The 57,671-nt window shown below is 31.9% G+C and carries 53 protein-coding genes (1 of these 53 only partly in view); 6 read left to right on the top strand and 47 right to left on the bottom strand.

Annotated features, from left to right (window positions below):
* Positions 1–530: 530 nt before the first annotated feature.
* Positions 531–1,553: a glycosyltransferase gene (locus H3T96_RS04130; RefSeq protein ID WP_144091668.1), complete on the top strand. Its 1,023-nt coding sequence runs from the start codon at positions 531–533 to the stop codon at positions 1,551–1,553.
* Between the two features lie 5 nt (positions 1,554–1,558).
* Here H3T96_RS04130 and H3T96_RS04135 read toward each other — a convergent pair whose 3' ends face one another.
* From H3T96_RS04135 to H3T96_RS04205, 15 genes are all read right to left on the bottom strand, one after another.
* Positions 1,559–2,569 carry a hypothetical protein gene (locus H3T96_RS04135; protein ID WP_144091667.1) on the bottom strand — a complete coding sequence of 337 codons (1,011 nt, stop codon included), beginning with the start codon at positions 2,567–2,569 and terminating at the stop codon, positions 1,559–1,561.
* A 20-nt stretch (positions 2,570–2,589) separates the two neighbouring features.
* Positions 2,590–3,456, bottom strand: a complete 867-nt coding sequence (rfbD, locus tag H3T96_RS04140) for a dTDP-4-dehydrorhamnose reductase (RefSeq protein WP_144091666.1) — start codon at positions 3,454–3,456, stop codon at positions 2,590–2,592.
* Positions 3,457–3,464: 8 nt separating this feature from the next.
* The gene (gene rfbC / locus H3T96_RS04145; RefSeq protein ID WP_039129858.1) at positions 3,465–3,995 is read right to left on the bottom strand and encodes a dTDP-4-dehydrorhamnose 3,5-epimerase; all 531 of its coding nucleotides are present in this window, start codon (positions 3,993–3,995) and stop codon (positions 3,465–3,467) included.
* A gap of 8 nt (positions 3,996–4,003) precedes the next feature.
* Positions 4,004–4,870 (bottom strand): glucose-1-phosphate thymidylyltransferase RfbA, encoded by an 867-nt coding sequence (rfbA, locus tag H3T96_RS04150; protein ID WP_144091665.1) that lies wholly within the window; start codon positions 4,868–4,870, stop codon positions 4,004–4,006.
* 9 nt (positions 4,871–4,879) lie between these two features.
* Positions 4,880–5,944 carry a dTDP-glucose 4,6-dehydratase gene (rfbB, locus tag H3T96_RS04155; protein WP_144091664.1) on the bottom strand — a complete coding sequence of 355 codons (1,065 nt, stop codon included), beginning with the start codon at positions 5,942–5,944 and terminating at the stop codon, positions 4,880–4,882.
* Positions 5,945–6,008: 64 nt separating this feature from the next.
* Complete coding sequence (locus H3T96_RS04160; RefSeq protein ID WP_186279227.1) at positions 6,009–8,141, bottom strand: rhamnan synthesis F family protein; 2,133 nt, start codon at positions 8,139–8,141, stop codon at positions 6,009–6,011.
* Between the two features lie 11 nt (positions 8,142–8,152).
* Positions 8,153–9,283, bottom strand: coding sequence for a polysaccharide pyruvyl transferase family protein (locus H3T96_RS04165; protein ID WP_144091662.1), 1,131 nt, complete (start codon positions 9,281–9,283; stop codon positions 8,153–8,155).
* A 4-nt stretch (positions 9,284–9,287) separates the two neighbouring features.
* The gene (locus H3T96_RS04170; RefSeq protein WP_144091661.1) at positions 9,288–10,559 is read right to left on the bottom strand and encodes an ATP-grasp domain-containing protein; all 1,272 of its coding nucleotides are present in this window, start codon (positions 10,557–10,559) and stop codon (positions 9,288–9,290) included.
* Entirely contained in the window at positions 10,552–11,505 is a 954-nt protein-coding gene (locus H3T96_RS04175) for a hypothetical protein (protein WP_144091660.1), read from the bottom strand. The genes H3T96_RS04170 and H3T96_RS04175 overlap by 8 nt, the downstream gene beginning before the upstream one ends.
* On the bottom strand, positions 11,486–12,184 hold the full coding sequence (locus tag H3T96_RS04180) for a WbqC family protein (RefSeq protein WP_144091659.1): 699 nt from the start codon (positions 12,182–12,184) through the stop codon (positions 11,486–11,488). Before H3T96_RS04180 ends, H3T96_RS04175 begins: the two co-directional genes overlap by 20 nt.
* A 35-nt stretch (positions 12,185–12,219) precedes the next feature.
* The gene (locus tag H3T96_RS04185) at positions 12,220–13,296 is read right to left on the bottom strand and encodes a DegT/DnrJ/EryC1/StrS aminotransferase family protein (RefSeq protein ID WP_198248592.1); all 1,077 of its coding nucleotides are present in this window, start codon (positions 13,294–13,296) and stop codon (positions 12,220–12,222) included.
* A 115-nt stretch (positions 13,297–13,411) separates the two neighbouring features.
* Complete coding sequence (locus H3T96_RS04190) at positions 13,412–14,659, bottom strand: sigma 54-interacting transcriptional regulator (RefSeq protein ID WP_198248593.1); 1,248 nt, start codon at positions 14,657–14,659, stop codon at positions 13,412–13,414.
* Entirely contained in the window at positions 14,640–15,683 is a 1,044-nt protein-coding gene (gene nagZ / locus H3T96_RS04195) for a beta-N-acetylhexosaminidase (protein WP_144091657.1), read from the bottom strand. Before nagZ ends, H3T96_RS04190 begins: the two co-directional genes overlap by 20 nt.
* On the bottom strand, positions 15,683–16,306 hold the full coding sequence (locus H3T96_RS04200; protein ID WP_144091656.1) for a penicillin-binding protein activator LpoB: 624 nt from the start codon (positions 16,304–16,306) through the stop codon (positions 15,683–15,685). Before H3T96_RS04200 ends, nagZ begins: the two co-directional genes overlap by 1 nt.
* Before the next feature lie 3 nt (positions 16,307–16,309).
* Positions 16,310–16,657: an HIT domain-containing protein gene (locus H3T96_RS04205; protein WP_039131330.1), complete on the bottom strand. Its 348-nt coding sequence runs from the start codon at positions 16,655–16,657 to the stop codon at positions 16,310–16,312.
* Between the two features lie 484 nt (positions 16,658–17,141).
* On the opposite strand from H3T96_RS04205, the gene rpsF reads away from it, so the two are divergent.
* Genes rpsF through rplI form a run of 4 tightly spaced genes read left to right on the top strand, consistent with a single transcriptional unit; the run spans position 17,142 to position 18,521 of the window.
* Entirely contained in the window at positions 17,142–17,525 is a 384-nt protein-coding gene (gene rpsF, locus H3T96_RS04210) for a 30S ribosomal protein S6 (RefSeq protein WP_065737505.1), read from the top strand.
* Positions 17,512–17,817, top strand: coding sequence for a primosomal replication protein N (gene priB / locus H3T96_RS04215; RefSeq protein ID WP_363317501.1), 306 nt, complete (start codon positions 17,512–17,514; stop codon positions 17,815–17,817). The genes rpsF and priB overlap by 14 nt, the downstream gene beginning before the upstream one ends.
* 4 nt (positions 17,818–17,821) lie before the next feature.
* On the top strand, positions 17,822–18,049 hold the full coding sequence (gene rpsR / locus H3T96_RS04220) for a 30S ribosomal protein S18 (RefSeq protein WP_025314965.1): 228 nt from the start codon (positions 17,822–17,824) through the stop codon (positions 18,047–18,049).
* Between the two features lie 22 nt (positions 18,050–18,071).
* The gene (gene rplI, locus H3T96_RS04225) at positions 18,072–18,521 is read left to right on the top strand and encodes a 50S ribosomal protein L9 (RefSeq protein ID WP_039129438.1); all 450 of its coding nucleotides are present in this window, start codon (positions 18,072–18,074) and stop codon (positions 18,519–18,521) included.
* Positions 18,522–18,632: 111 nt separating this feature from the next.
* Here rplI and ggt read toward each other — a convergent pair whose 3' ends face one another.
* The 17 genes from ggt to H3T96_RS04310 all read right to left on the bottom strand — a co-directional run bounded on the left by ggt (position 18,633) and on the right by H3T96_RS04310 (position 33,144).
* The gene (ggt, locus tag H3T96_RS04230; protein WP_370545716.1) at positions 18,633–20,279 is read right to left on the bottom strand and encodes a gamma-glutamyltransferase; all 1,647 of its coding nucleotides are present in this window, start codon (positions 20,277–20,279) and stop codon (positions 18,633–18,635) included.
* A 313-nt stretch (positions 20,280–20,592) separates the two neighbouring features.
* Positions 20,593–21,942 (bottom strand): PTS cellobiose transporter subunit IIC, encoded by a 1,350-nt coding sequence (gene celB, locus H3T96_RS04235; RefSeq protein WP_144091654.1) that lies wholly within the window; start codon positions 21,940–21,942, stop codon positions 20,593–20,595.
* A 14-nt stretch (positions 21,943–21,956) separates the two neighbouring features.
* Positions 21,957–22,454: a hypothetical protein gene (locus H3T96_RS04240; protein WP_144091653.1), complete on the bottom strand. Its 498-nt coding sequence runs from the start codon at positions 22,452–22,454 to the stop codon at positions 21,957–21,959.
* Between the two features lie 14 nt (positions 22,455–22,468).
* On the bottom strand, positions 22,469–22,807 hold the full coding sequence (locus tag H3T96_RS04245) for a PTS cellobiose transporter subunit IIA (RefSeq protein ID WP_086326180.1): 339 nt from the start codon (positions 22,805–22,807) through the stop codon (positions 22,469–22,471).
* Positions 22,808–22,809: 2 nt separating this feature from the next.
* On the bottom strand, positions 22,810–24,819 hold the full coding sequence (locus tag H3T96_RS04250) for a BglG family transcription antiterminator (RefSeq protein ID WP_144091652.1): 2,010 nt from the start codon (positions 24,817–24,819) through the stop codon (positions 22,810–22,812).
* 152 nt (positions 24,820–24,971) lie between these two features.
* A complete protein-coding gene (locus H3T96_RS04255) occupies positions 24,972–25,289 on the bottom strand; it encodes a PTS cellobiose transporter subunit IIB (protein ID WP_086326178.1) in 318 nt (105 codons plus the stop codon).
* Positions 25,290–25,313: 24 nt separating this feature from the next.
* A complete protein-coding gene (locus tag H3T96_RS04260) occupies positions 25,314–26,750 on the bottom strand; it encodes a 6-phospho-beta-glucosidase (protein WP_144091651.1) in 1,437 nt (478 codons plus the stop codon).
* Positions 26,751–27,018: 268 nt separating this feature from the next.
* Positions 27,019–27,357, bottom strand: a complete 339-nt coding sequence (locus tag H3T96_RS04265; RefSeq protein WP_144091650.1) for a carboxymuconolactone decarboxylase family protein — start codon at positions 27,355–27,357, stop codon at positions 27,019–27,021.
* Between the two features lies 1 nt (position 27,358).
* Complete coding sequence (locus H3T96_RS04270; RefSeq protein WP_144091649.1) at positions 27,359–27,559, bottom strand: hypothetical protein; 201 nt, start codon at positions 27,557–27,559, stop codon at positions 27,359–27,361.
* Positions 27,560–27,579: 20 nt separating this feature from the next.
* Positions 27,580–27,930: an RNA polymerase sigma factor gene (locus tag H3T96_RS04275; RefSeq protein WP_198248594.1), complete on the bottom strand. Its 351-nt coding sequence runs from the start codon at positions 27,928–27,930 to the stop codon at positions 27,580–27,582.
* Positions 27,924–28,112, bottom strand: coding sequence for an RNA polymerase sigma factor (locus H3T96_RS04280; protein ID WP_198248595.1), 189 nt, complete (start codon positions 28,110–28,112; stop codon positions 27,924–27,926). Before H3T96_RS04280 ends, H3T96_RS04275 begins: the two co-directional genes overlap by 7 nt.
* Positions 28,113–28,429: 317 nt before the next feature.
* Complete coding sequence (locus H3T96_RS04285) at positions 28,430–28,714, bottom strand: YciI family protein (protein ID WP_144091648.1); 285 nt, start codon at positions 28,712–28,714, stop codon at positions 28,430–28,432.
* 132 nt (positions 28,715–28,846) lie between these two features.
* Positions 28,847–29,074: a ChaB family protein gene (locus H3T96_RS04290; RefSeq protein WP_086326176.1), complete on the bottom strand. Its 228-nt coding sequence runs from the start codon at positions 29,072–29,074 to the stop codon at positions 28,847–28,849.
* 241 nt (positions 29,075–29,315) lie between these two features.
* On the bottom strand, positions 29,316–30,311 hold the full coding sequence (locus H3T96_RS04295) for an MDR family oxidoreductase (RefSeq protein ID WP_144091647.1): 996 nt from the start codon (positions 30,309–30,311) through the stop codon (positions 29,316–29,318).
* 202 nt (positions 30,312–30,513) lie between these two features.
* Positions 30,514–31,152 carry a TetR/AcrR family transcriptional regulator gene (locus H3T96_RS04300; protein WP_144091646.1) on the bottom strand — a complete coding sequence of 213 codons (639 nt, stop codon included), beginning with the start codon at positions 31,150–31,152 and terminating at the stop codon, positions 30,514–30,516.
* A gap of 182 nt (positions 31,153–31,334) precedes the next feature.
* Positions 31,335–32,567, bottom strand: a complete 1,233-nt coding sequence (sstT, locus tag H3T96_RS04305; protein WP_086327534.1) for a serine/threonine transporter SstT — start codon at positions 32,565–32,567, stop codon at positions 31,335–31,337.
* 370 nt (positions 32,568–32,937) lie between these two features.
* Entirely contained in the window at positions 32,938–33,144 is a 207-nt protein-coding gene (locus H3T96_RS04310) for a hypothetical protein (RefSeq protein WP_198248596.1), read from the bottom strand.
* Between the two features lie 994 nt (positions 33,145–34,138).
* Here H3T96_RS04310 and H3T96_RS04315 point away from each other — a divergent pair.
* On the top strand, positions 34,139–34,987 hold the full coding sequence (locus tag H3T96_RS04315) for an aldo/keto reductase (protein ID WP_144091645.1): 849 nt from the start codon (positions 34,139–34,141) through the stop codon (positions 34,985–34,987).
* 513 nt (positions 34,988–35,500) lie between these two features.
* Here the strand turns inward: H3T96_RS04315 and H3T96_RS04320 are convergent.
* From H3T96_RS04320 to H3T96_RS04390, 15 genes are all read right to left on the bottom strand, one after another.
* Positions 35,501–40,636, bottom strand: a complete 5,136-nt coding sequence (locus H3T96_RS04320; protein WP_144091712.1) for an autotransporter outer membrane beta-barrel domain-containing protein — start codon at positions 40,634–40,636, stop codon at positions 35,501–35,503.
* A 797-nt stretch (positions 40,637–41,433) separates the two neighbouring features.
* A complete protein-coding gene (locus H3T96_RS04325) occupies positions 41,434–43,182 on the bottom strand; it encodes a biotin carboxylase N-terminal domain-containing protein (RefSeq protein WP_144091644.1) in 1,749 nt (582 codons plus the stop codon).
* Positions 43,175–44,770, bottom strand: a complete 1,596-nt coding sequence (locus H3T96_RS04330) for a 5-oxoprolinase/urea amidolyase family protein (protein ID WP_144091643.1) — start codon at positions 44,768–44,770, stop codon at positions 43,175–43,177. The genes H3T96_RS04325 and H3T96_RS04330 overlap by 8 nt, the downstream gene beginning before the upstream one ends.
* A 108-nt stretch (positions 44,771–44,878) precedes the next feature.
* The gene (locus tag H3T96_RS04335; RefSeq protein ID WP_144091642.1) at positions 44,879–45,661 is read right to left on the bottom strand and encodes a LamB/YcsF family protein; all 783 of its coding nucleotides are present in this window, start codon (positions 45,659–45,661) and stop codon (positions 44,879–44,881) included.
* 9 nt (positions 45,662–45,670) lie between these two features.
* Positions 45,671–46,906 carry an NRAMP family divalent metal transporter gene (locus tag H3T96_RS04340; protein WP_086327093.1) on the bottom strand — a complete coding sequence of 412 codons (1,236 nt, stop codon included), beginning with the start codon at positions 46,904–46,906 and terminating at the stop codon, positions 45,671–45,673.
* Positions 46,907–47,372: 466 nt separating this feature from the next.
* On the bottom strand, positions 47,373–47,828 hold the full coding sequence (locus H3T96_RS04345) for a prepilin peptidase (RefSeq protein ID WP_144091641.1): 456 nt from the start codon (positions 47,826–47,828) through the stop codon (positions 47,373–47,375).
* Entirely contained in the window at positions 47,828–49,270 is a 1,443-nt protein-coding gene (locus tag H3T96_RS04350) for a hypothetical protein (RefSeq protein WP_144091640.1), read from the bottom strand. Before H3T96_RS04350 ends, H3T96_RS04345 begins: the two co-directional genes overlap by 1 nt.
* 27 nt (positions 49,271–49,297) lie before the next feature.
* Positions 49,298–51,289, bottom strand: a complete 1,992-nt coding sequence (locus H3T96_RS04355) for a hypothetical protein (RefSeq protein WP_144091639.1) — start codon at positions 51,287–51,289, stop codon at positions 49,298–49,300.
* A 21-nt stretch (positions 51,290–51,310) separates the two neighbouring features.
* Positions 51,311–52,066 carry a tight adherence pilus pseudopilin TadF gene (gene tadF / locus H3T96_RS04360; RefSeq protein ID WP_144091638.1) on the bottom strand — a complete coding sequence of 252 codons (756 nt, stop codon included), beginning with the start codon at positions 52,064–52,066 and terminating at the stop codon, positions 51,311–51,313.
* A 5-nt stretch (positions 52,067–52,071) separates the two neighbouring features.
* The gene (locus H3T96_RS04365) at positions 52,072–52,560 is read right to left on the bottom strand and encodes a TadE/TadG family type IV pilus assembly protein (RefSeq protein WP_144091637.1); all 489 of its coding nucleotides are present in this window, start codon (positions 52,558–52,560) and stop codon (positions 52,072–52,074) included.
* Between the two features lie 27 nt (positions 52,561–52,587).
* Complete coding sequence (locus H3T96_RS04370; RefSeq protein ID WP_144091636.1) at positions 52,588–53,754, bottom strand: hypothetical protein; 1,167 nt, start codon at positions 53,752–53,754, stop codon at positions 52,588–52,590.
* 18 nt (positions 53,755–53,772) lie between these two features.
* Positions 53,773–55,212 (bottom strand): type II and III secretion system protein family protein, encoded by a 1,440-nt coding sequence (locus tag H3T96_RS04375; RefSeq protein ID WP_039127780.1) that lies wholly within the window; start codon positions 55,210–55,212, stop codon positions 53,773–53,775.
* Between the two features lie 2 nt (positions 55,213–55,214).
* Positions 55,215–56,069 (bottom strand): SAF domain-containing protein, encoded by an 855-nt coding sequence (locus H3T96_RS04380; protein ID WP_144091635.1) that lies wholly within the window; start codon positions 56,067–56,069, stop codon positions 55,215–55,217.
* Between the two features lie 47 nt (positions 56,070–56,116).
* Positions 56,117–57,574: a M48 family metallopeptidase gene (locus tag H3T96_RS04385; protein WP_144091634.1), complete on the bottom strand. Its 1,458-nt coding sequence runs from the start codon at positions 57,572–57,574 to the stop codon at positions 56,117–56,119.
* A gap of 5 nt (positions 57,575–57,579) precedes the next feature.
* On the bottom strand, positions 57,580–57,671 hold the final stretch of the coding sequence (locus H3T96_RS04390; protein ID WP_144091633.1) for a type II secretion system F family protein. The gene runs 781 nt beyond the window's last position; 92 of the gene's 873 nt are visible here — the last part of the coding sequence; its start codon lies off the right edge, out of view — the gene reads right to left on this strand; the stop codon is at positions 57,580–57,582.

Raw genomic sequence — 57,671 nt, forward strand, 5'->3', positions numbered from 1 at the left:
CTATATTTTATATATAATAACTAATAAATGAGGCCTTATGCGTAATTCAACTAAATTCATTTTATATTTAATCATCAGGTTATTTTTACACAATAATCGTATGCTTACTTTTATTGAATACGTTTATTGATGGATTATTCCAAATAGGAAATTAACAATGTGTCTCAATAGTAATCATTCTACTAAAAATAAAACTTTTTATAACTATAATAGTAGCAATGCTAATCAACTGAATATAGCCTACGTAATTGTTAAAAATTTTTTCTTAATTTGTGCCGTTTCAATCTTTTATATTTTAATATCTAGCACTAATCTGGAATTTTCTTTTCACATCTTTACTAACCATTTATTGTACCCACTAGATATTATTTGTATTATTTATATAATACGTATAATATCTAATGAGTTAGACTTTATATGTAATTCAATTCATTTTATATTTAATTGGCTAGTTAATTTTTTACAACAACAGTATTCTTATTTTTATTAAATGCGTTTATTTGTGGATTATTCCAAATAGGAAGTCACCAATGTATCTCGATGCTAATCATATTATTAAAAAAAAAATAACTTTTTATAGCAATAATAGTAGCAATGCTAATCAGCTGGATATAGCCTACGGAATTGATGAAAAATTTTTCTTAGGTTGTGCTGTTTCAATCTCTTCTATTTTAATGTCTAATACTAATCTCGAATTTTCTTTTCACATCTTTACTAATCATTTATCATGCGATTTTGAAAAAAATCTAAAGTTATTATCTGAAAAATATAAAACGAATATAACACTGTATTTAGTTGATGACATAGGTTTGTCAAAACTTCCAACCACAAAAAACTGGACTATAGCAACTTATTTTAGATTTATAATAGCTGATTATTTTTATCAAAAAATAGATAAAATTCTTTATATTGACGCAGATATAATATGCACTGGATCATTAGAAGAATTATTTACATTATCATTCGAAGAAAATATCGCTTATGTGGTTTCGGATAAAGATGCTATCTGGTGGGATAAATGTGCGACTCGTCTTGATGAAATTAAATTATCTAAAAGTTATTTTAATGCTGGTTTTTTACTAATAAATTTAAATAAATGGCAGGAATTCAATATAAATGATAAAGCATTAGAATTACTTTCTGATACCAATAAATCAAAAAAATTTACACATCTCGATCAAGATGTTTTGAATTTACTACTACTTGATAAAGTTAAATATCTTAATAGAAAGTATAATCAACAAGTAAGCATTAATTATGAATTGAAATATAAAAATAAGAATAACACCTATTTACCTAATTTAGATCAAGCAATATTAATACATTATATTGGACCAACCAAACCTTGGCATACATGGGCTAACCGTTATAAATGCTCACAATACTTTATAAATGCAAAACTACAATCACCATTAAAATCTACGCCACTACTTCCTGCTACGACAGCTACTCAAATGAGATATTGTTCAAAACACAAAATGCATCAGAAAAAGTATTTTTCTGGAATAATTTGTAATATCATGTATTGCCTTAAAAAATTAACTAAAAATTAATAAAATCAATAATATTTTATTGACTCATTTTTTATGGTCGTTAGCATTGCATCAGAGCTATATTTATACAAAATTTCTAAAGGGACAGGTGTAAATTTTTTGTGTAAAAAGTTTATGATCTCTTTATAATTCTGATCTTCTAGAATAAAAGTCTGGTCAGGATTATAAAAATCATATTCTTTTATCGATTTATTTGTAGTAATTAATTTTTTATTAAATAAAATTGCTTCGATAGCCCTTAAAGTTACCCCTGTTTGCCCTATTTGTACAATTTCTAAAATAATATTACTTTGTTTTACCTTTTCTATATTATCAAAATAGCTAATTTTTTGTCCTAAACTGTAATATTCTGATTGTTTGAAAGTTATACTAGCTTTTTTAAGCACCTCATAATTTATCAAATTAAAATCAGTTATAACATTATTAAGTTGCAATATAGGCGCGAGTTTATTAATCACTTCAACTCGATTATCCCAATATTCACCAATAAAAAAACATTTTTTTTCAGTGTTATTATCAAATAATTTTTCTCGAATCTTTTTCATTTCAGAAAAACTAAAAGGTAGAAATTGATTTAAATAGGTAAAGTGATATTTTTTACAATCTTCAAAGTCAAAACTGTATATTTTATTAAAATGAGGCGTAATTTTGGTGATAAAATCTTCATCCTGACGTAGCCATTTTTTTTTGTTTTTCATACTATTGTTTAATACATCAATAGTATCTCTTAAAACTAACACTCGATTGCAATTTACGTCTTTAACTAAATCTATAAATCCAGATATAGCAAAACCACTGCATAATAAAATATCATCAGGCTTTAATTTTCTTAACTTTATTAATTGATTTAATTTGATAAACCATTGTCGGGGAAAATTTTTTCTTTCTAAGGAAAAATTGATATCTCTAAAATGCTTCATTAATTTATTAAAAAGTATAACATCATACTCATGTTTTAGGGCGTTGATCATGAACTTTTCATAATCAGCATTCCATTCTGCAAAATAAATAGTCATAATATGTTGGATTATTTAGATTACTTATCAGATTTAATTTTAGAAATACTGTGAATCAAACCATTATTCCAATCTGAAGCTAATAAACCATACTTTCTTAATTTATCAACACTCATTACTGAATATTTTGGTCTTTTAGCTTTTGTAGGAAATGCTTGTGTTTTGACTGGAATAATCTCAGGAGATTGGGTTATCACTTTTAGGGTTAAGGCAATTTCAAAAATTCTTTTGGCAAACAAATACCAAGAGGTTGAACTATCGCCACAAAAATGATAAATACCTCCATCTATTTTTTTATCAAGCAAATAAAGAATAACTTGAGCCAGATCGCCTGCATAAGTTGGATTACCAAGTTGATCATCAACTATAGATAATTGTTGTTTTTCAGTAGCTAATCTCAACATTGTTTTAACAAAATTATTACCATATGAGCTAAATACCCAAGAAGTTCTAATGACAATAGAAGATGGAGCATTATCTAAAACCGCTAATTCACCATCACGTTTTGTTTTGCCGTAGATATTAATCGGGTTAGTAATATCTTCTTCCGTATAAGGAATATTATTAGTTCCATCAAAGACATAATCAGTAGAAACATGAAAAAATTTCGCATGATATTTTTTTGATGAAATAGCTAAATTTTTAGGTCCTATAACATTGACGTTATAAGCCAGTTGAGGCTCGTCCTCCGCTTTATCAACCGCAGTATATGCAGCGGCATTAATAACGGCATCAGGTTTATATTTAGCAATGAAACTATCTACAGCATCCTCATCAGTAATATCAAGTTGTTCAGTGTCGGTCTTAATCAGCTCCCATTTTGATGGAAAAATATCCACAAAACAATTACCTAGTTGGCCATTAGCTCCAGTTAATAAAACTTTCATATGATTTATTAAAGCTCCTGTAATGTTTTACCTAATTTGTCTTTTTCAGATAAGATTGGTGTTGATATAGGCCAATTGATATTTACTGTTGGGTCATTCCAAAGTAAACATCTTTCAGAATTAGGATCATAATAATTAGTGCATTTATATTCAAAATCAGCTATATCAGACATAACTAAGAATCCATGAGCAAGACCTGGAGGGATCCACAGTTGACTTTTATTGTCTTCAGAAAGAATAACACCGACCCATTTACCATAAGTAGATGAATCTTTTCTAATATCTACAGCCACATCAAATACTTCTCCCCTGACAACTCTAACGAGTTTCCCTTGTGGATTTTCTTTTTGAAAATGTAAACCTCTTAAAACATTTTTTTGTGATTGAGAGTGATTATCCTGAACAAAATTGAGGCTGATACCTAACATTTCTTGATAACGTTTTTGTTCAAATGTTTCCAGAAAAAAACCCCTTTCATCTCCATATACTTTAGGTTTGACAATTTTTACATCTGGAATTTCAGTTTGTATTACTTCCATTTGTACCTCTAATCATTTATCAGTTTTGCTAAGTACTGTCCATATGAAGTTTTGCTTAAACAAACAGCTTCTTCTTTTACTTGCTCGGCACTTATCCAACCATTACGATAGGCGATTTCCTCAAGACAGGCAATTTTTAAACCTTGCCTCTTTTCTATAACTTGAACAAATGACGAAGCCTCAATTAAGCTATCATGAGTTCCTGTATCAAGCCATGCAAATCCTCGCCCTAATATTTCTACATTCAAACGCCCTAAATCTAAATACATTTGATTAAGCGTTGTTATTTCCAATTCCCCTCTATGCGAAGGTTTAATTTGTTTCGCCATTTCAACAACATTTTCGTCATAGAAATAAAGTCCTGTGACTGCCCAATTAGATTTTGGTTTAATTGGTTTTTCTTCGATAGATAATGCTTTAAATTCTTCATCAAAATCTACGACACCAAAACGTTCAGGATCAACTACCTGGTAACCAAAAATAGTAGCACCTTCTTTATGAGATACAACTTTTTCTAACTTTCGGCCAAAGCTTTCACCAAAAAAAAGATTATCACCTAAAATCAGAGCACATCGCTGATTTTGGATAAATTCCTCACCTATTATAAAAGCTTGTGCCAAACCTTCAGGTTTGGGTTGCTGAGCATAACTAAGTTTAACACCAAATCTGGAACCATCACCTAATAACCGTTTGAACATAGGTAAATCTTCTGGTGTAGTAATGACCAAAATATCACGAATTCCGGCCAACATAAGAACAGATAATGAATAATAAATCATAGGTTTATCGTATATTGGAAGTAACTGTTTTGATATCCCCCTAGTTATAGGATATAGTCGAGTTCCCGATCCACCTGCAAGTACAATTCCTTTCATATATTTACCTTAGTTTATAATACCTTGTCTTGAACGCGCATACGAACCATCTTTAATACGCTCACACCATTGTTTGTTTTGTATATACCACATTACTGTTTTACGCATTCCTGTTTCAAATGTCTCCTGAGGTTTCCATCCTAAATCTTGATAAATCTTTGATGCATCTATAGCATAACGTTGATCATGCCCCGGTCGATCGGTAACATAAGTAATAAGATCTTTATAATACTTAACTCCATCTGGTTTATTTGGAACAAACTCTTCAAGTAATTTACAAATAATATTTACAACATCAATGTTTTTTTGTTCATTATGACCACCAATATTATAAGTCTCACCTACTTTTGCCTTAGTAGCAACTAGATAAAGCGCTTTAGCATGATCTTCCACATATAACCAATCTCTTATTTGCTGACCATTACCATATACAGGCAATGGTTTACCTTCAAGTGCATTGAGTATCATCAATGGTATTAGTTTTTCTGGGAAGTGATAAGGTCCATAATTATTTGAACAATTGGTTATAACTGTAGGCAAATTAAATGTTCTATGCCAAGCACGAACCAAATGATCACTTGATGCTTTAGAGGCTGAATATGGACTACTTGGTGAATAAGGCGTCTTTTCAGTAAAAAGATCGTCTGTACCATGTAAATCACCATATACTTCATCGGTAGAAATATGATGAAAACGAAAGTATTTTTGTTTATCTAAATCTAATTTTTTCCAATATACTAATGATTCTTCTAAAAGCGCAAAAGTACCGATTACATTAGTTTCTATAAATGTTGATGGATTATCAATTGATCGGTCAACGTGACTTTCAGCAGCTAAATGCATAATAATATTTGGTTGAAATTCATTAATTGCTTTAGCTAAAGATTTTCTATCACAAATATCAATTTGTTTAAAATGAAATCGATTACTTTTAGATACTTGAGCTAAAGACTCCAAATTCCCAGCATAGGTTAATTTATCTATGACTAATACTTCATCATCGGTTTGCTCAATAATATAGCGAACAACAGCAGAACCAATGAATCCTGCACCTCCAGTAATAATTAATCTCATTTTTTTTCCTACTATAATTAACTTCATCAAAAAAATAATATAATGCTAAATAAAAACTATTTTTTTAATTCTTAGATTTAAGAAATCTAGCATATAATTCGTTTAGATTTTTATAAGAAAGATCATTATTAGTAAATCTTTTAACTTCATTTCTAAGTAATGTTGACATTAAATTAAATTCGTCAGCATTAGTTGAATATCTTTTAATATCTTCAACTATTTTTTCCTTCAAATCTTGCCAAGATGAATAAAGTGTGTCCAGTTTGTTCATATTTTTAGGAAAATATAAATCATTATATACTGCAAAAGATATTGAGCCACTTAATGCAGGCTCAATAAAATAGCCATCATATCCTTCGCCAAATGTAATTGTGAACATTGCTTTAGATATTAATTTTTTATAATCTTCTAATTTCATTTTTGAGATAGTGACAAACTTGAAATCAGGAAGTTCTTTTTCAAGCAAATTAACAATTAACTCTTTATGTTCATTAATATCTGGTGAGAAAATAATGATTTTTTGTTTTTGTTCAAAAGTAGTTAAATAAAAATTTGGTAAAAAGGGAGTTAATAAATAAACTGGGCATTGATATTGTATTTCTTTTTCTTTCGTACAATAACGTTGATGTGCTGCAGTAATTGCTAAATTGTCAGCACATAGTAATCTTGCTTCTTCAATATAATGTGTTGAAGGCATAAACTCATCAGCTTGATTTAAAATATTTATATGTAAATCAGGAATTGACCATAACCATGAAATTTCTTCATCACTTAAATTATCAATAAACTCTGGAAGAAACGCTTCAGGAATATTTAGTAATAACTTTTTAGGGCAAATTTCTTTAATTATATATTTAAAAGAAATTGGAAGAACAGAATATTCAAAAAAAGGATTATCAATAATTGCATTATTAAGAGGTAACCCTGATTGAAGAATCGTGACATCTTTCGTTACTGCTGCCGAATGTTGTGCCAAGCGATCTATTGACAACATACCACCAGATATGACTTCGCGCATAATATTAAAAAAAATCACAACATTATCATTACAATTTTCCAACTGCATTCTTATTCTATTTCTTTGTATTTTATCATATTTTTTAATATGACAAGGATAATAGCCATAATAAGGTGGGCGTTTTTTTAATGAAAACCGCAACTGTTTATTTTTAAATGTTTTTACTAAAACTTTGGGAAGTTTCACTGCATCATGTAAAATTTCAGGAGTCAAATATTTAAATAATTTTTTTAAAAATTGTTTTAAATTCTGATGTTTCTTTCGTTTTATAAAAGAAAAGAAATCAATAACAAAAACTGGTGTAAAATATTTTATAATATTTTTTATTTTCTTTGAATTTTTCTTTTTCGATACTTTTACAATAATATTCCTTTCTAATCTTATATTTTTAACATAATTTAAATAAGGGAAATCACAAAATTTTTCACAAGTAGCTGCTATTCCGTCTACATTTTTAATACAGCCAATATTATCAACAAAAATCCTAACTTTTAATAAAGGAAAACCATTCTTTAATAACATAAAAGCTTCTGTCATATATGTTGTAGAATATCTATAAACTCTCTCAAAATAACAAGACATCTTTGCGTTATTTTGCAACAATAACAAGTAAAGACCTATTTCATAACGTTCACAAACTTCCGCTCTATTATTTAATCGTTTTACTGAATTCAGAAAATTTTGGAATACAGGTTTTTTAAAAAAAGAAGAACGTACACTAATAAAATAGGTGCCAATACATAAATTTGGAGTCGAAGTTTTATCTTTTAAAAGATAATCTTTTGCGTCATACGTTTTAAATATATTAGCTTCATCAGTGAACAATAATCCCCATGCATCTAAATCTTTGGCATCCATTTTATCAAAAATAGGTTTAAAAGAATTTACACATATACAACTATCATTAACCAATAATAATTCGTCATAATTTTTAATTATATCCCAACCGACAAAATTCTTAGCCAACTCAGAATAAGAACCAAAGTCATATTTTTTATGGTTCAAAACCCAACCGTTTTTAATATAAGGTCTTATCTTTAGTAATTCGCTTTCGGGTATAACTCCATCAGCTAAATAATATATATCAGAATATTTCGATAACTCTATAATATAATCAATAACATATTCTGATATTTTATTGTTATAGTTATAGCCAGCAAATAGACATATTCTTTTCACTGTTTTTCCTCTTATGATGACAAAATGTTACATAATTCATCTAATTTCTCATCAATAGTAATAGACATATACTCAGCATATTTTTTTAAGGACAATAAGGGGGTTTCTTTTAACTTTTCCAATATAGTTCCAATATTTAACCAATTATTATCCCAGAAATCTATTCTCATTGAATGAGCAAAGTGGTCTTGGAATTTTGTTAATTGAACATCATGAATAATTGCTGCATTCTTGAAATTAGACATAGTTGTAATAGCTGCATGAAGAGATGAACCTATATAAAACCATGCTCCCATTAACAATGCACCAGTTTCTTTTAATGATAAATTATCAGGCAATAAAAAAATATGACTTGCTTTGAATCCTATTAAATCTTCAGTGTCTTTATATGATTTTATAATTGGTAATAAAAAAATATAACAATCATGATCAATAGCAAAATTGTTTAAAATATTTTTTACTTTTTCAATTTCATGTTTTTGAATTGAAGTATGATTAATATTAAATACTACGTACTTTTTATCTAATATAGATAACCCTAAATTTTTTTCTAAAGTATCAAGCTGCATTTTATAGTCAGAAAAATATCGATTAAATAACCAACCTATATCTGGTACCATTTTTATTTTAGAATTGCTTGTTAGTAAATTTAACTCAAGGTTTTTCTTACTTAAAATGCCTCTAACACCAATATAATTTAATTTATTAAGATTTGTCAAATCTATCTTATTTCCATCATTAAAATAGAGTACACCGACTGAAAACCATGCCTTGAAACACGGATAATCGAGCCAATCAAAAAAAGTGTCAGATACATTATCAGAAAGTATAGGCTTATTGATATTTTTATACATTTCGTGCCATACTACTTTATCATATTTATGGATAACTTCACCGCCTATGACTAAAATTGCAGTTGGCTTGAATATTTCTAGATTCTCTCGGGTATATCCATAAAATGTCTCTCCTTCAATAACAGAACTAGTCGGTGTAAAAAAACGAAATTCAGCATTCGGTAGTCGTTTTAGAATTTCTTGTCTTGCAACAAAAGAAAAAAGGGTATCTCCATAATTCAAAATATCAGCGACAGACATAATTGCAATTTTTGTTTTTTTATAATTATTGTCGAGATTCATTATCATTTAATTAAACTCTCCAATTCATTAAAACATCAATATTATCTACATCAAAAACTGGAATACCTAATTTTAACGAAACATCAATTCTTTCATTATAAGAATTATCAATAAAAATAGCCTGTTCAGGATTGATATAATCAGCTTTGTGTTCATCTTCGCTAATTTTTATAATTTCATTAAATAAATTAACCGAAATGGATAATTTATTTAATGTAATATAAATGTCATGTGAATGTTTAGTTATAAGATTAACTTTAATACCTAAATTTTGACACTGATACAAAAACCACATAACTTTCAAATTAACACCATCATTTAAAGTTACTGTATCATCAAAATCAACATAAGCAATTTTATATGTATAATCAATTTCATATCTTGATATTAGTGTTCTATCCATTTTTATATTATATGGATTGTTTATTATGGTAATATTTTGATAACCCATTAAAATATATACGCTAAGTAAAGGAAGATTGATACCTTTCGCTCTTGTTAAGCACATTGTTCCTGCACAACGAGTTGAAATTTCGAGTAACTTCCAATTATCGTTGGAATCTTTTTTAATTTGAAACCACCAGAGTCCTTTGAAAGTAAGTTTATCATTAATGATATTAGCGATATATTCAATATTTTTTGTTAATTTTTCATTTTGCCCAGCAACTGTTACACCTGCCATCATGCGTTGGCGTGATCGAGGAGAAATAAATAATAATTTACCATCTAAATCAGTTAAACAATCAACCGTATATTCAATGCCAGGTAAATATTCACATATTACATAATCATTTAAATCTGCAGGTAGCTCATCTGGTTTATTGATTAATCTTGCACCAACAGAACCTTGACCTTGTTTTGGTTTAATAAAAACAGGATAATCAATTAGTTCTGAATGAATTTTAGGGCAAAAATTATAATTTTTAAATAATTGATACGTTTTTTCTTTATCGCGACATATTGCTGCAGTTTTTTGATCTGCAACAACTATTTTGGCATAAATTTTATCTTGGTTTGTTGAAAAAAAATCTGCTACAGTATCATGAGTAGGAAAAATTATATCAATTTCATTCTGAGTTAAAATTTCATTAAATTTATCAAAAAAAACAGGTGAATTTATCATTGGCACATTTGATATATAATTTTGAAAAATATATTTACCATGTCGTTCAACTGACGAAGCACCAAAAACTTTAACATTAACACATGAAGATAACGCATCATGTAATTCCACAGAATTAATTTCGCCAGCAGGAAAAATTAGTACATTAATTTTAGCCAAAAATAACCTCCAAAATTTTATTCATATCTTGCATGTTATAACGTTGATCGATTGGTAATGGTAATAAAAATTCTTGTAAATATTTTTCATAATTATTTATAGGATGAATTAAATCAATTTCTGGCCAATATTTAGCAATATAAATTCTATTCTTAAGTAAGTTATTTCTTGTTTTTTTACTATTTATTAAATATGGATAAACCATTGGAACTTGATTTTCTGAAAATTGAAAAACTATTTCATTTGAAGTACTAAGTGATTCATTCAAAATTTCAAAATTGTTAATTCGTTGTTGTTTAACTTTTTCATAATCAATATTCCCCATTAATGCTTGAGTCAATTTAGACATTTTTTTTATTGGTTGATAATTTAAACTTTCATCATTCAATTTAAATTTAGAATAAGCATACTCTGGTCCCTTATCCCAACGCATTAATAGATGAGCACAACGTTCAAAAGAGTGATCTTCATCCAATATCAGATTAGCCTTTTTATTGCCCAATATAAATCCTCCATCAGGCAAACCAAAAAATTTTCTTGGACTATAAAAAGAAACTAATCCATTACATGGTGAATAAAAAGACTGAGAATTATCAATTATTAAATTTGAATATTTTTGTTCAAGAATTTTAATATTATTGTTGTTAACTCCAAAATAATTAGTATATAAAACAAACTCATTTGTTCGAAAAGATTCTATTGGTAAGAAACTTTCATTCAAATTATAAAATTGGATTACACAATCTTCAGATTTGATTGATTCAATTACCTCTTTACAAGTATAAGCGGGTACATTTAATTTTTTTATTTTATTAACTTTTATGATATATCTTAACGCATTCCTACCTGAGTTTAATAAAATTGCATTAGAATGATAAAATTGATTATCCATACATTCTAATTCAAAATAACCACCTATCGAATAGTCAGATAATTCTGAACTCATTAAGCATTTCCTTAATAGAAGCGGGAGAATTAAACATTAATACATCAATAATTGATAGATTAGGTACAAATTCATGATTAAACTGTGAATAGCACAACTCATTCATTTGTAAAAAATTTAATTTTATTCTATTTTTTTCAAAATTTTCTTTATTGTATAATTCTTTTCCACCTATAGCATTATAATATGTGTCTGCATTTAATACATTACAAATATGTATAACTTTTTTTTCTGCAGATAACGAATTATCTTTATTTAATTTAGAAGATAAAATTATTTCTGTATTCAAATTAAGATAGTCAACTATTTTTTGGATAGAAAATATCAAGGCATCAGAGATATATTCACTTTTATAAAAAAGTGTATCTTTAAAGATTGAAAATATTATTTCAAAGTAAGGGGCTTTTTTGTAGGCTTGCTCCAAAGTTTTTAATAATTTTTCTCTATCTTTTAATTTAGATGAAGTTTTAATCTGATTTATTAATAAAAATGACGAAGCACCTTCTAATGGCAAAGTAATTAAATGTTTTTTTCCATTTAATAAAATATTATTTCTATTAATCCACCCATTTTTTATAAAATTAACATCATCATAAATTACATATTTATCAACAGCATTTATCAACTGCCAATATCCCAAATACGGAAAAAAATAGGGTTGCATTATACCAACTTTCATTATTATCCTTTTATATTAAATTTACTAAACTTAAATTAATCAATTATTTTTTTAATAGTATCAACAATGATATTTTGTTCTTCCTCTTTCAATCCAACATAAAGAGGTAAACATGCAATTCGTTTCGAAATATCTTCTGAAATTTCACAATGTTTATAATTTAAATAAGGTAATTGGTTTAAGCTAGGATAAAAATAACGTCTAGGATAAACGTCCATCTTATTCAGTTCAGAAAAAACATCTAAAAGCTGTTTTTCTGACTTAAAAACAATCGGATAGTAAGCATAATTATAATCTAAATCATTTTGATTTTTGGGTCGTCCCAATGAATTATTTAAAAGTTTGTCATATAGCTCAGAACAAGTTTTGCGAGCAGAAATAATCTTATCGATATATGGAAAATTAGCTAATCCCATTGCTGCATGAAACTCTGACGTTTTACCATTTATACCTAATTGATAATGAGTATCACCATTATGACCAAAACGTTTAGTTAAATCTAATCGATTACTTACTTCATTATCTTTAATAATACAAGCACCGCCTTCTATTGTATGAAACAACTTAGTCGCATGAAATGAAACAGTTGATATATCTCCATATGAAAGTAAAGAGTTACCTTTATATTTTGCTCCAAAAGCATGTGCCCCATCATAGATGACTTTCAAATTATATTCTTTAGCAATTAATTCAATTTCATCAACATTACAGGCGTATCCAAATACATGAACTCCCATTATTGCTCTGGTTTTACTAGTTATAGCAGCTCTTATTTTTTGACTATCGATCGTAAAATTATCAGGCTCAATATCAATAAAGACTGGTGTACAACGTTCCCATAGGATACTTGATACAGTAGCAACATACGAAAAAGGTGTTGTTATAACTTCTCCATCAGTTATGTTTAAAGCATTTAAAGCAAATTGAAGTGCAATTGTGCCATTACTTAAGTATTGAAAGTTTGGTACTGATAAATACTCCTTCATTTTTCTTTCAAGCTCTTGAACACAAGGACCTTGATTTGTTAATATTCCCCTTTCCCAAATTTCTTTTAAAATCTCAGAATATTCAGATAAAGTTGGCATAAAAGACTTTGTTACATAAATGCTCACTCATCACCTCATACCGAAAAAATGTTTGTAAAAAATTATAATTCAATCGATATTTCTTTGAAATATAATCATAAATAATTAAAATTTAGTAAATTTAATCTAGTGAATAGCAAAATCAAATATTTTTTCCTACCCCATAATCCCTAAGCTTATTAGCAATTGAGGTATGTGATACGCCTAATCTTTTTGCAAGTTTTCTCGAGCTTGGATATTCGTTATACAAGCTTTTTAAGACTTCTTTTTCGAATTGTTTGGTCATTTCATCAAGTGTTTTGTTTTCAATATTGTTGATCCAAGAAACTTGAGTCGAAGTTATCGCAGGAAGAACAATATCTTTTACAGTCAATTGTGATGACGTTAACTGAGCTAATGCGGAATAAAGTACATTTTTAAGCTGTCTTACATTACCCGGCCAAGTGTACTGAATTAAATAAGGAATAACATCCTGATTTACTGTTGGCGGATTAATACCTTGCTTATGAGCAAATTCATCAATAAAAATATGTGTAAGTGGTGCAATATCATCCTGACGTTCTTGAAGTGAAGGTAAATTTAAAGATAACACATTCAAGCGATAATAAAGATCTTTCCTAAACTTTCCTTGTTCCACCAATTCAGCTAAATCGACTTTAGTCGCACAGATGATTCTAACGTCAACGTAAACTTCGTTATCATCACCTACTCTTCGAAAATATCCGTCATTGATAAAACGTAATAATTTGGTTTGCATTTGAAATGACATTTCATCAATGCCATCAAGTAATACAGAACCGCCGTTTGCTTGTTCAAAAAAACCTTTTTTACTTTCTAGTGCGCCAGGATAGGCGCCTACTGCATGACCATAAAGTTCACTTTCTACCACATCATCAGGCATAGCAGCGCAATTTAGACCTAAAAAAGTTTGATCGCCTCTAGGACTATATTGATGACATGCGCTAGCCAACAAATCTTTACCAGTACCTGTTTCACCTGTGATCAGTAATGGCTCTCGTTGCATTGAAAATGCTTTAGCTTGAGCGATCAATTTTTGCATTGGTTGACTTTGGTCAGCAAAAATATCAAAAGCATGATGACCAACGACATTAATTTTTGATAATCGTTTTTTTAGATATTCAACTGGTTGCAAAATAAATGTAATTTTGAATGATTCATTAATTTTTTGCAATAAAAAATACTGAGAATTTAAAACAATAATCGTATCATCTTGGACATCCAAATTAACGGAATTATCAAGCGAAAATACATTATGATAATTAAAAGGTTGATTCAAATTTAACAAATCAGACGAAATCAGTTCACCAGCTTGTTGATTATAGTTAATTAATTGTTGGTCATTATTGATTTCAATGATTGCTGCTTGCATAATCTGCCCATTTCTCATTTAGTTTGGTTAATTTATCACGACGATGCCGCCACTCAAGGCTTTTAGTTAATTCATCAAAGGTTATTTTAGTGTTGGATAATAGGTGTTTTGCTTTATTTGTTGCTAAAGGCTGAGTTTTATCCAAAATCATCAGCTGTTCTAAAATCGCTAATGAACCTTGTCGATTATTACAAGCTAAGAGTAGATCACAACCTGCAGCTAACGCAGCCTGTGCTCGCTCTGCATGATTTCCCATTACTGATGCACCCTCCATAGATAAATCATCAGAAAATATCACACCGTTAAAATGTAACTGTTCTCGAAGCACTGTTTTGAGCCAGTATGACGATCCACTAGCGGGTTTATCATCAAATACTGGATAAATCACATGTGCTGGCATAATTGCATCAAGTTTATTATCTGAGATAAGTTTCGAGAAAATTTGCATATCTTGTTCAATCACTGATTTTTCACGATCATCAATAGGCGTTTCTTTATGTGAATCTGCAATAACATGACCATGTCCCGGAAAATGTTTACCTGTAGTTTTCATTCCCGCCATATGCATACCATCAATCATAGATGAGGCAATTTGATAGGCAATATCAGCATCATGATGAAATGATCTTGTGCCAATAGCTAGACAGTCATGGCCTAAATCTAAAACGGGTGCGTAACTAAGATCGATATCAAAAGCAATCAGCTCCATAGCTAACATCCAACCCGCATCAAATGCTAATGATTTAGCATGTTCAAGATCGTTAAGTGCAGCAAAAGCTTGGGCTGGTGGAATAAGAGTAAACCCATGTTTAAAACGTTGAACTCGTCCACCTTCATGATCGACCGAAATTAATAATCGCTCATTCGATGCTGCACGGATCTGCTTTATCAATTCGTTCAATTGTTTTGGTTCTTGATAATTACGGCTAAATAGAATTACACCCGCAACCAATGGATTTTGCAGTAGTTTCTTATCATCATCAGTTAGAGTTATGCCATCAAAATCAATCAACAATGGACCCATTACTCACTAGCCTCACTTTGTTGATTATCATTGGTACTTTGCTTAGAAAAATCTTTAGATGTTACTCGATTTAATATTTCACCTGTTTGGGTTGAAATTAATTCCATAGAAAGATTAGCGTCATTATTTTCTGTTGGTATTTTGTAAATGGTGGTAAAAAGTACATAACCAGCATTCATTGATTTGGCTAACCCAATCATTTTACCTCTTGAAACCAATTTATCATCAGGTGAAATGCCTAATGTTTGTTTAGTTTGGTTGATAGATTGTCTACTAGCGATAGTGAATTTATTTTGTTTATTCATTAATTGATGTAACGCTTCATCAATTTGGTTATTTATTAAATAATCACCACTGCGATTTTGAATATCACTAATTAACAAAACTTTGTTTTCATCATTCAGAGAAGATGAATCATTTATCAGTTTATTTGTAAATGGTGACAAAATTGTATTCCAATCCGTTTTCTTAGTAATTAAAGGTGGGGTTTCAATTACATCTCCATCAGTTGGATTTATAATAACAGGAGGCGTCATGATGTCATCTTTATTATCTAAAAGATGACAACCCGTTAAAACAAAAGCTATTGCCGAAGTAACAACTATACGTTTTATCTGTTTCATACATTAACCTATTAATCTACCTAATTTTTTTCCACCCAATAAATGCATATGGATATGAAAGACTTCTTGCCCAGCATCTTCATTACAATTAACAATTAAACGATAACCACTTTTATCAATGCCTTCTTGCTTTGCAATTTTTGCAGCAATAATCATCATATGTCCAAGTACAATTTCATCTTCTTCTTGAACGTCATTAACGGTGGGGATAAGTTTATTTGGAATAATTAAAATATGCGTCGGTGCTTGAGGCGATATATCACGAAAAGCAGTCACTTTATCATCTTGAAAAACAATATCAGAAGGAATTTCTTTCCGAATAATTTTACTAAAAATTGTTTCCTGAGTCATCATAGTTCTCCTTTTGTTGTATGCCTAAAAGTAAAAATTTACACTAGGTTAAGCATAACATATTTTGACATTAATAATGTATAGATATCGTTACATTTTAGCGTTCAGTCATCTATTTCAATATAAAAAATAATGGTAACACTAACCTACTCACTATTTTAGTAAAATATTTATGTTTAATCAGAAAACAACAACATTATTGTCAAGAATGATTAACCAAAACAATTTTTAAATATAACTATAACATATTTTTTGTAAAAATTATTCAGGAGTCTATACCGTTTCATTGTTATTTTGGTCTAAATTTAACTTCTTAACATAAATTTAGACACGGTATGGGAACATCCTTAATATATTCATTTGTCAATTAAAATAAGTTGATATATAATGCCCCGTCGATTTCAACCGCTTATTTTCATGTTCCTTGCTTTCAATGGGTTGCGGTTGCCCCGACAGAAAGCTGATTAATCCGTAGGGAGCGATAATGCGTCATTACGAAATAGTATTTATGGTTCACCCAGATCAAAGTGAACAAGTACCGGGTATGATTGAACGTTATACTGGTACATTAACCGCTGATGGTGGTAAAATTCATCGTTTAGAAGATTGGGGTCGTCGTCAATTAGCCTATCCTATCGAAAAACTGCACAAAGCACATTATGTGTTAATGAACGTTGAAGCAACTCAAGAAGCTGTGAATGAGCTTGAAGATAACTTCCGTTTTAATGATGCGGTAATTCGCAGTTTAATTATGCGTACCAAAAATTCTGTAACTGAAACTTCACCTATGTTAAAAGCTAAAGATGAGCGTCGTAACTCTGAAGAAGATTTTAGCGAAGTAAACATGGACGATGATTCGGACGAATAATCGTTTAGTGTTATCGGGTATTGTAAAAAAAACACCGATACAAAAAATGAGTCCAAGTGGGATCTCGCATTGTCAGTTTTATTTAGAACATGTTTCTGAACAAATTGAAGCAGAACTTACCAGACAAGCATGGTGCATAATGCCCGTAATTGTTAGTGGACAACAAGAGTTAAGTTACATAAAAAAAGGCAGCAAAGTTTTAGTGAGCGGTTTTATAAGTACCCACACAAAACGCAATCAAACAAGTCAACTTGTTTTGCATGCTGACCAAGTTAAACTATTAGGAGAATAGCCAAATGGCACGTTATTTCCGTCGTCGCAAATTCTGCCGTTTTACAGCAGAAGGCGTTAAAGAAATTGATTATAAAGATGTTTCTTTATTAAAAAGCTATATCACAGAAAGTGGTAAAATTGTACCAAGCCGTATTACTGGTACTAGCGCAAAATATCAACGTCAATTAGCTCGCGCTATCAAACGCGCTCGTTACTTGGCATTATTACCATATACTGACAACCATCAGTAATTAGCAACAGAGGGAACATATAATGCAAATTATTCTACTCGATAAAGTTGCTAATTTAGGCAGCTTAGGTGATCAAGTTAATGTTAAAGCGGGTTACGCACGTAACTTTTTAATTCCACAAGGTAAAGCAGTACCAGCAACTAAAAAGAATATTGAATTCTTTGAAGCGCGTCGTGCTGATTTAGAAGCAAAACTTGCTGAAACATTAAAAGCCGCTGAACAACGTGTTAACGAAATTAACGCACTTGAAAAAGTAACCATTGCTTCTAAAGCTGGTGACGAAGGTCGTTTATTTGGTTCTATTGGTACTCGTGATATCGCTGATGCAGTTAAAGCTCGCGGTGTTCAAGTATCAAAAAGCGAAGTTCGTTTACCAAATGGTGTATTACGTACAACTGGTGAACACGAAGTGTTCTTCCAAGTACACAGCGAAGCTTTTGCTAAACTTATTATTGAAATTATTCCTGAATAATTATCATTCAATAAAATAACCCGTCAAACTGGCGGGTTTTTTTATGTATTAGTAATAATTTTTTAATACTAGTAAATAAATTGCTATAGCAACAAGAATGTTCTAAAAATTTTATTCTACAATTATTGCTTTACCTCGACCACGGATATCTGATACGGCATCAGGTTTATTATTGGTAATTTTTATAACCTGAATATCTCCACTAAAATCTTGTTGATAAAAGCTATATCCCATCTGCTCAAGTTCAGTTTTCAATTGCTTTGGTACATTATTTTGAAAACTTTCGATATAAATAACATTGCTTGGTAATAATTGATGATGATAACGCGACGCCTGTACAGCTTGTTTCAAAGTCATATGGTTATCAAAAACATTGGTTACAACTTGAAAAATAGAGGTAAAAATCCTTGAGCCACCTGGTGTACCAATAACCATTACCACATTATTATCTTTTATAAAAATACTGGGTGTCATCGAAGATAAAGGTCGTTTATTGGGTTCTATTCCATTTGCATCTTTACCTACAACACCAAACTGGTTAGCGACACCAGGTTTACTACTAAAATCATCCATCTCATTATTAAGTATAATACCGGTACCTTGCACAACGACAGCAGAACCAAACCAACCGTTCAGTGTATAAGTATTTGAAGCTGCATTACCCCATTTATCCACAATTGAAAAATGGGTTGTTTGTAATTTTTCTCCATTATCTAAACCTGGTTTAACCTGTTCTGTATTGGAAATGCTTTTTGGATTAACTTGTTTAGCCCTTTGAGACATATAATGAGTATTGATTAATTGGGAGACGGGTACGATTACAAAATCAGGATCCCCCATATATTCTGCTCGGTCGGCAAAAACACGTTTTTCTATTTCTGCCATTAGGTGAATATACTTTGATGAATTAACTTTAACACCTTCAAAATCATTCGCTAATTCTTGTTTCATTGATAATAGTTGAATTAAACCTACACCGCCTGAGCTTGGTGGTGGCGCAGTAACAACTTGCATATCCTGCCAATTTGCAACTAAAGGATCTCGCCATTTTGCTTGATAATTGGCTAAATCACTCTCCGTAATTAAACCATCGTTTTTTGCCATTTGCTCTGCAATTAATTTAGCGGTTTCTCCTTTATAAAATCCATCACTACCTTGCATTGCAATACGTTCTAATACTTTGCCAAGTTCAGGTTGTTTAAACATCTGTCCTTCTTGCATAGAACTAAAATAGCGCTTAAAGTAACCATTGGCTGGTGCTGTTGGTTCTATTTCTTGATAACGAGTTATTAGTTGCTTATTAACTCTGAATCCATCATTAGCAAAACGAATCGCTGGCGCCATAACTTCTTTCCAACTTAACCGACCAAAGCGTTGATGAACAGCCCACATGCCCGCAACAGTACCTGGAACACCTGACGCTTTATGAGAATATAAACTCAGATTGTCGATTACATTTTTTTTATCATCAAGAAACATATCTTTATCTGCTTTGCTAGGGGCAACTTCACGATAATCCATAAAATAAGGCTGTCCTTCAATCCAAAGTGTCATAAATCCCCCACCACCTATATTACCCGCTTCAGGATAAGTAACCGCTAATGTAAAAGCTGTTGCAACAGCAGCATCAACAGCATTACCTTCTTTGGATAACATCTCTTTGGCAGCGATGGCACCATAATAATCAGGAGAGGCAACCGCACCCGCTTCGAATTTAGGTTGAAGATTTTCAGCGGAAATAGCTTGCTGACTTATCATTAAAAACGCAATAAAACAGCTATACTTGATCCACCTACGTTTAAGATAGAACATTTTAAACCTCCTAAAGACAAATAATTAACATCTTCCTATAAATCAAAAAGATAAATTTTATATTGTGAATTTAATGAAAGAAGTAATAATCAATATAGCATAGAAAATCAAAGAGGCGAGTAAATAATGATCAGCACAAATAAAAGAAAGACTGTCTAAATTTGTGCTTTATTTAAATTTTAGGCTAAAACTTAGAAAAAATAAAAAGAGCATAAATAATGATATATAATTATCTACGCTCTTTTCAATTCATTGGCAATTAAGCTAATTGCTCTTGATTTGCAGCTTTAGCTTGTTCTTCTTTATATAGCTTATTGTCATAAATTTTTACAAATGGAAGATAAATTATCAATGCTAAGATTGCAGAGAGTATGGCTACAAACATAGCCCGATAATCACCACCAGTACCAATAAATGCACCTAAGCCCATTGGCGATGGCCAAGGTATCAACGCAATGATTGGATTCATAAAACCTGAACTTATAGCAAAGTAGCCTAGAGTACCGCATGCCATTGGTGCTAATAAGAATGGTAAAGCAAGATATGGGTTATATACGATTGGCATACCAAAAATGATTGGTTCATTAATGTTAAAAATCGCAGGAACCGCTGAGGCACGACCTAAAATCTTTAATTGGCTTGATTTAGCACAAAAAGCAATAAAGAATGTCATAAGAAGTGTTGAGCCCGAACCACCTAAAATGACTAGTGAGTTATTAAATTCACCCGCAAACGGAATGGCTGCTCCACCAACATTTTCATTCATATTGCTTAGCATTATCGGAGTAATAAAGGCACCGATAATACTTGCGCCATGAATACCAACAACCCAAAGAGCATGGATTAAAAATAGAATCACCATAATGCCAAGCCAGCTTTTAGTTAAATTAGTTACAAAGATAAACGGAATGCCGATGATATTAAAAATGTCAGTACCAAAATAAATCAAAACACCATTTAAAATAATAACTGTAAATGCGATGACAAATGTTGGAATGAGTGCTGTAAATGATCGTGATACTCCTAATGGAACGGTTTCAGGCATTTTAACTACCCAATTACGACGTACACACATAAAATAAAGTTGTGTTGCTAAAATTGCCATAACAATTGCAATAAAGATTCCTGAAGTTCCTAATCGAGCAACAAAAGGGCTTAGGCGTAAGCCGTTATAGACGGTTGCACTTTGATCATTAAATAACACCATCGATCCGTTTTGCATAACTAATTCTGGTAATGTCATGATGAAAGCAAAAACAGATAGCATTGCGCCATTAAGAGCATTAACTTTTAAACCAGTCTCTTCTTCCTCGATTTTAGTTAATTCATAACCGACAACAATGTTAAAATAAAGTGCTAATATTCCCATTGTTGCAGTATTAGCTATCATATAAAGATCTCTTACTCTGAAAACAGAATTATCAAAAGCTGTTTCCAATCCAGTAAAGGTCATCGGTAACGTATTAAACACTAAAAACATCGAGCCAACGATACAAAAAGGAACTGATGCCATTCCCGCCGCCATTACGGCTCGAACAATCTTAAACTGCGATATTTTTGCCATCGGAGTCATTAGATATTTTTGTAACAACACAAATCCGTTATTCATTTTGTTTTCCTCATTTAATTAATGATTTCTTGATAAGCTTGGATTCTTTTAAAATGTTTATCCTCATTACGCTCAATCTTTTTCAGTTTAAGCAGTATAAAAATAGTAAAAACTAAGCTTGCTGCCAAAATTCCTAATAATACGTTTAAAGTCTCTTGTGAATATTTTAAAAATGGAAAGAAAAAGTGAAATAATGGGGTATAAATTGAAACAATTAACGTAATGATACTTAACAACATTATCCGATAGAAAAGACTAGCATATCGTAAATGGTTTTGATGATTTCGATAAAGTCTAATCTGCTCAAAACTGGTTAAGGTAGCAAGCAAAATAAGCAATAGTGGTAATAAAATGCCAACCGATAAGCTCCCCATAAAAAAAACAGCCCAATAGAGGTTTAAAAATAGAAAAAATGCCGTGGTATAACGAACCGCTAAAAAACGATTAAAATAGAGATTAGTCAAACTCATTTTTTTATGTGTTTTAAGTTGGCTTTCTAATTGAGAATCCATAGCTGACCTCTTAATTAACTGGATAACTTGTATGTTTGTTGATATAGATGAGACATCTCAATAGCAATTTCACGAAGCGTCATTGTGGTCATCAAATGATCTTGAGCATGAACCATGATAATTTCCATTTCAATTTTAGTCCCATTAGCATAAGACTGAAGTAGTCCTGTTTGCGACTCATGGGCTTCTAAAATCTCATCATTCGCTTCATCTAAAAGCTGATTAGCTTTATCAAACTCACCCTTTCGCATCAATTCGAAAGCCGAATGGATTTTGGTTTTAGCATTACCACTGTGCAAAATAATATTGAAAGCAGTAATTTGAATATCCTCTGAGCTCATTTTGTCATTCATTGCTACGCTCCTTTTTCAATTAGTTGGATAAAAAGTGATTTAAATTGATTAAAATCTGAAATGTCTAACATCGCCTGTTGCATGGGTAAATCATCAATTAAGTTGACGATTGCTTTTGTCATCATGGCTAAGTTTGAATTTTGATAAATTGATGGTGAAATCATAAAAACAAATTTAACGTTTTGATAATTGTCATCCCAAAACAAACCATCGGGAATCACAGCAATGGCTATTTTCGCTATCTTGCCAACCGGTATAGCAGGATGTGGAACCACAATTGTTGGACTAAAGAGTATTTCGCCAATAGCCATACGTTTTTCCATTTGCTTTTTCATCTCTTGTTTGAAGTTTTTAACTTCATTAACGGATAATAGATCAACTAAATGATCTAATACGGTTTGTTTAGTTGGCTTTCGATGGCACAAATAAAAATAATCAGCAGCAATATCATCAAAAATCTGAGCAATATAATTCGAGTGATTTTGCTTCTTGTGTTCTGTTGTTATTGGTAAGGAATCTTTAGGTAATAAATTGGGCGTTTGTCTATGAGAAAGATATCGACGAATTGCTTGAACATCCTCTTCACCCAAAAATACCGATACATGAAATACGGGGACTTTAAATACTTTTGATGATAAATCGACAGATGAAATAATAAAGTCAATATCATTTATCATTTCGGGTTCAATTTCATAGTAACCACGGGTTGCAACTATTTTTACACGCTCATCAAATTCGCTCTGAACCCGATTTTTTAATAATTGTGCACTGCCTACTCCTGTTGCACAAATGATCAAAACTTTAGCCTTCTGTTCGTTTTTTAACTTTTCAAGTGAAGCTAAAAAATGCAGCGCCAGATACCCCCATTCATCATCATTGACCTTATACTTATTTAAACTAGGTAATTGGTTTAAATAACGTTTAACTAACATAAAAACTTCTAAATATTGATCCTTAATTTCATCTATTAATGGATTTTCTAATTTTATATTTTGTTCTAAACGCACTAGCATAGGTTTTAGGTGTTGAATTAATCCATTTTTCAATTGTTCATCATGCCAAAAAGGGTAACTAGTCTCTTGTTGAATTTTTAGAAGTAAATTGGTTAATGATGAGCAGAGTTCATCATCAAGAACATCTTGAATTAAATTTGATTTACTCATCAAATGTAAAGTAAGATACATTTGCTCTTCTTTCGGAAAGTGAAAACCAATTACAGATTCAATGCGTGCAATGATTTTATTGGCAACTTGGTATTCAAGCGTTGTACTGGTTGAAACGGGCAAATCAAGATTTTGAATAGAAAGTCCTGATTGTAAACGCTTAATGCTTAGTGATAAATGCAATACAATATTTTGAATCATTACATCAGATAATTTGATATTTGCTTCACGACACTCATCTAAAATAATGATAGTAAGAGTATCAAAGCTAATAGCTTCACATGATTGATTGAAATAAGATAAATGGTGTAAAAAATTAATCGAATCTTCATGGAAAAAGTAACTCATTATAAAATGACGTTTGGCTTTTTCTTCACCATCGACAAAAATTAAAGATCGATTTTTTTTAAGGGTTAATTCATAGGTCTGTAATTGAGATTTTATCTCAGCAATATCTTTATTTAATTGTGATGAACTAATATATAGCTGTTCAGATAACTCTTCAACATCAACTTTTTGACTCTCTAGTAATAACAAATTAAGGATAAAATGTTTCCGCTCACTGGCTTCACGACATTGAGATTGTTCAAGATTTTTATCTAATAAATGATGTTCAATTAAAAATAAGTTAAACGAAGTTCTATCTAAAATTTCTAACTGGAAGCCATAGCCTTGCTTACTGACTATATTGCCACCATTGCGTTCAATTAAAGTTTTTAAATCTTTAAGGTAAGTACGTACTGTACGGTCAGATAAGGATAATTCAGTAGCAAGTTCTTGGCTACTTTTATATTCATTTTTAGAACGAACTAGTAAACTAATGAGTTCTCGTTGTTTATGTTTTATCATTATCTACTATACCTAAGCTATTAACTAAATCTATCCTAAATGGTTAAATTATTGAAAGAACACTCAAAAACTTGAACCATTTTTATGATGCGATCACTTAATTAAGCAATCGCATCATATTTAGATCGGTAGAACTGGGATTTTCTTAATTTTTAATTAATATTATCCTCAACTAATTTAGCTAACTGCTCTATACCCGATTGAATAGGGATATAGGCTTGAAATGGAATACTGACTACTGGTTTACCTACTTCATCACCTAATGCTTTTAATTTATCAAACATCATCATGGTTTGAGGGCTAATTAAAAACAGTGCAAAATCACTATTTTTAATCATATTGCTGCCTTGTGTTGCCGATACCGCATCAAGCTCAATAGGTTTATTTTGGCTAGCAAAAAATTCAGTTACCTTTTTAGCCATAAGTGATGATGACATACCTGCAGCACAAATAATTAACGCTTTTTTCATAATCTCTCCTAATGAATTTTATCGTTATAAAGTTTCACCATTTGTCTCAATGACTTTTTTATACCAAGCAAATGAATCTTTTCGACTACGTTTTAAGGTTCCATTGCCTTTATTGTCTTTATCGACGTAGATAAAACCGTAACGTTTTTCCATTTCGCCAGTTCCTGCTGAAACTAAATCAATACAGCCCCAAGGGGTATATCCCATCAATTCAACGCCATCTTCTTCAACGGCTAACTTCATTTGTTTTATATGCTCACGTAAATATTCAATTCGATAAGTATCATGAATACTTCCATCCGCTTCAACTTTGTCATAGGCACCAAAACCATTTTCAACAATGAAAAGTGGCAAACGGTAAGTATCGGTTAACCAATTTAATGTATAACGTAAGCCTTCAGGGTCAATTTGCCACCCCCAATCGGATTTTTTGACATACTGATTACCGACTAAATCAGTTTTTTCATTATAATCAAAATGGTCATTACCCTTATTGTGTCTAACCACATTCGACATGTAATAACTAAATCCAATATAGTCAACTGTTCCTTTCGTTAACACTTCCAAATCTTGTGGGGTAATATCAAGTTTAATGTTTTTACGTTGCCAATATTTTTTTATGTAATTTGGGTATTCACCATGAACATGGACATCAGTAAAGAAATACTTACGTTCCATGACTTTTTGAGCCATTAAGATATCGCTTGGTTTGCATGTTTCTGGATAGATTGGTACTAAAGCAATCATACAACCAATCTCAAAATCAGGATTAATCGCATGACCAATTTGTACTGCTTTAGCACTAGCAACTAATTCATAATGTGCGGCTTGATACATGATTTCTTCGCGATTATCGCCTGGTTTATAATAAATACCAGAGTTAGTGAATGGGGCAAAATCTTCGTTAAAATTAGCTTGGTTATTGATTTCGTTAAAAGTCATCCAATATTTAACTTTATTCTTATAGCGATCAAAACACACCGCTGCAAAGCGAACAAAGAAATCGATTAATTTTCGATTTCGAAAACCGCCATATTCGGTAACTAAATAATAAGGTAACTCAAAGTGCGAAAGGGTAACAACTGGCTCAATGTTATATTTCAAACACTCATCGAAAAGATCATCATAAAACTTCAGACCTTCTTCATTTGGTTCAAGCTCATCACCTTTCGGAAAAATACGAGTCCAAGCAATTGAGGTTCGAAAACATTTGAAACCCATTTCAGCAAAAAGTTTAATATCATCTTTGTAATGATGATAAAAATCGATAGCTTCATGATTAGGATAATATTCTCCTGGAATAATGCCTTCCGTGATTTTTCGATAACTTTTTGGCGATCCAACAGTCATCACATCAGCAACACTAGGACCCTTACCACCAGCTTGCCAAGCACCTTCTAATTGATGAGCGGCAACAGCTCCTCCCCATAAAAAACCTTTTGGTAAACCTTTATTATTCATAATCAAGTACCTATATTTATTGACATTTCAACTTCAGTATAAAAGGAAAAATAATTAATTACTAACCAACTTTTTCCTTATTGATAAGGAAAAATAATAAATAAAAACATAATAAGGAAAATTTATCTTACATTAAGATAAAGAGATAAAATTGGAGAAGAAAAGATAAAAATGCCATCTAATTAGATAGTTGAATAGTAAAATTTGGCAGTTTAACTATTTTCTTAATTACTGCCATTTTTTAAAATACGATTAAACTAAATAAAATTTAACTATTATTTTGTTCAAACAGGCGCATTGCTAACAGACCATGAGCCATGGTTGCGCCAGCTCTTACCGATGCGGAAATCGAAATCAATTCAGCCAACTCATCAACACTTACCCCTGCCCGTTTTGCACCTTTAACATGAACATCGATACAATAAGCACATTGCATCGTAAGCGCTATAGCTAATGCAATTAATTCTCGTGTTTTTGTTGGAATAACTCCATCAGTTCGCTTAATCGTCTGCTGATCAAAATGTATAAATGCTTGGGTTTCATTGGGGGCATATTTCAATAAAGAAGCAAGATATTTAAAATCATTACTTGATTGATAATTACTCATGTTATTCTCCTTTTTGTATTTGTCGTTTTTTAATTAAACCGAAAAACCAACAAGCAGGACAGCCTCGTAACAAAAGAACTGCACAAAGAATAAAAAACAGTTGTGTAACAAGTGAAAGTTGAAATACAAAGATTCCTATAATCAACATAACTGCACCCAACCCTCTTATTAAATGTAAAGTTATTGAATTACGACAATACATAATGCTCTCCTATTGTTAATTTAAATATTAGAAATTTTTTGTGAATTAATTTGTTCTTTTATTATTGTTCTAGCTCGGTGCAATCTGCTTTTTACGGCTTGGACACTAATGCCTAATTTGGTCGCAACTTCAGGAGAGGAATATTCCTGAACATCTTTTAAAATTAGGACTTCTCGATAGATTAATGGCAAAACAATAATTGCATTAATTAAGTCAATTTTTAGATCCATATCAAGGTATGTTGCAGGCAAATTATCAAGTTCAAAGTCTGAATTAATAGTTTTTGAGCGCCTAATTTTAAATAACCGATAGCATTCTCGTTCAACTATACGAAATAACCATCCTGTAAACGTTGCTACTGTTTTTAACATCCCATTTTTCGATATAACTGCCATAATGCAATTTGAACAGTATCCTCAACATCTTCTGAGGTTGAACATGTTCTTCGAGCGAATCGTTTAATATCGGGCTGACAAATCAACAATAACTTTTCAATTGCTTGTTGATCTCCCTGACAAGCTAATTTGATTAGTTGTTCTCTGTTTTTACTCATGTTTTTTTAATCTTTATTTAATCCGTCATACTCGAATAGTAAAATTAAATGAATTTAATATCATTTTATTTATTAAATAACATACATATATAGAGGCTCAAAAAAGCAAAAAAGGTTCACAGTTTCAATTAATTTTTTTGAATGGTTATGTTTAAAGATAGGATTGATTAGATAAGCGAATATGAAAGTTTAAATTTTAGATAATTAACATTATATTTATTTTATCAAATGGATGATATAACTGTTTAATTTTTAAATTAAAGATCGATATTGATGTTCCATGTTATTAAAAATAAATTTTAAACAATCGACAATAATTAAATAAATACTTCAAACTCTTTTGCATATTTTGTAGGGATAAATTCTATCAGTTCATATTCGGCAATGTGGTGAATATAGAACGGATCTTCTTGTATGATTGACATGGCTTGTTCATGACTATCAGCACAACAAAGAATTACACCACCTTTGCGAGGTACTTTGCGACCAGAAGCAATAAAATGCCCTGATTGATAATAGTGTTCTAGATATTCAATATGTTGTGGTAAATATTTTTCTACTTCATTAATGGGTTTAAGATAGGTAAGAGAAAAAATAAACATTTTAATTCCTTGATTTAAATATAAATTAAGCCAACCATACATGTTGGCTTAGATTTTATACTATCTTTTTATTGATTATTAATCAATAGTATTAATAAATGTTAAAACAAAGAATATTTATCATTTAGGTGATTATTTAGCAACCCATTTGCCATTTTCATCTTTATGATAAAGCTTCTCAACCGCCGACCAAGCAACTCGAAACGCAATTTGTTCAGGCGAACTATTGTCTCGTCGTTTTTTAGGATCTTGATACTCTTTCATTGCATTATTAAAAGCTTCTTTAAAAATATCTTGAGCATGGGCAGGTAGAACATGTCGAACCGATTCAGGTAGATCATCTCGTGTTTGATAAGGCATATCACATTTCCCCTCTTTAAATTACTCACTAAATATTGATAATTTTAAACGGTCATTGCGAACTTTACTTTCAAAACAGCTTACTTAGATTGAATTTATTCTGATTTCACAGGAAATACAAGGATAATTACTGAATTAATCCTTTTTGTTTACATTTAAATCGATTATTTACTTAACTTGAATGAGCGGTGAATATTTTACACCGCTAAATCATAAGAAATTTATATAGTTAATTTTTTCGTTAATGATTAACATCAACCACAAAACGCCCTTTAATTTGTCCAGCTATCATTTTATTAGCTATGTCAGGGCATTCATTTAAGGTAACTGTTTGGCCTATATGAGAAAATAGTTTTTCATCAAAATGTTGTGCTATTAATTGCCATGCAGCAACCCGTTTACCATAGCTCGCCATCACACTATCAACACCTGCTAATGTCACGCCACGTAAAATAAAAGGTGCAACCGTTGCCGGTAAATCCATACCTTGAGCAAGACCACAACAAGTGACAATACCACCATATTGAGTTTGTGCACAAATGTTTGCTAATGTATACGAACCAACCACATCAATTGCTGCTGACCATTGTTCTTTTTGTAATGGCCGATTAGGCTCTTTTAATGATTGACTATCAATAATCTCGACCGTACCCAGTTTATGTAAATAATCTTCATCATTCATTTTACTGGTTGAGGCGGTGACCTGATAACCTAATTTACTCAATAATGCGATAGCAACTGAACCAACGCCACCTGTAGCGCCTGTAACTAAAATTTTGCCATCTTCTGGTTTAACGCCAAAATCAACAATACGCAAAACACATAAAGCAGCTGTATACCCTGCAGTACCAATAATCATTGATTGATAAGGAGTTAGATTGCATGGTAATGGAATTAGCCAATCTGATTTCAAATAGGCATATTGAGCAAGGCATCCCCAATGTGTTTCACCGCACCCCCAACCATTCAAAATAACCAAATCATCTGGTTTATAACGACCACTTTGACATTCAATTACCATCCCTACACCATCAATACCTGGAACCATTGGCCATTGTCTAACAATAGGACTTTTATTGGTCAATGCTAATGCATCTTTATAATTAATACTTGAATATTGTATTTTTACTAAGGTATCGCCTTGTTGTTGAAGTAGTTGTTGTTTCGTTATGGTTTTCAATGAATGGGAAAACCCAGTAACCTCATTTTTCTCTAAAATAATGGCATTGAATGACATACATATTCCTTATTGTGTAATGGATAATAAACCAATAGATAATTGACTCACTGAAATAGTTGGCTCGTCAGTTAGATAATTTATTTACCATTAATAGACGAATGGTCTAAAAATTATAGACCGATCGTCTAGTTAAAAGCAATAAATTATATTTGGACAAGGTTTAAAAAAATAAATTTATAATATATTAGGATGTTACATTCTATTTAATCATCATATTAATGAAAATAGTTATAAATGTATCTAACGGCTCTGATTTTTTTAGCAATTTGCTACGTGTTACCGCACCTTCCCAGCCTAACCAAAAAAATTCAGATAATAATTTACAATCAATGTTTGCGTTGATTTCACCTGATTTTCTTGCCAATTCAAGGCATTTTTCTATTTTAACTTGCCAACTTTGCAAAACCTGTTCAAGCAGTTGCGCATAACCTTGAGGTAAGAGTGATTCTTCTTGAATTAATTCGCCAATTAAGCATCCACGATTATAATCATACTTTGCCATACCTTGCTTTGCATCTTCGCAAAAAGCTTTAATTCGGGCGATAGGTGATTTAATCGACGAATCATTTAAATGCTTATCTAATTTATGAGCAAAAAAACTATCATAACTGGCTATGATTGCTTTTCCAAAGTCTTCCTTACTTTTGAAGTAATAATAAAAGGAACCTTTGGGCACGCCTACCTGCTTTAAAATATTTTCAATATTTGATGAAATGTACCCATATGTGGTCATCAATTCTACTCCACTACGAATCAGTGCAGCTCTTGTCTCATTACCTTTTTTTGTATTACCTTTTTTGGGAAATGTCGAAGCAGAAATAGTTTGATTAGATGGCATAAGATTCCAATATTTTACGTGAATATAATTGATTGAATTTTGAATTATGATAAATAGTCATATCAATAAATGCAATAATTTGCCTGATGACTAAATCTATTGGTTAATAAAAAAGCCTGATAAATTTTTTTATCAGGCTGTTGAGATAAGTATAAGCTAACGGTTATCTACATATTTTAAAACTATTTTGTCTTATTACGTTGGACTTTTTCTGATACTGCACCGATAAATACGACATCACTAGATGAATTAAGCGCAGTTTCAACAGAATCTTGAATTACACCAATAGCAATCCCGATACCAATGACTTTTGCTGAAATTTCGTTAGGTATACCAAACATACTACAAGCAACGGGAATAAGCAATAAAGACCCGCCTGCGATACCGGATGCACCACATGCGCATACGCTCGTCACAATACAAAGTAATACCGCAGAAAAAATATCCACTTCTATATGCAAAGAATTAACGGTCGCTAAAGTTAAAATAGTGATAGTGATTGCCGCACCTGACATATTAATAGCCGCACCTAATGGTACTGCTACGGAATAGGTATCTTCATCCATTTTTAATCTTTTGCAAATTTCGATATTAACCGGAATATTTGCTGCTGAACTACGAGTAAAGAATGCTGGGATGGCACTATCTTTTAATGAAGTCAAAACGAGTGGAAATGGATTTTTACGCATAACAATATACGCTAATAATGGATTAATAATTAATGCCACAATTAACATACAAGACACTAATACGACTATTAGATGGGCATATTTAAGTAATTCCCCAAAACCTGTTTCTGCAAGAGTTGAGGCAACTAAACCAAATACGCCTAATGGTGCAAAGCGAATAATAATTCTTACAATGAATGAAATTGCTAAAGACAGATCGTTCATCATTGTTTTGGTCGTTTCACTTGAGTGCCTTAACGCAATCCCAATACCAACGCCCCAAATTATAAGACCAATATAGTTAGCATTAACCAACGCATTTACTGGATTGTCGATCATTTTGTTAAACAACGTTTTTAACACTTCAATAATACTACCTGGAGGGGTTAATTTGCTTTGGTCAGCGGCATCTCCTAATGAAATAACAGAAGGAAAGATAAAACTAGCAACCGTTGCTAATAATGCGGCCAATATCATTCCAGAAAAATAAAGCGTAAGAAGTTCACCCATATTAGCGCGTTTACCATGTTGGTGATTGGATATTGAAGCAATAACTAAAATAAGAACCAAAATAGGAGCGACGGATTTTAAGGCATTAATAAAAAGTGCTCCAATAAAGGACATATCTAATGCAAGATCTTTCGAAATAGCGGCTAATGCAATACCTAAAATTAATCCCAATATAATTTGCGGTATCAGCCCTACTTTAAAATAAATACGAACCAATCTATTAGTTGAATGAGGCATAGTATTTCCCTATTTAATAATGTAACGGCAAAACATTACCATAATTGAACAGTAAAACTATAAAAAAATTATTATGATAACTATTTTTTATATCACATTATTCAATTATTAAGATTTATTATTCCTTTTTATATACAAGGATATTAAAAATAATTGGCGAGAGATCATGATTTTATAAATATTTAGAAATTAAAAAACAGTAGCAAGTCATTGTTTTTAGCAATAATTAGATAGTAACGTTTAAAAAATGTTGGACGATTTACATGTTAAGCAACATTTTAAATATAATTGATTAATGGACAACTTATCGTTATACATCATAACTTTAAAGATATTATTAATTGTGTAATAAATTTAGAAAATATCTAGGCTAATCTTTAACAACAACTCCTTTACCTGTGATAAAAAACTGATTACCCGCTATATAATGCAACGTCTTCATTTCATTACTTATCTCATCAAACTGCCAATGACCATTTTCATGAATATGATCGTCAGCCCATGCACCGACAACTTCACCAATTAATAGATTGTAATTTTGCTGGTTATATTCTTCAGTGATCAGAAGACAGATCAACCAAGCAGCATAGTCTTTTACGAGAGGTACATCAAAACCATCTTGTTAAAATAACTCAATGTGGTTATCGGCTAATTTGCTTGGATTATCAAAATAACTTTGTGTAACTGCGCCAATAACTTGTTCAGCCTGTCTGGCAATGGGAACTTGTATTGCAAATTTCTAGCTCTTTTCGATGAGTTGCCGTGTGAATGACTTTTTGTCTAGTAACTGCTGTCAATTTTGCATGAAACATATCTAATGAGCAGATCCAAGATGCTGACATAACATTTTCAGTATTATCATTGTCTGCTAAACAATTACCGTTATCCCATGATTCAGTAAGCGGTAAGATTTATCTAGAGGTACAGGACGAATCGTCATTTTATTTTTTTATTAATATATTAGTAAATTCTTTTAGATTTTCTCTAAAAAATACCGAAATTCAACAATAGTAATCTGATAAAATTATTATATAAATCGAAATGATTTGCACTTTCAATCATAACTGAATCTTTGTATTTAATAACAGAGTTTTAAACATTTTCAAAATCGCTTAAAACATCAATATTCATACAATAATATAAGTATCATCTAACAGAATCCTCAATGTTTTACTATTAATACCAAAAAATAATCATATACAAATAACGCAACTTCTAATATGCGATAAATTAAAATTGCAATAGTATTGTTCAGTAAATTATCTTGTAACTAAAGTAGATAAAAAAGCAAATCAATCTATCAAACCTTAATGAATTAAAAAAATTTACAGTTATCAAAAAATGTATTGGAATTTATTCTAACTAAATTAATCCTAATAAAACTATCTGATGACGTTTAATAATTAAACTAAACGCAAACGATAGATGATTGTTCGTAAAGTTGTTGGCATACAAAACTTTATTTTAACTGATTAATATTTTTAGCTTTACTAAATAATATAATTGATAAATAATCATAAAATACAATAACACTCGGTATTTTCAGTTAATTTTTTGTAGAGGTGATCATTATGATAAAGAAAAAATTAAATAATGGGATCGAGATGCCAACTTTAGGATTTGGTGTTTATCAAATTGATGAAAAGCATTGTGAACAAGCAGTATTAGATGCAATTGATGTTGGTTATCGCCTGATTGACACTGCAACCGCTTATCAAAATGAACGCCAAGTCGGAAATGCAATTAAAGTTAGTGGGATTGACCGAAAAGATCTATTTATTACCACCAAACTTTGGTTAAACCGAGCTAGTTATGAAGGTACTAAAATCCAATTTGAACAATCATTAAATTTATTACAAGTGGATTATATTGATTTATATTTAATCCACCAACCTTTTGGTGATATTTATGGTGCTTGGCATGCAATGGAAGAGCTCTACGAGCAAGGAAAAATTAAAGCCATTGGTGTCAGTAATTTTCAGCCAGATCGTTTAGCTGATTTAATGGCCTTTAATAAAATAAAACCAGCTGTAAATCAAATAGAAGTTAATCCATTTAACCAGCAATTACAAGCAGCTCCTTGGATGCAAAGTAAAACGATTCAGCCTGAAGCATGGGCACCGTTTGCAGAAGGAAAAAATGATATTTTCAATCATCCTGTTTTAACCACCATTGGTAATAAGTATAATAAATCAGTTGGTCAAGTTATTTTACGCTGGTTAATACAACGCCAAATTGTCTGTTTAGCAAAATCAGTAAGAAAAGAACGTATGACCGAAAATTTTAATATATTTGATTTTAAACTTTCAAATCAAGATATGATCGATATTACCGCAATTGATACTGCGACCAGTGCATTTTTCTCACATCGAGATCCTGCAGTTGTAGAGTGGCTGACTAAACGCCGACCTAATATTTAACTTTAAAATTGTAATATAGATTGAATATTAATAAACATCATGATCGCCTCCAAAAAAGGGGGGGCTTTTAACCCCTTTAAAAAGTCTGAGTTAATTTTATCTATGTCTAATGATAGTAAATATTTAGTGCAACAAGTTGATTGCATTCTAAACAAGACTAATTTTAGAAAAAGTAAGATTCAGATCTTCGCTAGAAATCCTATAACAATTTATCTTTAAGATTAAAATATAAAAACTGTAATATCACTTTTTAATCCAGCTGTATGACGTTGATATCGATAATAATGCGTTTAGATATGGTTATTCTGAATCAAGTTGTTTGAATAAAGTTTTTAGAAAATATTTCCGATGATTCTCCTGATAAGAATTCATTAGCTATGATAATTTTTAAATCTCGACTATATTTTGACAAAAAAAAGCCCCCCAGTAATTGGGGGGCCAACTATTGGGGGTCACTTCAATTTCGCTATGTCATAGCGGTTTTTTTTGTCTTAGTGAAAGTTTATTTAACTATTACCAATTAGCCCGAATACCAACAGATGCGCTAATCGGTGCTTTGACTCTTGCATCACCACCATTTGTCCATGTATGGCCGATTTCTGTATAAGCGCTGAATTGATTATTAATCTCAAAACTGCCACCTATTGCCATTTCCGAACTTAAATATTTAGCACCATTACTAAATTCCGTAGCAGCATTTTTACTAGCAAAGGTTACATGATCAGCACCACTTGGTGAATAGAACAGGTTAACACGAGCATAAGGACGTAATAATGTATCATCCATTTTGAAATTACCTTCAAAACGAGCACCAATTCTGAACAACACAGCATTATTATTACTATGTTTTACTTTGGTATTACCACTAATATTACTATCATGCATATCAAGCCATTGATGTATGATTTGGGCTTGTGGTTCAAACTTCCATCCATTAGCCGATAAGATAAATGGTTTACCTGTTTCAATTGATGCACTTAAGCCATAGCTTTTTTGTTTGCTGTTTTCATTACCATCAGGTTTTACATTGACACGATGACGAGCCCCTTGTAAAACAATATCAAGATAAGTACCATTGTCTTGCATATAAGTACTATAAGCGCCTAAGAAGTAGGAATTTATACCATTTTTACCCACTTGTCCATTTCGACCACTAGCAAACCCATTAACGGTCATATTACCATACAAATAGCCAAAATAAGCGCCCAGTCGCCAATTGTCTTCTTGCCAAAAATCACTTCCCAATTGAAAACCAGTGTAGTTTCCTTTGCTTTGAGGATTAGTAATGCCATTTTGTTCTACATCAATACGTTTAGTTATAATTCTACCCCAACTTATTGGTGAATCTAACAACGGCATATTACCAATACGTTGATGTAAATTACTTTGCATAATATTTTCTGCTAAGCGAAGTTGTTCTGCGATTGCTCCAAACAAAGGAACTTCTTTACGATAAGTTTTTACACCTGCTGGTTTAACAGGTTTTCCTGTATCCGGATCAATACTTGGATCGATTGGATTGGTTGGATTGGTTGGACCTGTTGGATTCGTTGGACCTGTTGGATTCGTCGGGTTTGTCGGATTCGTCGGGTTTGTTGGATTCGTTGGGTTTGTCGGATTCGTTGGGTTTGTCGGATTCGTTGGGTTTGTCGGATTCGTTGGGTTTGTCGGATTCGTTGGATTTGTTGGGCTTGTTGGATTAGTTGGATTAGTTGGATTTGTTGGGTTAGTTGGATTTGTTGGGTTATTAGGTAAATTATTGCGTAAATACCAGTTGTTATTTTGGTTGTTAAGATCACCTTTATGCAAATAATACTCATATGCGCCAACATCTAAATGGTCTTGTTGCATTTTAAATGCATCATCAGTACTTACTCCATCTACATGGACTAATTCAATGCCATTGGTATTACTCGTATCAGCACCTAACCCATTAATATTATTAATTTGTATAAATGTGTTTCCTGAAACATTACCATTTACAAATAATCGATCTGTTGGACTATTGCTATTTTGAACGACGGTATCAAGCACTAATTTCCCATTATTTCCAACATAATCGCCAGCAATAATCAAACTGTCTCCTGGATAGGAATTACCAAGTGTTATAGTCCCTCCATTATAAACGCTTCCACTAATTTGTGATTGATGTAAAGTGGATTGAAGATCAACAATTGCGCCTGATTCAAGAGTTAATTTATCTGTATTTAAATCACCTGTTAATGTCAATTTACCAATCTGACTGAGATTAATATTTTCCCATCCAACAATTGATACATTTCCAGTCGAACCGCTTGAAGTTGATGAGCCAATAAGATGAACATTAAGGTTAAGGGTATCCTCGTCAAACGATCCACCTACGCGCGTAAATTTATTACCACCATCTATTGCGGTTAATTGTGATATATCTGCGCCTTCATTAATAAACAGTGTATCATTACCCTCTCCAAGTCTAATTTGTCCACTAATTTTGGAACCATCATTTAGAGAAATAATTGAATCTGTGATTTCGTTTGTTATTGCAATGTCACTAGCCGATGAGACATCTGCACCCTGATTTAAATTTATATAGGTTTTTAACCCTTCTTTACCTGTGGTATAAATACCTGTTCCTGATTGTCCTTCTACTTTGCCAAAAATGTTAATCTCAGTAGACCCAGTACCATTATTGATTGCCTTAATACCATTATCAAAACCATTAATAATGCCATTTGTTTGGTTTATTAATAAATCTGAGGCTGTATCGTTATTGGAGACTAATATTGCTGAACCATTATTAGCAGTGATCTTACCTTCACTCACAATACGAGTAAAACCATTTCCCTGATTAGTGAAATTAATCCCATTTTTAGCGCCTTGGATCTCACTATTCGATTCTTGTCTAAATGTTAAATTATTTGCATTAGAATAATTAGTTGCAATAATGGCATCTAAGTTTAGGCTAACTATTTTGCCTGCAACTTTAAGGCCTGTTGAACCTTGTCCATGATTAGCAAGCTCAATACTATTAAGTTTACCAATTATTTCACTGTTTTGTGTCTGTCCAAATAATAGGTTATTGGTTGAGGATTGGCTTACAGCTGAAATAGCATTACTATTGTTACCAATAACTTTTCCGGCTATACTGATAACGGTTGAACTTTGACCATTATTAACAATATTAATACCATTCTTATTACCAATAATTTCACCACCAGATTGAATTATGTCTAGATCTTTAGAATTAGTATTATTTGTTGCAAATATTCCATCTTCTTGATCACTTATGACTTTACCTAAAGTAGTAATAGATGTTAAACCTTGTCCATTATTTTCAATTGTCATGCCATTGTGTTTACCGTTAATTTCACCGTCTAATTGGCTAACTTTAAGATCAGTAGTATTGTTGTTATTAAACGCATAAATACCATCATTAAGTTTTCCGATAACCGTTCCGGATGTATTAATTGATGTGGCACCTTTACCGTTGTTAAACATATTAATACCATTTTGTGAACCTTGAATATTACCGCCTAATTGAGAAACAATTATGTCTTGGGTATTTTGTTCATTAACAGCGGTCATACCATTGTTTTGTGTTCCGATAACATCATTAGAGGTTATTATTGATGTAGTACCGTTTCCTTTATTGTTAACATTAATGCCATTTAACTTACCTTTTATACTACCCGCAGTTTGCATTATGTTAACATCTTGACTATGAGTATCATTATTAACCAGTATTCCATCATTTTCGCTACCCTCTACTTGTCCTGCAGTGTTAATGAAAGTTGAACCAGTTCCTAAATTATTAAAATTAATACCATTTTTTTTCCCTAAAATAGAACCAGATGATTGTTTGGCTGTTAAATTTTTAGTATTCGTTTGAGTTATGGCATAGATTCCATTTTCTTGATCGCCTATCACTTGTCCAGAGGTTGCGATGGTTGTTGTGCCTGTTCCTTTATGTTCTACATTAATACCATCAAGCTTACCGTGAATATTACCTAGTGGTTGCCGAATATTAAGGTCTTTAGTGTTTGTTTCATTAACAGCGCTAATGCCGTAATTATTGTCACCGATTACATCGCCAGATGCGCTAACAATCGTCGAACCACTACCTTTGTTATTAATATTTATTCCATTTGATTGACCATGAATATTGCCTGCAGATTGATTAATTGTTAGTTCATGAGTATTCACTTCGTTAACAGCAAATATCCCATCATTTTGATGACCGGTTACTTCACCATTAGTCGTAATTAAAGTCGAACCGTTTCCTTGGTTGGTCATATTAATGCCGTTTAGTTCACCTTTTATACTACCAGTAGATTGACTAACGTTTAAATCGTTAGTGTTTACACCTCCAATACCAAATATACCATCTTTTTGTTGACCTTCGACATTACCATAACTGTTAATAGATGTTAAACCATTACCATTATTGACAATATTGATACCATATTGTTTGCCTGTAATATCGCCTTTTAATTGGTTGAAAGTTAGTTTTCTAGTATTGGCTTGATTGACAATAGCCACACCATCTTGCTGATTAGCTGTAATCGTTCCTGAAGTGGTTACAATAGTTGCCCCATTACCGCCGTTGATAGCATTGATTCCGTTTAATTCTCCACTAATTGAACCGGAAGATTGGGTAACCGATAAATCATGAGTATTACTATTATTATTTACAAATATTCCATCATTATTTTGCCCAGTAATCTTGGCTGTAGTTGTGATTGTGGTCGAACCATTACCCAAATTATTAGCTTTTATTCCGTTTAAATGACCACTAATTGAACCACTGTTTTGTTCAATAGCCATATTACCAGCATTTTGTTCATTGACGGCATTAATCCCTTCATTATCATCACCAATAACTTCACCTGCAGTTGTGATATGTGTAGTCTCTTTACCTCTATTGTCGGCATTAATACCGTTTTTTTTACCATGGATGCTCCCTGCTAATTGGATTACTTTAATACCTTTTGTATCACCGTCATTCACCACAACAATACCATCACTTTCGTCACCTATAACGGAATCTGAAGTTGTTATTGTTGTTGTTCCGTGACCATTATTAGCAACATTAATTCCATTCAAATTACCATGAATGTCGGCTCCTACGGTCTCTATAATGTTTAAGTCTTGAGTATTAGTTGAGTTTGAAGCATGTATCCCATCATTTTGTTTACCAGTGACATCACCATTAATGGATATATTTGTTGATCCACTACCATTATGATTAATATTAATACCATTTGTTCCACCAATGATATCACCAGCAGGTTGGTTTATAACTAAGTTATCAACATTGGGGGCACTTGTGTAGGTATAACCATCGTCATTAGATTCGAGATGATGTGGAAGAGATATTTCAACTGAACCGTTAAGATTTGCAGTGCTCAACAGATGATTTAGATAATCACTACGTTGTAAACTTAATAAATTTTGATTTGCATATTGGCTAGTAATTTTTGTCTCGCAACTATTATTTTTAAGAGAAGATTCAATACATTGCGCATAACTAACAGGTACCATTGCTGCGGTTAAAGTTGCTACAGATAACAAATTAACCAAAAATAATCGCCCTTTTGATTGCGCTTTTTCTGATGTAACAATGAAAGCTTTACGTCTAGCATTCCAAACTAACTTGTATACTTTATTCATTATTTCCTCCCATTCAAATCCACAATTAATTTATGCTGGATTTAACCAGTTTTTATTTGAAAACTTGTACTGAATGAAACTCACTAATTTAGATCAATGTGTGATTAATTAATAAATCGATAAATTAGTGTATTAACGAACAACTATTAGTAGATATAAAACTTAGAAAAGGTTTAAGGGTTCTTTAATTTTTGACAAAATTTAAGTTTATAAAGACGTAAAAAACTTGTTGATATGTTTATCAAATTACAAATCAATTACTTTACCTCCTAGCAATGAGCTGAAAATGTATATCAATTTGAAAAATTTTAAAATTATTTAAGCGATAATTAATTTTAAACTAAAAAAGATACGCGAAATAAGTTAATTTGTTTTATTAAGTTAAAAAACAACTCGCATATCGACTCAAGACAATTTATAAATTTATGTGACATGGAAAATATTCAAAACTTCTTTAAATATTTAAAATAATATATTCTTTCTAAACTAAGTTTTGGGGGATATCTATATAAAAAATAAAGGAAAAGGCAAGATATAGAAATCATCCCTGAATATCCATACAGAAAAATGATAATACGAGATAATTTCTATACACTTTTAACATATCGTACATAAATTGGCAATGAAAATAATCAAAAAACTTAATTAATAGTTTATAGTTACCAAAATATCAACCATATTAAAACAAGCTTGTGTTATTGATAATAACTGTAAAGATTCTAGAAAAATGAATCTTCATAATTCAATCAAAAATGGAAAATTCCCATCAATTTTATCAAACAATGAAGTTAACCCTATTAATTAATTTCCGCAACTTTATCACCAGTATTGACAAAATCACCTTCTTTGCTGATTAATTTTACGATGCCTTTGCGATGAGCAATAATTTGAACTTCCATCTTCATCGCTTCCATAATACCTATTACATCACTTTTATCGACTTCTTGACCTTCTTCAATAATCCATTTAAAAAGATTTCCTGAAACTGGTGATTTTACAATAGTTTCTGATTCTTCCTCATGCTTCAATGAAGTTAATGCTGACTTACTATTTACAGCTAATGACAATCCTGCCAATAATTGTGCAGGCAAACCAATTTTGCAACGTTTACCATCAATTTCGATCACAGTATGGGTCAGTGTAGAATCTTTTATAGGTAACTGCCTCGGCAATGAATCCACCATTGGTATAAATTCTGTTTCAATCCAACGCGTATGTATTTTAAAATCACGACAAAAATCAGGATGTCCTATGATTGCACGATCGAATGGTAAAACACTCGCAACACCTTCAATAGAAAACTCCGCTAATGCACGATGAGCCCTAGCAAGCGCTTGCTCACGATTATTTCCAACAATAATGAGTTTTGCCATAAGTGAATCAAAAGTTGAGGGGATCGTTGAGCCAGTGACAACACCACTATCTAACCGAATGCCAGGCCCTGATGGTACTTCAAATCGTGTAATAGTTCCTGGCGTTGGTAAGAAACCATTAGCTACATCTTCAGCATTTATACGAAATTCGATAGCATGACCTCGAGGTTTAGGTGTTTTATTAATACTAAGTGGTAATCCTTGTGCTATACGTAATTGTTCCACAACTAGGTCGATTCCGACTGTTTCTTCGGTAACAGAATGTTCTACTTGTAGGCGAGTATTTACTTCAAGAAATGACAATTTACCATCCTGACTGAGTAAAAACTCAACGGTTCCAGCACCAACATAATTTGCTTTGGCGCAAATGTTAATTGATGCTTGAATAATTTGTTGTTGCAATTGATCCGATATAAATGGTGCTGGCGACTCTTCAATTAGTTTTTGATTACGCCGTTGCAATGAGCAATCACGCGTTCCTACAACGACAATATGACCTAATTTATCTGCAATGACCTGAGCTTCTATATGACGTGGATTATGTAAAAATTGCTCTAAAAAACACTCACCACGTCCAAAAGCTGATGTCGCTTCTCGTACAGCAGAATGGTAAAGTTCTTCAACTTCATCCATTTGCCATGCAACTTTTAAACCACGACCACCACCACCAAAGGCGGCTTTAATAGCAATGGGTAAGCCATGTTTATGTGCAAATTCAACAACTTCTTTAGCATCACGTACTGGTTCTTTAGTCCCTTCAACTAATGGAGCTCCGACTTGTATGGCTAGCTGTCGAGCTTTAACTTTATCACCAAGAATATCTATTGTTTCTGGATTCGGTCCAATCCAAATTAATCCTGCTTTTTGAACAGCTTTAGCAAATTCCGATCGTTCGGATAAAAAACCATATCCTGGGTGAACCATAGTAGCTCCCGATCTTTTTGCAATCGCAATAATCTTATCGATATTAAGATAAGTTTCACTCGGTAACTTTCCCGATAATCCATAAGCTTCATCAGCCATTTGAACATGCAGCGCATTAATGTCCGTATCAGCATAAATTGCAATGGATGCAAACTCCATATCACGGCATGCGCGAATAATGCGTACAGCAATTTCACCTCGATTAGCGATGAGTACTCTGTGTGTTACTTTTTTATTATTCTCAAACATGGTCAATATGACTCCCTTCAAATTCTTTAAATATTCCAACAGGATTAAATTTTATTTTAGCATTTATAGGGATTTGTCCTGATAAATCTAAATGATATTTGCATACAGCACCAATAATCGGATACCCACCCGTTAGGGGATGATCATTTAAAAATAGCACAGGTTGTCCATTTGCTGGTATTTGAATTGCCCCAATGCATGTGCCTTCGCTTGGTAACTCTTGTAACTTATCGCGAGTTAATGAAATATCACCAGATAACCTTAATCCAATACGATTAGAAGCAGGCGTTACCCGCCACAATTGCTCAGTTAATAACTTAATTGCATTAGGCGTAAACCAATCAGTTCTTGGTCCAAGCACAATGTCTAATACCACTACATCACCTGGGCATGGATAGTTTATGGCTGGTGATTCATTCAATGATACAGATGCTTTTATATTTGTTGATTTGATCGCTAATGTTTGCCCAATTGTGATTGGTGGAGGTCCCACTTGTGCCAATGTATCAAATGAACAACTTGTTAAAATAGGTAATACTTGAAAACCACCACGAACAGCCAAATAACTACGCACGCCACATTTAATATTACCAAGTTCAACAGTATCACCTTTTTCTAATAAAATGGGTTGATACATTGGTGCAGTATATTTTTCACCAAGTAATGTGGTGATATTAATGTCACATACTGCTCCAGTGACTGCAATTAACATAGAGCGGTTTATTTGAGTTTTAAAACCACCTTGGGTGATCTCAAGTGCGACTTCATTAATTGGGTTGCCAAGCACTCGGTTAGCACTATGTAGTGCACTTTTATCCATCGCCCCCGATTCCGAGATCCCTAATGCAGCTTGGCCAATTCGTCCATTATCCTGAAAAAGAGTTTGTAATCCCGTTGCCAAAACTTTAATATCTTGCTGAGAGTTATTTTTTTCTTCTTTCTTTATCGTTGGTAAATGATATTTTTTAGAGGATTTAGCCGCATCCACAAAATGAACGCGGCTACCTGGTTTAAACAAAGCTGGATTATCTCGATTTATATCCCAAACTGCAGATTCGGTAATACCAATAAGTTGCCAGCCACCTGGACTTGCTTGAGGATAAACACTACTAAATTCACCAGCTAATGCCACTGAACCAGCTGGAATACGAACTCTAGGCGATTGGCGACGCGGAACATTAAGCTGAGCATGATTTGATACCATATAAGCAAAGCCTGGTGCAAAACCACAAAAAGCAACTTGATACTCATTATTAGTATGTCTATTAATTACTTCACTAACTGTTATACCAAGATGATCAGCGACATATGCCAAATCTTCACCATTATAGTTGACACTTATGATAATTAATTCCCCTGAAGGAATTGAACCAGATGTAAGATCAAGAGCACAGATGTTCTTAGCAAGAGTATCGGCATCAGTAAGAATTGGGTTAAAACGGATTAAAACGGTTCGAGCCGCTGGAATGATTTCTTCAATTTTCCAAAATGCTAGATTATTTTGTAGTTGATCAGTTAAAGCCATGGTCTGTTCAAGGCTAGAAAGCTCAACCATAATTGCATCGATATTTACGGGTAAAAATCGCATTTAGTACCTCTAACCTTGTCGGTTATCTAATCCATGATCTCAACAAAAAACCAGTCAAAAATTATTTTTTTGATATAAGTTTATATTTTATCAAACTAACATAATGATTTATCTATCACTTATTTTAGTAAACGAAGTTATGTTAATTCCATTTTGTTGTAATTTTTCTCGAACTTTTTGTGCCATCGCTAATGCACCTTCACTATCACCATGCACACAAATGGAATCTGCCTCAATTGTAACAAACTTCCCTTCAATAGAAGTCACACCGCCATCTCTGACAAGTTGTAACATACGTTCTGCGACTAATTCAGGATCGTGTAATACGGCTCCGGTTTCTTTACGAGAAACTAATGTACCATCAACATGATAAGATCTATCTGCAAAGGCTTCAGCAACCACATGCAAACCTTGATGTTTTGCCCAACCGATAAGTGGAGAGCCAGCAAGTGCCACTAATATAAGATTAGCATCAATTTGAGAAATAGCATTGATAACTGCCATAGCTTGACGCTTATCGTTCGCGATAGTGTTATATAAAGCGCCATGAGGTTTAATATAACTCACTTTTGCGCCAATTGATGTTGCTAAACCTTTGAGTGCACCAATTTGATAAATCACATCAGCCGTTAGTTCGTTAGATGCAATGTCCATATTACGTCGCCCAAAGCCAACTAAATCAGGGTAACCTACATGAGCACCTATTGTAACATTATTAGTTTTAGCTGCTTTTAGGGTGTCTAAAATGGTTACTGGTGAACCTGCGTGAAAACCACACGCAATATTTGCACTGCTGACCACTTGTAACATTGCTTGGTCGTTACCCATTTTCCATTGACCGAAACTTTCACCAAGATCACTATTTAAATCAATAAATTTTTTTACTTTCATATTTAATTTTTACCTTAAATAGTTAAATATGGTTACAATTGACATTGCACCCATATACCAAGTTATCGCACAGACTATAAAACCAGACCATAACAACCAACGTGGATAGTGATATCCAGACATTAAATCAGCACGTTTCCAACCGATAAAAATAAAAATTGTTAAACCCAGTGGTAAAACTAAGCCGTTAAAACCTCCAGCGAAAACTAATAATGATACAGGAGCGGCTCCCATAATTAAATAAACAGCTAATGAACAAATAATAAAAATTATTGTCGCTATTTGGCGTTGCCTTATTGTGATAGAAGGTTTAAAAGGAGTAATAAACGTCATTGAAGTATAAGCTGCGCCAATAATACTGGTTAATGCGGCTGCCCATAAAATTAAACCAAATATACGCAACCCCAATTGTCCTAAAGCGGCTTGAAAGGCTTGGGAAGCAGGATTAGCTGCATAGCTTGAGATATCAATGGTAACACCACTGGCTACCACACCTAAAATTGCTAAAAATAAAATATATCGCATCACACCTACAACAATAATTCCTCGTGTTGCTGCGCTTGATACATATTTAATGTTTTCAACTCCCACCATTTTTTTATCAAGCAGACGATGTGCGCCAGCATAAGAAATATATCCGCCAACCGTTCCACCTACAATAGTGGTAATAGAGGCAAAATCAATATTACTTGGAAAAAGTGTTTCGGTGAATGCTTGCCCGATAGGGGGATGTGCAGCAAACAACACAAATAATGTTAAACCGATCATTAGCAAGCCGAAACCAATCATTAAACGGTCAATAAAATGGCTCGCTTTATGTGATGAAAAGATATAGATCGCCATAAATGCACTGATTGCACCACCCCATTTTGGATCAAGCCCGACTAAAGCATTCAAACCCAGTCCTGCACCGGCTATATTACCAATATTAAAAACTAATCCACCAAAAATCACTAATATAGCTAAAACATAACCACTATAAGGGATTGTCGCATTAGCAATGTCGGAAGAGTACATTTTTGTTAATGAAACCACACGCCAAATATTTTGTTGCACTACAAAATCAATGATTATAGAAGCTAAAATACCAAAACCAAAAGCACTACCTAATGTCACTGTAAAGGTTGCTGTTTGCGTGATAAAACCTGGACCAATTGCTGAAGTTGCCATTAAGAAGATTGCACTAATCAAGGAAGCTCGACGATTTTTTACAAAGGTTTTAGTATTACCAGTCCGATTTTCCATATACATATCTCCTTTAAGCTTGTCTCTACAATTTTTAATAATCATTCTATAATTTTTACAGGCAATTATCATGCCATAGTTTAGTAAACATTATTGATGATAATTAATTATATTTGTCGTTTTTCAAACAAAACATTAATTAAAATTATAGTGATTCAATCTTAAAAATAACAGTCTTTGCGGATCTAAACAGATGCAAACTGCACCAAAATAATCCATGTAAATACTTTTATAAATTTTAAAATTTTTGATAAAAATGATTAAGATGAATTATTGTAAAGAAGTTTCAGGTTATACATATGTCTGAGTAAAAAACTCAGTTTCAAATCGCAAAAAGTATCATTAGAAATCGGAAATAGAAAAATTAGAAAGGTATTTGATTCCCCTTTAGTTATGTTTCAACTAAAGGGGATAGAATTGACATCAAAGCCTATTCACATTAAAGATAACAATATAAAATACTTGACTAAATTAATACTCTAAAAAATGTCAATGAGGTAAGAATATAACCACCTGTAATTGCAACACCATAAGGTAATGTAATACCACCCTTTACTTTTTTTAGCCATTTATAGATAATGGCAAAGATTGCCAGAGGTAATCCCAAAAATGTAGTGACTGCAAAGAAAAATATTACACTATCTGCAGGAATAGTTATTAAAAGTGCAGTAATTATTTTTATATCTCCAGCACCTACTAATCGACAATAAAACATCAATAAGCCACAGACTAAAAATATACCGGAAGCACTATAATTTAGTGCTCCCTGACCAAAGGCATAATTTAAAATCGCTAAAGCAAATATAATTATGACAATATAATTTGAAATTATCCGGTATTTTATATCTGTATAACAAGAAATTAACAAACACAACCAAATCGTTAAAATAATAGCGTCGTTAATAATATCTTGATTAATCATTATTTTATTTGTCCTAAAACGTGATCTTCACCATAAACAGCGTGCATAGCATTCATCAAAAAGTCCAGTCTCTTGTCACCCCAATCTCGTCGATGAATATTAGAAAGGTCAAATTTGTGGTAACTTCCTACACCAACACCATAAACTTCACCGTCTTCATTCCAATAGAATAACTGCTGCCTACCACCATCAATTTTAGTCAATGTACCTTGAAGTGGTCTTTGCGCTACCGAAGCTTTATTTCTGTTGTAAAGAATTTCTTTTAAACGAGTTGTTCCTTTGATGCCCCATGTTAATATACTTTTATGTTTTGTAATAGCGACACATCCACGGAACCGGCAATAAATTGAATAGGCAACCCCTTTCTTTTCATCATGCGCATCTTTTCCAATGATAGCAATGGGAGATTCAGTTATATAATATGGGTCTTTTCGAGTATCTTCACCATTTTTTTCATCTTTTGCATCATCAGCTGCAGCTACAGCGTCAGCTTCATCATCAACATCACCATCAACCCAGCCCTCTTCATCATCCTCCTCAAGAGAATTTGGATCGAATTTACCATCAGCTAAATACTTCGTAGAACCCATACCATAAACTTCACCATCATAGGTTAAATAAGCCATAAAATGCTGACCGCCAGTAATTTGTTTTATATTTGCACCAGAAGTAATACCTGAATTTGCTTGTACTAGAGTATTATTAATTCTTACTGGCAGAATGGAATAAGTACAATTTTTTTTAGCTTCTGGGCAAAATTTATTACTTACAACTTCTCCCCAAGCATAAATAGATCCAATGCGATTAATAGCATAAGCACTTCGATAACCAACCCCCATGATTCTTACTCGCTCGCCGCCAAAAAGTGAAGAAGAAATCCGTTGTGCTACATTTTTATTTTTTTTGTCGTCAATCCCTGCTTCACCACGACTACCTCTTCCCCAAACCCAAACCTCACCATTAGCTGTTAAAGCATAAGACGTAAATTCGTTACAATAAATATCAATAACTCTTTTACCAGATAAGACTTTTACAGGTGTCAATACATATGTACTAGTTGTTAACGAGCCACCACTTGCTTCGTATTGTAAATTACGTCCCCAACCCCATACATCACCATTTTCATCAAGTGCAATAATATGATATCTTCCTGCTGCAACTTGAGTAATAGCAAGTCCTTTATCTACAAACGTCTGTACTCTAGCTGGCGGGCTATTATGATGAACGTTTTTAACACCATTACCTTGCAAGCCTCTACCTCTATAACCCCAGACCCAGACATCACCGTTTTCAATCGTAACACCTGTATTCCTCAAGTTTATACGAGTAACAGTCTTAATGCCTGTTTGAGTTGATAATAATATTGCGTCAGTGTCTGAATCGGCTATAGCTCTAAAGCAAAAACAAGCTAAAAATAGCACCATGATTCTTATTAATTTCATTTCATTATTTCTCCTATTTCTACCTTATTAACTTCCAGTCTGGTTTTTTTTGATGAATTTTCCTGTTTCAATTTCAATGACTTTATTTATAACATCTGTCAATGAGTTCTTATCCCTTGCCTCCATTAAGAACATAGGGTTACCATTCATACATTTAGTAAACCACTTGCCGAACTGAGCCTCATATTCAGCATCAGTTTTCAAATTACTAGCTTCTGGATTTAATTTTATATAGTAAATAATTGCACTCTTAGCCTGATTTTTAATATAACCTCTGTCAAAGTTCTGTTTGTCTCTTAATCCTCCTGTAATTGCCTGACAAACACCTTTATCTAAAAAAGTATCTCTAAGAACGTCAGCACCCTTATCATCTTTACCATCACTAATAATAATCATAACTTTATTATTGCCACTACTTTCAGCCATTATAGGCACAGTCCTTAATAGCGCAGTCATCGTGTCCGTACCTCCGCCAGGCTTCCAATTTGACTTTTTTAGACTCTTTAAAATATTATCATTATGATTTTTATCATTACTAAAAGGGATTAAATGTGGGGTGGATTCAAATTTCGCAACATATTTTGCTTCCCCAATTTCCCTATATATTTCATCAGTCACCTTTTTTACATTAACCATTTTTTCATTCATAAGATTATTACTATACAGTGGTGATTGGCACATCCCCATAAAAGGTGAAAATTCCGCAATTACCGGTGAAATAGGACGTTCAAATCTTATAATATTTTTTTGCATATCACTGAATAAAGTACTAATAGTACCTTCTATATCCACTGTTTTACTGTTGGCAAATGAATAATGTGCATCGTTATAATTACCTGAAAACATATAATCAAATAGTTGAACTACTGTAGCATATTCACTATCTATGACGCCCCTATTATTTTCAGGCTGATCATTTCTACCTATACCACAAGCATACTGATGTAATCCATATTCCACTCGATCTTGATAACTAGTTCGCTCAGTACATAAACCCGCATTAACTAATGCTTTATTACTACCATATTCTAAACCCAATGCCGGTCCAACTATATGTGCATAATAATTATAATAAGAACTATCCATGAAGTAAGTTAGTAATTTTCTATGATTAGGAAAGTAGTTAGTTTTATCAGAATAATCTTTTATAACATTATCTTTTTTCAGTTTACTCCAGTATGTAAATGCAACATTCTTGTTTGACCAAAAATTATAATCAATAGAATCGTAAGGTTTTTTCATTTTATACATAACAGAACAATTATAATTTTGCCCCCCTGCTGCATTCTTAGTTTTACTTTCTTCTGGCACACCAATATCATAAGGTACTAACGCAAATTGATATTGTGTATACTCCTTATATTTTTCAATAATGTCTTCTATTGCATCTTTCATATAATCAAGACGCCTCTGAGCATTATTATTTGGAGAATAATCATTACAGTTTACATCGCTATATTGGCATGTAGATGAAGCAGAAAAATCGCTGATAAAAGCGAAATCAAATGAATCATAAATGAGATATTTTCTAGTGTTACCATAGCTTTCTGTTTTATTACCCACAACAACAGGCTGAGGTTTTTCACCCTTATTATCTTTAATCTCGATAAATTCATTAAATTTTTGGTTATAGGCTATATAATATTCATGTTTATCTTCGTCATAATCAACATTAACTTCAGAACCTGGTTTTAATAAATTTGCATCTGTTTTAGAGCCATCACCTATTTCTTTTGAAATAAAATAATTAATATAATTCAATGCTAGTGTTCGATTTTGTTTTTTTGCTTCATCATTGACATTTCTGTTATCTATAGCTATGACTGCTAATGATGCTTCATTAGTGGCTTCAGAAATCATAGCCCGATTACGCATGGTGTATGCTTGATTAATTGAAAACGCCATACAAATAAAAATGGCAGGAAGCATGATTGCCATAGATATAGCAATTGATCCAGAAGTGCACTTCAAAAAAGAATCTTTATGATTTTTATTATTTAATTGGTTATTATTGTTCATATTTTCCTCTCAAAAGTGCATTTAATTATAAGTAGGACAAACGTTTGAATTGTTACAACGTGACAATACAACAACATCACTACATAAATTTGGTACAATGCCAGATGAACCTTGTCTATTAGAATTTATCCATTTTAAATAAAGACTTTCTTCATTAACAATACACATAGAAACACGATATAAAGGAATCCAACGCCCTGTTAGCTTAATTGATGAATCTATCAATTTTGGGACATATGGAGCGAGTTGTTGGTAATTATTTGACGGTTTATCCATGGCTGGTAATGAATCAAAATGACTTTTAATTGAGCTATTACTGCATCCACCATTAGAACAAGATAATAAATTTTTTCCAAAAGACACTAATTTAGCTTTTTTCAAATCTCCTTGATTTTTAGGATCTTGTAAAATAAATAGTGCTTCTATCTTTAACGCAACTTCACGATTATTCAATAATGAACTTGCTAAGTCACTCATCTCATTGAGTTGCTGTAAATCAAATAACTCACTAGAAACATAACAATTCCATCGATCGGAACATAAATCGGCAGTATAAACCTCAACTTCATTCTTTATTCTATCTTTATATAAGGTTGATCTTTCGCGAAAAACAGATGCTACAGTATAATTTGCGCGCTCTAATTTATTTTGTAATATAATGGTTGTATATACATCATAAATAATGAAGACTATTAGAGTAAACAATAAGAAACAAAATGCAAACTCAATTGTCAATGACCCATTTTTATTATGGAAAAAGTTCTTTGAATATTTCATTATTACTAATTTCCTTTGTATTCCATTTCACTTTTAATAAACTCACGATAAACAACAGTTTTTCTTGTTAAAGCGGTGTCAAGAAAACTAAAAAATTCAGTAAAAATAACTAAATATTGATATCTCAAATTAAATAATAATATGTGAGTTTCGTCAGTAAGAGTTGATTGACACCGGTCATTAATAATATCATCCACTTTTTTACAATACTTTACAGTCACATCAAAATGACTAGGATCAGCGATATAAGGCCATATAGGAACTTCAGTTTGAATTAAACCTTCTATTTTCTCAGCATAATCGTCTTGTTCAGTAATAGCTGCTTGTCTTGTTATTTCAGTCGTCATCAAATCCAAAGCCGAGCCAATAATCATTACTCGGCTAAACTCAAGCGCTATCAAAAAAAGGATAATTAAGAACGGAAAAATGATAGCAAATTCTATTGAAACAACCCCATTTTTTTGACGAAAAAATAATCTTATATATTTCAACATAATTTTTTCTCTACTTTGAATTAAAAATTATCCTTTTTTTTTCTTTAATAACGAAAAAAAAGCTTTCTGTTGTTTATCATCCATTCCTTTATTACCAATAATAGCTGAAGCTATTTCTTTTATTTCAGCACTATCATTTGCTTTCTTAAATTTACCAATATTTGGTATAAATTTACGTGTGAAGTCAATTTTACGCTCTAAAAAGTCTTCAATATCTGAATCACGTAAAGCACTTTTTTTATCATAAGGGACATTATCATTTAGACAAATTAAAAAACGCTTATTGAGTAAATCAAAATTTGTAGCACTAGCACGCGTGATTTCTGTTAACATTTTCTTAGCCACCTTTATAGAGTAGGGATCTCTATTTATTACAATAAAAATAATGTTAGAAAATGTTATAATTTCTTCAAAATGTTTAAACGATGAAGCTAACCCCATATTTTGATCAATAATAGTAATATTGAATTCTCCAGAATTGAGGTCTTTATAGTTCCATGCTTTTTCATTAGTTTCTACTTTAACCTGTAAAGAATGCCCAACATCAACTAATGAACCATCATCTGGTATTGGCATTTCAAATAAAAAATCGGCATTAGAGCTTGTTGTCGCACCTTGTATATAAAGAAGTGGATAATTTGTTAAATCACTAATTTTCTTGAGAGTATGAACAACCAATGATGAATTTCCAATTCCACCTTTACAACCTAAGAAAGTAATGACACTTCCCACTCTCTGACTTGAACCTGGAGGTGTCATGCTTCTTTTATGTAAAATATCGGGGATTTTTTCTAATTGGCTATTTTCCAATAAGAAATATATTCCTTTTTTTAATAAAAATTCAGAGAACTGAATTGAATCGTAACTACCTACAAGTACTGTTGTTGCTTGAATAGGAATACAGCGATTAATAGTTTCTGATATTTGTTCAGCATCATCAGCATTTTCAATATCTACAATAATTGCATCAAACTGATTCCAATTTGGTGTTTCTTTCAATTCAGATAATGCTAATGAAATAATCTCCATGCCCAATATGTTATATAGAAATAATACTGAACGAACTTTCTCAATCAATTCAGTTCTTTTACTAACAATAGCTACCTTATAGCCAGATATACGTCCAACAACATATTCTTGTGAGGGAGAATTTGATGAAGAATCTGTATCTTGTTTATTACCAAATAATTGCATAAGAATCCCAATAACCTTTTATTCAATAAAGCCCATGTCATTAATAAATTTTTCACTTTCGTTAGAAGCTGGTACTGTCTTATTTCTTTGTTTATTAAGATTGTTTTTAATATTAAAGAAACTATTAATTACATCAGTCCGCTCTATAGTTGGTAATTCAATACTATCAAAACTACTCTTTGGTGTGACCAAATTAACTGTCGCAAAAACAACCATCTCGGATTTAGAACGACTTGTTGTTGAACTTCGCGCTAGTGCCCCTAAAATTGGAATTTCACTAATAAAAGGAAGACGAGATAATTGCTCCTGATCACTTTCATTAATCAATCCCGCGATAACAAAACTATCACCATCAGATAAATCAATAGTGGATCTTGTTCTTCGAGATGACAACGTAGGAATATTATAGTTATTAAAAGCATACGAACCAGAAACAGAACTCACTTCATTTTCCATGAATAATCTTATTCGTTTATCATTATTTACTTTTGTACTAATATTCAACTTAATACCGTATTCCTTATAAGTAACATTGGCATCACCATCTTTGTTTTTAGTTACAATAGGAATTTCACCTCCGACCAAAAACGATGCACTTTCACCAGAGAGTACAGATAAATTAGGTTGTGCTAATACTTTAGCCAAACGATCATTTTTTACAGCACGGATCATTGTAGTAATATTATGTATATTTAGTCCTTTTCTTATACCTAATAGTGAAAACTCACCAATAGAGTTAATAGCTGAGCTACCGTCACCACTCATCATACTGTCGAGAGTCAAACTTTGCCATTCAATACCTAGTGAATCAGTGAAATCCTTGCTAACTTCAACAAAAGTCAATTGTACGTTAACCTGATATTCTTGTAGCACTCTGATATTATCGATTATATTGCTGTAAGTATAATAATCTTGGAATGTAAGATAGTGAGTGCCGGATGATCCACCCTCACTGTATTCCTGTCTCATTCGTTCTGCATTTTGCCCAATTGAAGATCCTACAAGTGCCAAAATTTGGCTCTTTGTTGTTGTATCAGGCACAGTACCACTTAATACATATACAAATTTGTTAGTTCCTTCACCACTATCATAACGATCGATTGTTATATTGCTATTTGGGAAATTTTGCGCTAGCCTGTTCGTAATTTGATATAAAAGTGGATCGACATTAATAGTGTCATTAATAATGATATTATTATCACTATCATAAACAATTAAACTTGCTCTCCCGTTTGACTTTCCATAAACAATCAGAGATTTATTTTCAATAACCTCATAGTTTGCTACAGTATCTTGGCTAATAAATACGGTACCAACATTTTCAGGTAACACAATTGTTTTACTTTGTCCGATCTGTAAATTATGAATATTAGCAAAAGCCAACGAAGAGAAGCCAATCGACAATAAACATATTATAGGTTTGATCATATTAGTAATTGATTTAGTTCTTATTAGCATTCTTAGTTACCTTTTAACAGATTAATTCGTGTCCCTGAAAAAATATCTTTTTCAGATAGAGGCCAATTTTTTTCTTTATCACTTAAAAGACGTAATCCATCTTCAACATTTTTTTTGAAAGTACTTGGATACATAATAATTGTAGAGTTCGTCATTAATGTTCTTAATAATTTAATTTCCTTATTCGAAAGTTCTAGTTGAACTTGAGCAACATTGTTTTTGTTATAACTTTTGTCCATCTCTTTTTCTACATCAAAAAATAAAACTTTCTTTCCGACAATAATTGGTTTTAGACGATTTTTAACGAAATCACGACTAGGCGAAACTAATTTATCTTCCCGAACATTCGCTGCTTTTTCTGTCTCATCACCATAAAAAACATATAGATCAACCAGATCGCCACCTTTAAGATTTTTTATTAAATAAGAATCCAGTGGATCTATTGTAATTGGAAACATATAATTGCCATCTTTTAATGCTAACATCAGATAATCTTCTGAATTTGGGGATGCAATAAGACTTTCTTCAATTACAGTATCTTTCGCAATATGATTTTTTACAACATGGGCATCAATCTCAGATGCACTAGTTACAAAATTAGGTCTTTCTTTATTAATAGCAACTTCAATTGACTTGAAATAGTAATCATCTTTTGTCAAGATGGTTTTTTTATTAATATCATGTTTTGCTACTGCAACATTAATAACCTCAGTTTTAGGCTCTTCCATTTTAGGAGGTTCAACGACAACAGCTGAATCATCCGGTGTATCAGTTGGGGGAGCCGACTTAGTAAAAAGCAAGGCAAGTCCCACAACGATCATGGCTAAATATAAAACAATTAATTTTTTATCTTTCATGCAAACTCCACTCCGTTCTATATTATTTTTTTACTTTTCCGTGGCACTTATTTCTTTTCTAAATAAAAATCGAATGCAAAACAGTGAGCTTTTCCTTTAGGATTAGATCCAACATAAAAATCTTTCACTGTTGATTTTTGTTTAGTTTTTATTTGAAGAATTAATGTTTTTTCAGCGGTTAAGGTTCCTGTAATAGTAGCAAAATCGCGGTCACTACCAGAAATACGTTTGATAATAGAATTAATTCCTTCGGCAGGTAGTGACACATCATAAAATGACAACTTAAATTCCGTTGGAGAAATTTTTTCAACTGAATAATTTTTCTTACTCAATTTATTCTCTGTTTCGAAAGTAATTCTACTAAATTTTGCATGCTCTCCAGAACGAACCGCTAATATAGTGGACTGAGCTGATGTTGTTTGTTTGGTCTGTTTAGTCTGTGTAGTTTGTTTGGTTTGTTTCGCAGAAACAGATGGAACATTTGTTACTAAGTTAGTCGTCGTTGATGAATCTTTTTCATCTAATTTAGACATATTAGATAATTTAGCATTGATGCTTGATTTAGTTTGAGTTACTGATTTAGTTGGGGTTACTGATTTAGCTGTTTTTATTGGTTTAGTTGCATTTTTATCTTTAATAGTAATGTCTGCTTTTGTATTAGATGCTAACTGTTCCGCAGCTTTTTCAATTGTATATTGTTTTTGATTATCGCTTTGTGATGGTTTAACTTCATTAAATTTTATAGCATCTATTGGCTCAATTCGTCTCAACTCTTGAATTAAAATATCTGGTTCATTAGATAGTTTATGAGCAATACAAAATGACTTAGCCAATTGCAATTTATCCAATTTTACTAATGTAAAAAGTAGATTATGAAGAATGGTTTGATCACGATATCCTTTAGTGTATAAGATATTGAGCTGTTTATAAGCTTCACTATATTCTTTATTTAAGATGGATAGCATCGCTAAATTATTAGTTACTTTATTTTCATCATAAAAATTTTCTCTAGCTTCATGAAATGCAAACCGCGCAGCATCATATTGTCTTTTTTTCAGTAGAACAATACCTTTTACATTATATGCTTCTCCATTTTTACTATCAATTTCAATCGCTCTATTTAAATATTCCAATGCTGTATCATTGTGACCCAGTCTAGATTCAACGTGACCGTATAGAATAAGAATACCATCATTTTTGGTATTTTTTATTATAGGCTCCAAAACTCTTTTCACCGCATTAAAATCATTAGAGAGATAATAAGCTCTAGCAAGTTTATGTCTTGTTTCTTCTGTATCTTCACGTTTTAAGCGCTGTTTATAAATTTCGATTAGACCACCGTAATTCTTCGTTGTTTCGTTAATATAAATTTTCTGTTGTTCATTCATATTATATTTTACTGTACTATTTTGACACCCAACGACAAAAAATAACATTGAACATACAACCATAAATTTTGGTTCTAATAACCTACTTGATTTACAGCATCTTGAAAAATAATTCATTATCTTTACACCCTATTAAACGTTGACAGAATATTCATAAAAACAGGCCCTGCAATAATCACAAGAACTGGGGCTAGAAAAAATAGCATCGTTGGTA

This window comes from Gilliamella sp. W8136 (assembly GCF_016101285.1).
Lineage (GTDB): Bacteria > Pseudomonadota > Gammaproteobacteria > Enterobacterales > Orbaceae > Gilliamella > Gilliamella apicola_N.

Bases quoted from the DNA above. Each gene is read 5' to 3' on its own strand.
- H3T96_RS04245 (WP_086326180.1), bottom strand. From the start codon at position 22,807: ATGAATGACAAAATGAGCTCAGAGGATATTCAAATTACTGCTTTCAAT.
- H3T96_RS04300 (WP_144091646.1), bottom strand. From the start codon at position 31,152: ATGCCATCTAATCAAACTATTTCTGCTTCGACATTTCCCAAAAAAGGT.
- H3T96_RS04355 (WP_144091639.1), bottom strand. From the start codon at position 51,289: ATGAACAATAATAACCAATTAAATAATAAAAATCATAAAGATTCTTTT.
- H3T96_RS04385 (WP_144091634.1), bottom strand. From the start codon at position 57,574: ATGAATTATTTTTCAAGATGCTGTAAATCAAGTAGGTTATTAGAACCA.
- H3T96_RS04325 (WP_144091644.1), bottom strand. From the start codon at position 43,182: ATGTTTGAGAATAATAAAAAAGTAACACACAGAGTACTCATCGCTAAT.
- H3T96_RS04280 (WP_198248595.1), bottom strand. From the start codon at position 28,112: ATGAGTAAAAACAGAGAACAACTAATCAAATTAGCTTGTCAGGGAGAT.
- H3T96_RS04350 (WP_144091640.1), bottom strand. From the start codon at position 49,270: ATGAAATTAATAAGAATCATGGTGCTATTTTTAGCTTGTTTTTGCTTT.
- rfbC (WP_039129858.1), bottom strand. From the start codon at position 3,995: ATGGAAGTAATACAAACTGAAATTCCAGATGTAAAAATTGTCAAACCT.
- H3T96_RS04290 (WP_086326176.1), bottom strand. From the start codon at position 29,074: ATGCCTTATCAAACACGAGATGATCTACCTGAATCGGTTCGACATGTT.
- celB (WP_144091654.1), bottom strand. From the start codon at position 21,942: ATGAATAACGGATTTGTGTTGTTACAAAAATATCTAATGACTCCGATG.
- H3T96_RS04270 (WP_144091649.1), bottom strand. From the start codon at position 27,559: ATGTATTGTCGTAATTCAATAACTTTACATTTAATAAGAGGGTTGGGT.
- H3T96_RS04240 (WP_144091653.1), bottom strand. From the start codon at position 22,454: ATGGATTCTCAATTAGAAAGCCAACTTAAAACACATAAAAAAATGAGT.
- rfbB (WP_144091664.1), bottom strand. From the start codon at position 5,944: ATGAGATTAATTATTACTGGAGGTGCAGGATTCATTGGTTCTGCTGTT.
- rfbD (WP_144091666.1), bottom strand. From the start codon at position 3,456: ATGAAAGTTTTATTAACTGGAGCTAATGGCCAACTAGGTAATTGTTTT.
- H3T96_RS04130 (WP_144091668.1), top strand. From the start codon at position 531: ATGTATCTCGATGCTAATCATATTATTAAAAAAAAAATAACTTTTTAT.
- H3T96_RS04315 (WP_144091645.1), top strand. From the start codon at position 34,139: ATGATAAAGAAAAAATTAAATAATGGGATCGAGATGCCAACTTTAGGA.
- ggt (WP_370545716.1), bottom strand. From the start codon at position 20,279: ATGATAAGTCAGCAAGCTATTTCCGCTGAAAATCTTCAACCTAAATTC.
- H3T96_RS04255 (WP_086326178.1), bottom strand. From the start codon at position 25,289: ATGAAAAAAGCGTTAATTATTTGTGCTGCAGGTATGTCATCATCACTT.
- rfbA (WP_144091665.1), bottom strand. From the start codon at position 4,870: ATGAAAGGAATTGTACTTGCAGGTGGATCGGGAACTCGACTATATCCT.
- H3T96_RS04345 (WP_144091641.1), bottom strand. From the start codon at position 47,828: ATGATTAATCAAGATATTATTAACGACGCTATTATTTTAACGATTTGG.
- H3T96_RS04330 (WP_144091643.1), bottom strand. From the start codon at position 44,770: ATGCGATTTTTACCCGTAAATATCGATGCAATTATGGTTGAGCTTTCT.
- H3T96_RS04320 (WP_144091712.1), bottom strand. From the start codon at position 40,636: ATGAATAAAGTATACAAGTTAGTTTGGAATGCTAGACGTAAAGCTTTC.
- nagZ (WP_144091657.1), bottom strand. From the start codon at position 15,683: ATGGGTCCATTGTTGATTGATTTTGATGGCATAACTCTAACTGATGAT.
- H3T96_RS04265 (WP_144091650.1), bottom strand. From the start codon at position 27,357: ATGAGTAATTATCAATCAAGTAATGATTTTAAATATCTTGCTTCTTTA.
- H3T96_RS04340 (WP_086327093.1), bottom strand. From the start codon at position 46,906: ATGGAAAATCGGACTGGTAATACTAAAACCTTTGTAAAAAATCGTCGA.
- H3T96_RS04200 (WP_144091656.1), bottom strand. From the start codon at position 16,306: ATGAAACAGATAAAACGTATAGTTGTTACTTCGGCAATAGCTTTTGTT.
- rplI (WP_039129438.1), top strand. From the start codon at position 18,072: ATGCAAATTATTCTACTCGATAAAGTTGCTAATTTAGGCAGCTTAGGT.
- H3T96_RS04165 (WP_144091662.1), bottom strand. From the start codon at position 9,283: ATGATAATGAATCTCGACAATAATTATAAAAAAACAAAAATTGCAATT.
- H3T96_RS04295 (WP_144091647.1), bottom strand. From the start codon at position 30,311: ATGTCATTCAATGCCATTATTTTAGAGAAAAATGAGGTTACTGGGTTT.
- H3T96_RS04260 (WP_144091651.1), bottom strand. From the start codon at position 26,750: ATGAATAATAAAGGTTTACCAAAAGGTTTTTTATGGGGAGGAGCTGTT.
- H3T96_RS04370 (WP_144091636.1), bottom strand. From the start codon at position 53,754: ATGCAATTATTTGGTAATAAACAAGATACAGATTCTTCATCAAATTCT.
- H3T96_RS04380 (WP_144091635.1), bottom strand. From the start codon at position 56,069: ATGAAAGATAAAAAATTAATTGTTTTATATTTAGCCATGATCGTTGTG.
- H3T96_RS04250 (WP_144091652.1), bottom strand. From the start codon at position 24,819: ATGATAAAACATAAACAACGAGAACTCATTAGTTTACTAGTTCGTTCT.
- H3T96_RS04375 (WP_039127780.1), bottom strand. From the start codon at position 55,212: ATGCTAATAAGAACTAAATCAATTACTAATATGATCAAACCTATAATA.
- rpsR (WP_025314965.1), top strand. From the start codon at position 17,822: ATGGCACGTTATTTCCGTCGTCGCAAATTCTGCCGTTTTACAGCAGAA.
- H3T96_RS04180 (WP_144091659.1), bottom strand. From the start codon at position 12,184: ATGAAAGTTGGTATAATGCAACCCTATTTTTTTCCGTATTTGGGATAT.
- H3T96_RS04275 (WP_198248594.1), bottom strand. From the start codon at position 27,930: ATGTTAAAAACAGTAGCAACGTTTACAGGATGGTTATTTCGTATAGTT.
- H3T96_RS04205 (WP_039131330.1), bottom strand. From the start codon at position 16,657: ATGACTCAGGAAACAATTTTTAGTAAAATTATTCGGAAAGAAATTCCT.
- H3T96_RS04135 (WP_144091667.1), bottom strand. From the start codon at position 2,569: ATGACTATTTATTTTGCAGAATGGAATGCTGATTATGAAAAGTTCATG.
- sstT (WP_086327534.1), bottom strand. From the start codon at position 32,567: ATGCCTCATTCAACTAATAGATTGGTTCGTATTTATTTTAAAGTAGGG.
- H3T96_RS04175 (WP_144091660.1), bottom strand. From the start codon at position 11,505: ATGAGTTCAGAATTATCTGACTATTCGATAGGTGGTTATTTTGAATTA.
- H3T96_RS04365 (WP_144091637.1), bottom strand. From the start codon at position 52,560: ATGTTGAAATATATAAGATTATTTTTTCGTCAAAAAAATGGGGTTGTT.
- H3T96_RS04190 (WP_198248593.1), bottom strand. From the start codon at position 14,659: ATGCAAGCAGCAATCATTGAAATCAATAATGACCAACAATTAATTAAC.
- rpsF (WP_065737505.1), top strand. From the start codon at position 17,142: ATGCGTCATTACGAAATAGTATTTATGGTTCACCCAGATCAAAGTGAA.
- H3T96_RS04335 (WP_144091642.1), bottom strand. From the start codon at position 45,661: ATGAAAGTAAAAAAATTTATTGATTTAAATAGTGATCTTGGTGAAAGT.
- tadF (WP_144091638.1), bottom strand. From the start codon at position 52,066: ATGAAATATTCAAAGAACTTTTTCCATAATAAAAATGGGTCATTGACA.
- H3T96_RS04285 (WP_144091648.1), bottom strand. From the start codon at position 28,714: ATGTTTATTTTTTCTCTTACCTATCTTAAACCCATTAATGAAGTAGAA.